Raw genomic sequence first — 53768 nt, forward strand, 5'->3', positions numbered from 1 at the left:
GAGTTCGACGCCTCGATCTCGGCCTTCAAGTTCGTCGAGTCCACGATTCGGCTGGGCGAAGCCTATCGGCAACTGGCGGAGGCACTCGGCGGCTTCGACAAGCTGGGCGACGTGCTCGACTTCGCCTCGGGCTGGGGGCGGCTGACGCGCTACCTGGAGCAGCGGCTGCCGGCGACCCAGATCCATGCGGCGGACATCTACCACCAGGCCATCGACTGGCAGGTTTCCACCTTCGGCATTGCAGGAATCCACTCAGAAAAGGATCCGGCGCGGCTTTCCTACGCCAAGAAGCACGACATCGTGCTGGCCGGATCGATGTTTTCGCACCTACCGGAAGGTTTGTTCCACGCCTGGCTGGGCAAGCTGTTCAGCCTGGTTTCGGAGCGCGGACTGCTGGCTTTCAGCGTCCATGACGAAGCGATCCTGCCGATAGGCGAGACCATGGGGCCGGACGGCATCCATTTCCTGCGCTTCTCCGAGAGCGGCTCGCTGGAGCTCGACATCTACGGCATGTCCTACGTCACCGAGGCCTTCGTCGGCCGGGCGGTCGAGCGACTGGGGCCGGGGCTGTCGTGGCGCAGGTTCCCCAAGGGGCTCTACGAGAACCAGGACCTCTATGTGATCGGCGCGCCCGGGGTCGATCTCTCGGGCCTGAAGCTCGGCTCCAGCCCGATGGGCGGGTTCGAGACCGTGGCGACCCTGTCGACCGGCGAGGTGGAGTTCCGCGGCTGGGCCATCGAGCGCACCCCCGGGGCGGCGATCGAGGCAGTGCGGGTGTTCGTCGACGGGGTCGAGGTCGAGGCCGCGATCCCGGCGGGCGAGCGGCCCGACGTCCAAAAGCATTTCCCGGGCTCGGCCAATGCGCCGACGGGCTGGAGCTTCCGGCTGTCGCCCAAGCAGGCTGCGGCCGGGGCCATGGTGCGCGCGCGGCTGGAAAGCAGCTCGGGACTGACGGGCTACTGCTACGCGCAGATGCCGGCTCCGGCGACGTTCACCTATTCGGGATGGTCGCGGCGGGGGCTGCGGTAGGTCCGCGCCCTCAACGAAAGCGGCGCTCCAGCTTTCACTGAAGCGCCGCGTGGATCCCCGCCTTCGCGGGGAGGAGCGGAATACTTGGCGCCCTAGGCGACGGCGCGCAGGCCTTCGAGCTGGGCGATCAGGGTGACCATGGCGTTGGACGGCAGCACGTCGTCCTGGCCGTAGTCGCCGGTCTCGATGATCGAGGCCAGACGGTCGCGGGCGCGGCTGACGCGGCTCTTGATGGTGCCGATGGCGCAGCCGCAGATCTCTGAGACTTCTTCGTAGGAGAGGCCGCCGGCGCCGATCAGGATCAGGGCTTCGCGCTGATCTTCAGGCAGGCAGGCCAGGGCGCGACGAACCTCGTCGAGCTCGAGCGCGGCCATGGGGTTGGACGCCGCTTCCAGGGTCCGCTCAGCCACTTCCGGGTCGAGCTGGGTCGAGCGCCACGAGCGGCGCTTATCGGAATAGAACTGGTTGCGGAGGATCATGAAGGTCCAGGCCTTCATGTTGGTGCCCAGCTGGTAGCTCTCGCGATTGTGCCAAGCCTTGAGGAGGGCGTCCTGCGCGAGGTCGTCGGCTGCGGTCGCGTCCCTGCAGAGGGAACGGGCGAAAGCCCGCATCTGAGGGATCAAGGCAGTCAGTTCCGCCTTGAAATCGTGGTCCGCTTGAGCCTGATCGGTCATGGGTTGCCTCCGTTTTCAGATGGGAAGCCTATGCGCTCCTCGTGTCCTAAACGCGGCGAAGCTGGATTAGCTGCGCCGTAGGCACGGAAAACCGTGGATATCTGTCGAAGTCCGTCGTCGCTTATCAGCGATAAGCCCTGTGCAGACAGGCGGTTCCGCCGAAAGCGAGCTTGGCTGGATCCTAGAAGCTCAGTTCGGGATGGCCGGCCGCGCCCTGCGCAGCTTCAGGAAGATGGCACGTAAATGTGGCGCCCGCGCCGGGTTCGCTTTCCAGCGCCACCCAGCCGCCGTGCAGCTCCACCAGCGCCTTGACCAGCGCCAGGCCGAGGCCCGGGCCGCCGCGCTCGCGGCCGATGAAGCGGTCGAAGATGTGCGCCTGGACGTGGAAGGGGATGCCGCGGCCGGTGTCGGAGACCTGCAGCTGGATCTCGCCCAGGGCGCGGCGGGCGGCGATGGTCACCACCCCGCCCGGCGGCGACTGGCGCACGGCGTTCTCGGCCAGGTGATCTAGGGTCTGGGCCAGGCGGCGGACGTCGCCGCGCAGCAGGCCGATGTCGCCGGGATGCTCGACCTTGATGGTCACGCCCGCGGCTTGCGCTTCCTTCTCCCAGCGCTCGGCGGTCTGGGCCAGCAGGTGGGCGACGCGGACGTCCTCGAGGTCGAGCGCCATCTCGTCGGCGTCGATCTGGGCCATGTCGAGCACGTCGTCGATCGAGCGCGCCAACTGGGTGGCGGCGGTGCGGACGGCGGCGGCGTGGCCGCGGCCGCGCTCGGAGAGGTTCTCGCCCGAACGCTCCAGCAGTTCGGAATAGCCGATGATCGTGGTGAGCGGCGTACGCAGTTCGTAGGAGACGTTGCCGACGAAGTCGCGCTTCAGGCGCTCGGCCTCGGCCAGGGCGGCGGACCGGTCGGCCAGGGCGCTCTCCAGCTTGCGGGCGTCGGTGACGTCGGCGAAGGCGATCAGGGTCGCGCCGTCCGGCAGCGGCCGGCTCTGATAGACGACGATGCGCGAGTCCGAGGTCTTCACCTCGCCGGAGATCGGGGCGCGGGCCTGCGGGTCTGGATCGGCGACACGGCCCTTCAGCTCGCGCCAGAAGCCCATGTCGTGCAGGCGGGGCACGCAAAGATCGACGACGCCCTCGAAGTCGTGGGCGACGTCGAGCTGGGCGGCGGTGATGTTCCAGAACTGCTCGAACGCCTCGTTGTGCAGCCGCAGACGGCCGTCGGAGCCGAACACGGCCACGGCGTCGTTGAGCTTGTCGAGCGTGGCCTGCTGCACCTGGATCTGGCCGTTGTACTGGGCCTTCAGGCGCAGCTCGCCGGTGATGTCGGAGAACAGCAGCACCACCCCGCCCATCGGGTGCGGCTGGCGGCCGACCTTCAGGGTGCGCCCGTCCGGCAGGCTCCAGAGGTCGTCGGGGCCGGCGGCTGTGTCCTCGTAGCGGTCGAGCTCGGCGGCCTTCCATTTCGCATAGTCGATGGTCTCGGGCAGCCGGCGGCGCTGGCGCAGGCGGTCGAGCACCTCGCCGTGGGTCGGTCGCTCGGCCAGCCAGGCCGGCTCCAGGCTCCAAAGCTCGGCGAAGGCGGTGTTGTGGAAGATCAGCCGCTTGCCCTCGCCGAAGATGGCGACCGCGTCGGCGATGTGATTGAGGGTCTCGTCGTGCGCCTCGACGTGGCGCTTGAGCGCCTCGCGCAGTTCCTCGGTCTCGGTGACGTCGTCGCTCCAGACCCCGACGCCGCCGCCTTCCAGCGGCTGGGCGGTGATCTGGAAGGCGCGGCGGCGGCCGCCCAGCGAGGTCCAGCGCAGGGCCTGGCGACGCGAGCCGAGATTGGCCGCCTCGCTGGCCAGGCTGTCGGCGCCCTTGTCGAAGGAGAGTCCGCTGCTGGCGGCCTCGTCGAGGCTGGCGGCCCCGGCGGCGGCCAGCCAGGCGGAGTTGACCCAGACCGGGCTGCCGTCGGCGGCGGCCACCCAGGCCGGCGTGGCGCGTCCGTTGAGCAGGGCGGCGAAGCGCGGGGCGGTGGGCAGGCCGGCGTCCTCGCCGATCACCGCCGACAGCCGCAGCCAGGCCAGCGCCCCCGCGGCGCGGCCCTCGACGGCGACGACGCCGGCCGGGCCCTGAACTTCGAAGGCGCAGGTCTCGCCGCGCTCGAACAAGGCGCGCAGCCGGCGGGCGTGGTCGGGGTCGGCGCGCATCAGTGCGGCGACCACGCCCTGCGGATCGGCATGTGTGGCGCCCAAGGCCTCGGCGCAGATGGCCAGGCTCTCTTCGCCGGAGGTCAGGCTGGCGTGGCCGTCCTCGACGGCGAGCAGGGCGGAGTCGAAGGCTTCGACCGAAGCCTGGGCCGCCTCGGCTCCGGCTTCCAATTCAGCGATGCGTTGGCGGAGGGTTTCGAGGCGCGTTTCGTTGCGCCGCCGCTGATCCACGAGCCAGAACATCGCGCAGAGCGCGAGAAGCACCGCGCCGGCCGCGGCTCCAAGGATCAGGTCTTGCTCGCTCATCGGTGCTCGTCGCCCCTCCGAGACGGCGAATCATCTCAACGGACCATAGTTTGGTCCGCGCAATTCGGCGATGATCGGAAGGTTATGACCGCCATCCTCTATCCGGTCGCCGCTGATGCCGGCCAGGCCTTCAACGCACCGCCCGCGCGAGCGGCGCGCGAGCGCGAGGCCGTGCAGGCGGTGGGCGAAGCGGTGGCCTTCGTCACCGAGCCCGTGGGGCCGACCTATGCGACCCGCGAGGCGGCGCTGGACGCCCTGGCCGGACGGGTCGAGGACGAGCGGCCGGGCCGCCCGGCCATCGCCGCCGAGGACCGGGTGGTCTTGCTGGTCGAGCAGGCCGCGCCGCGCAACGGGCGCTCGCGGGCCCCGGCCGCCGTGCGCCCGGTGTTCAAGGACGGCCATCGCTGGCCGGCGCCCGCGCCGCCGCCGGCGACGATCTGGCGGGCGATGATCTCCTACTGGAGGATCGGCCCGCCGCCGGTTCGCCACGCCGGTTCGGTGCAGGCGCGGCAGGCGCGCCGCAAAGGCGGCGAGGACATTGACCGCGACTCGCTGCGGGCCCTGACCCGCCAGCCGCTGCAGGCGGTCAAACCGCAGCAGCCGCTGGACATCGGGCTATTCGAGACACGGTTGCCGGAGGCTCCCCATATAGTCGTGCCTGATGAGTGAGCCCTACGCCGGAACCGCCCCGTCCCTGGACGACCTCGCCGCCCTCGCCGAGGCGGCGTTCGCCGCCTTGCCCGAGGGCTTCCAGAAGCTGGCCGGCGATGTGGTGTTCCGCGTCGACGACTTCGCCAGCGAGGAGGTGCTGGACGAGCTGGGCATCGAGGATCCGTTCGACCTGACCGGGCTCTACAGCGGCGTGCATATCGGTCACCGCTCCGTGTTCGACCCTTCGCCCGAGCCCAGCCGCATCTTCCTCTATCGCCGGGCGATCCTCGACGAGTGGGCGGCGCGCGGCGACATTCCGCTGGGCGAACTGATCGGCCACGTGCTGGTGCACGAGATCGGCCACCACTTCGGCCTCAGCGACGACGACATCCACGCCATCGAGGCGGCGGCGGAGTAGGGCTCGATGTCGGAACGATGTCGGCGCAGGCGTCCTTAGGAGGCTGGCAGGCGCAGGGCCTGTCGGCGCCGAAAGGACGCGGACATGAAGAACTTCGTGGCGCTGTACATGGGATCGCCTGCCGCTGGGCCAGGGCCCGGCGATCCTAGCGAGGAGACGATCGCCAAGGGCATGGCGGCCTGGGGCGACTGGATGACCCGCCACGCCGCCGACGTCGTCGACGCCGGCGGGCCGCTCGGCAAGACCAAGAAGACGACGGCCGGCGGGGTCACCGACATCCGCAACGCCGTCACCGGCTACGTGATCGTTCGCGCCGAGTCCCATGACGCAGCCGCGCGGCTGTTCGAGGGCCACCCGCACTTCACGATCTTCCCGGGCGACTCGGTCGAGATCATGGAAGTGCTGCCGATCCCCGGATCGTAGGAGGTCGCCCGGAGGGGTCACTCCTCGCCGCTGGCGTGCTGACCGGCTTGGCGGTGAAGAGCTGCGGCGGCGCGGTTCGGCGGAAAGCCAGCGCCATCACCGCCGCGGCGACGACCCAGGCGGCGCTCCAGGCTCCGACGGCCAGCCCGGTCAGCACGGCGGTGATCAGGGTGCGCCGCAGGCCGAACTGCAGGAGGCCGCAGGCCAGGCCCCAGTCGGCGCGCTGCAGCAGGGCCGGAAGCTGGCGCAGGGCGTGCTTCTCGGTTCCCAGCGGCGCGAAGGCGGCCAGCAGGATGAAGGCGGCGGAGGCGACGACATAGGCCTCGAACCCGGCGACGCCGAGCCGGCGGGCCAGCAGCATCGACAGCCCGTAGCCGACCAGCTGGCCGCCAGCCGCGATCACCACCAGCCGCGTCGCCTGACTCGTCGGTGAAGCTGCGTGCACTGGCCATCGTTGGCCGGGCCGGCGGGGGCTGGCAAGGCGGCTCGGGAAAGTGACGCTAGCGTCATTTTCCTTGACGGATCGGTGTTCGGTTGAGAGGGTTCGTCCAAGAGGAAACTTAGGCGCCGTGCGCGCCTCGCAGGAGGAAGAGCCGATGGCCGCCGACGGCAACATCACCAAGGACATCATCTACGACGCCGTCGCTCCGGACGACTTCGAGTCGATGCTGGAGCTGGACCGCTACAACGCGCGCTCCACCGCCTTCGACAAGATCATCTCGGCCACCCACGACCACTTCTGGGATCCGCTCGACAAGAAGTACATCGACTTCGACGAGCCGTTCGACATGGAAAACGAGATGCTCCTCCCCGAGGACATGATCATCTCGCTGTCGACCGACTATGTGTCGAACCACCTGTCGGACTGGAAGACCCGGGTGCGCTTCGCCAACCAGTCGGCGCTGCGCTCGTTCTCCTCGATCCTGCACGGCGAGCAGGGCGCGCTGAACCTCTCGGCCAGCCTCTGCCACGTGCTGAAGGACCAGGGCGCGCAGGAATACGCCGCCAACCAGACCCGCGAAGAGGCCCGCCACGTCACGGCCTTCGCCAAGTACATCAAGGCCCGCTTGGGCCGGCCGGTGGAATGCGGCCCGACCCTGAAGGCGCTGCTGATCGACATCATCGGCAGCCCCGAGGTCTACAAGAAGATCATCGGCATGCAGATGCTGGTGGAAGGCCTGGCCATGGGCGCCTTCGCCACCTTCTTCAACAACATCCGCGATCCGCTCGGCAAGAAGCTGATGCAGCTGGTGATGACCGACGAGGCCTTCCACCACAAGTTCGGGAAGATCTGGGCCGACCGGACCATTCCGAAGCTGTCGGCGGCCGAGCACGAGATCATCGAGACCTGGGCGGCCCACTGCTTCCAGACCCTGCTGTTCAACCTGGTGGCCCCCACCCAGCAGCGCGACCTCTATGAGGAATTCGGCCTCGATCCGGACCGTGTCATCGCCGAGATGGCGGCGAACATGAACGACGAGACCCGCCGCGAGAACATGAAGGAGCAGACCAACATCTTCCGGGTGCTGGTGAAGACCCTGCTGAACGCCGGGATCATCACCGATCGGACCCGGGCCTTCTACGCCACCTATGTGGACATCGAGGAGTTGAAGGCCGAGGGCGACAAGATGGTCGGCGACGACATCGCCGAGGAGGGCATCAAGTACCTCCAGGAGATCAACTTCAAGGACCGCCTGGCGTCCACGATCTCGATCGCGGCGGAATAACTGCGACCTGCACAGTCGCTCCAAAGGCGGCGCTCCGGCCTAGGCTGGGGCGCCGCTTTTTGTTTGGGCCTGGTCGCGCGGCGCGGCCTGCGTTCATTACAAATTTGACGGGTGCGTCATTTTCCTTTGACCCCACATAACATCGGTGTTGGACTTTTTGTCCGAGGAACTCAGGGAGTTAGCCGATGGGCGCCGACGGCAACATCACCAAGGACATCATCTACGACGCAGTCGCGCCGGACGACTTCGAGTCGATGCTGGACCTCGACCGGTACAACAACCGCTCGACCGCGTTCGACAAGATCATCTCGGCCACCCACGACCACTTCTGGGATCCGCTGGATCCGAAATACATCGACTTCTCCGCGCCTTGGGACATGGAGACCCAGCCGCTGATCGGCGAAGAGCTGAACGCGGCCATGCACACCGAATATGTGAAGGCCAAGCTGAACACGCCCGAGCTGCGGGCCCAGTTCGTCAACAAGTCGCTGCTCTATTCGTTCTCGTCGATCCTGCATGGCGAGCAGGGCGCGCTGAACCTCTCGGCCTCTCTGTGCCATGTGCTGCTGGATCAGGGCGCGCAGGAATACGCCGCCAACCAGACCCGCGAGGAGGCGCGCCACGTCACCGCCTTCGCCAAGTACATCAAGGCGCGCTGGGGCCGACCGATCGAATGCAGCAAGGTGCTGCAGGACCTGCTGGTCGACATCATCGGTAGCCCCGAGGTCTACAAGAAGATCATTGGTATGCAGATGCTGGTCGAGGGCCTGGCCATGGGCGCCTTCGCCACCTTCTACCAGAAGCTCAACGACCCGCTCGGCAAGCAGTTGATGCAGCTGGTGATGACCGACGAGGCCTTCCACCACAAGTTCGGGAAGATCTGGGCCGACCGGACCATCCCCAAACTGAGCCCGGCCGAGCACAACATCGTCGAGGACTGGGCGGCGCACTGCTTCCAGATCCTGCTGTTCAACCTGGTCTCGCCCAGCGAACAGACCGCGCTCTACGAGGAGTTCGGGCTGGATCCGGCCAAGGTGCTGGAGGAGATCCAGCTGGTCGCCACCGACGAGGTTCGCCGCGAGGACATGAAGGAGGCGACCAATATCTTCCGGGTGTTGATCAAGACGCTCCTGAACGCAGGGATCATCACCGACCGCACGCGGGCCTTCTACGGCATGTATGTCGACATGGAGGAGCTGAAGGCGGAAGGCGACCGGATGGTCGGCGACGACATCGCCGAGGAGGGGATCAAGTACCTCCAGAAGATCAACTTCAAGGACCGGATCGCGGCGAACGTGACGCTGGCGGCGGAGTAGAAATGGCTGTCATCCCGGTCTTCGGCCTGCAGCCGAAACCGGGATGACGCCTCACGGCGTCGGCCGATCCAAGCTAGGTTCGAATACTGATGTCGGGGTCAATTTCTTTGACCGGGCCGGCATTCGGCGCAATGCTTCCTGAATATTCGAAAGCGCCCGCTCCAGATGGGCGAATGGATATTCAGGAGGTTCAGATGGGCGCCGACGGCAACATCACCAAGGACGTCATGTACGGCGCGGTCGCGCCTGACGACTTCGAGTCCATGCTGCAGCTTGACCGCTATGGCCAGCGTACGACCGCCTTCGACAAGATCATCTCGGCCACCCACGACCACTTCTGGGATCCGCTCGACAAGAAGTACATCGACTTCGACGAGCCCTTCGACATGGAAAACGAGGCCATGACGCCGGAGGAGCTTAATCCGGTGCTGAAGCTGCCCTATGTGGCGCAGACCCTGAAGGATCCCAAGGAGCGGATCGCCTTCATCAACTACATGCAGCTCTGGAACTTCTCCTCGATCCTGCACGGCGAGCAGGGCGCGCTGAACCTCTCGGCCAGCCTCTGCCATGTGCTCTACGACCAAGGCGCGCAGGAATACGCCGCCAACCAGACCCGCGAGGAAGCCCGCCACGTCACGGCCTTCGCCAAGTACATCAAGGCCCGCTGGGGCCGGCCGGTGGAATGCGGGGCGGCGCTGAAGAGCCTGCTGGTCGAGATTATCGAAGCGCCGGAGGTCTACAAGAAGATCATCGGCATGCAGATGCTGGTCGAGGGCCTGGCCATGGGCGCCTTCGCGAACGGCTACAAGCACAACCGCGACCCGCTGGCCAAGAAGCTGTTCCAGCTGGTGATGACCGACGAGGCCTTCCACCACAAGTTCGGGAAGATCTGGGCCGATCGCACCATCCCGCAGCTGACCGAGTCCGAGCGCAACGTCGTCGAGGACTGGGCCGCGCACTGCGCCCAGAGCCTGCTGTTCAACCAGGGCTCGCCGGTGCAGCAGCAGGCGATCTATTCGCGGTTCGGCCTCGATCCGGAGCGGGTGGTCGCCGACATCGTCGAACGCCGCAAGTCGCGCGATCCGAACCGCAAGATGCGCGGCGAGACCAACATCTTCCGGGTGCTCATCAAGACCCTGCTGAACGCCGGCCTGATCACCGACCGGACCCGCGGGTTCTACGCCCTGTATGTCGATATGGACGAGCTGGCGGCCGAGGGCGACCGGATGGTCGGCGACGACATCGCCGAGGACGGCATCCGCTATCTGCAGACCATCAATTTCAAGGACCGTGCAGCGGCCGCGCTTGCCGCGGAATAGTCCAATTTTCGGTTGATCTTGAGGCGACGCCCGCGGAGAGATTCCGCGGGCGTCGCCATTCTCAACTTCGAGCCCGGGCGGTCTATGCGCGTACTGGCCATCATCATTGCAGCTGTTCTGACGGCCGGCCCCGCCCTGGCCGTGGCGCCGCCGTCGCCCAGCCAGAAGATCGAGCTGACCAAGATGATGGGCCGCTGGTACGAGGTCGCGCGCCTGCCCAACAAGATCCAGGCCGGCTGCCAGGGGGGCACCTCGGACTGGACGCGGTCAGCTGAGGGCTTCTCGGTGGTGCAGGCCTGCCACAAGGGCTCCCTGTCGGCCCCGGCGACCGAGTGGAAGGCCAAGGCCAAGGTCCTCGATCCCGCGACGAACGCCAGGCTGCAGATGACGTTCTTCAACGGCCTGCTGCGCCAGGAGTACTGGGTGCTCGACTATCGCCCCGATCAGGGCTGGCTGATCCTCGGCACGCCGGGCGGCCGTTCGGTCTGGTTGATGTCGCAGCGGCCGACCCTGCCGGCGCCGGTCAAGTCGCAGGCGGTGGCTCGGCTCAGGCAGCTCGGCTACGACGTCGGGCGCCTGGAGTTCCCGCTGCCGGCCACGAACTAGCGGCTTGCGCAGCGAACGAAACAGGAACATGTTTTGGCCATGGACGTCACGATCGTCACGGTCAGCCGGCCGGAAATCACCGCCAATGTCACCCGCGGCGCCGCACGGCTGCTGACCGATCTCGGCTACGCGCCGTTGGCCGAGGTGACCCTTCCCAATGGCCGCCGCGCCGACCTGATGGCCCTGGCTCCCCGGGGCGAGCTGGTGATCATCGAGGTGAAGTCGGGGATCGAGGACTACCGGGTCGATCGCAAGTGGCACGAGTACATGCCCTATTGCGACCGCTTCGCCTTCGCCGTGGCCCCCGAGTTCCCGCGCGAGATTCTGCCGGAGGAGCCGGGCCTGCTGGTTTGCGACGGCTTCGGCGGGGCGGTGCTGCGCGAGGCGCCGGTCAGCACGCTGGCGCCGGCCCGGCGCAAGTCGCTGACCATCGCCTTCGCGCGCATGGCGGCGATGCGGGCCATGGGCGTGATGGCCACGCAGCTGGAAGGCTAAGAACTCAGCGGCGCGCCCACTGGGCGAACCAGTCGGCCAGGGCCTGGGGGCTCATGTGGCGGGCGTCGGCTAGCGAGGCGACGGTGTCCTTGTTCAGCAGCCGGTCAGTGACCGGATCGACGACCAGGATGGCCGGGACGCCTTCCAGCCGCTGGGTGATGCCGTAGTGAGCCGGGATCTGCAGGTTCTTGTCGAAGCGCCCGACATCGACCTCGACCAGCTCGAAGTGCTTGCCGACGAAGGCCTTCATCTCCGGCAACGCCAGGGTCGCGGCGAGGATGCGGCAGTCGCCGCACCAGTTCCCGCCCAGGCCGATCAGCAACACCTTGTGGCCCGCCTTGGCGCGGGCCTTGGCCCGGGCCACGGCGGCGTCGGCGTCGGCCGCCTCGTCATAGGGATAGGGCAGCGGGGTTTGAAGCTGCGCGTATGAGCCGATGCTGACCTTGGGCGCCGGCACGCCGGCCTGGGCGCCGGGCGCCGCCAGAAGCGCGATCAAGGCCGCCGCCGCGAGGATCCGCCGTCTCATGCTCGAAGTCCCACTCAATCAATTGGAATTGAGCTGGGACCTTAGTCTTTGGCGCGCGCTGCGCAACGCTGCTTAGCGCGGGGCGCGTTTGGCGAGGATCCGCTGCAGGGTGCGGCGGTGCATGTTGAGCCGCCGGGCGGTCTCCGAGACGTTGTGGCCGCAGAGCTCGTAAACCCGCTGGATGTGCTCCCAGCGCACGCGGTCGGCGCTCATCGGGTTTTCCGGGGGAGCCGGCGACTCGTCCTTGCGGGCCAGCAGAGCTCGGGCCACGTCGTCGGCGTCGGCCGGCTTGGAAAGATAATCGATGGCCCCGGATTTCACCGCCGCCACCGCGGTGGCGATGTTGCCGTAGCCGGTCAGCATGACGACCTTGGCGTCGGGGCGCGCCTCGCGCACCGCTTCGACGACCTTCAGGCCGGTCCCGTCCTCCAGCCGCATGTCGAGCACGGCATAGGCCGGTGGGCTCGACTTCACCGCCGCCAGGGCCTCGGCGACACTCCCCACCAGGGTGGTCTCGAAACCCCGCTGCTCCAGGGCTCGGCCTAGCCGCGTGCGCAGCGGCGCGTCGTCGTCGAGGACGAGCAGGCTTCTGTCCGGAAGGGCGGCGATATCGGCGGAGAGATCGGTCATGCGCAACCTCCGATAGGGGCGTTCTTCGCGTACGCCTCCTGCGGCATCATGTCGCGGGATGGCGTTGCTTCGCAAGTGTCTTCAGGCGCTTGTGTCCCCACCTTTGACTTCGATACGCCCACGCGGCCAGCGCGCCGCGACGATGGCGCCGCGCGGCCTGCCATTTTGGAAAGTCACCGAGGCCCCTGTCCGTTCCAACAGCGTCTTGGCGATGAAGAAGCCCAGGCCCATTCCGACATGGCCGGTCCGGCCGCCCGCGACCCCGGGGCGGCTTGTGACATAGGGCTCGCCCAGCTTGGCCAGCACCTCGGGCGCGAAGCCAGGGCCGTCGTCTCGGACTTCGATCCCGACGTTGTCGGCGTCGAAGCGTACGGAGACCAGCACCTCGGAGGCGGCGAAATCGACGGCGTTCTCCACGAAGGAGGTCATGGCGTGCAGCACCTCGGGCATCCGCCAGATGTCCGGGGCGGTGACGCCGGGCGCGCCGGAGACGATGGCCTCGACTCGAACGCCCTTCACCTCTGCGTGTGGTTCGATCACCTCGTGCACCAGCTGCAGCAGGCTCATTCGCTCGTGCACCTCGTCGGAGGCGGCGGCCGGGGCGTCGGTCAGGCGCCGCAGGATCTCGCCGCAGCGCTCGGCCTGGGCCATCAGCAGCTCGGCGTCGTCGCGGACGCTGGGGGTCGGCGCCTCGCGGGCCAGCTCCTTGGAGACGATGGAGATGGTGGCGAGCGGCGTGCCCAGTTCGTGAGCGGCGGCCGCCGCCAGAGCGCCTAGGGCCGACAGGCGCTGCTCGCGGGCCAGCACCGCCTGAGTGACGTCGAGCGCCAGGGCCATGCGCGAGGACTCGCCGGCCGCCTGGCGCACCGTGCCGGCGATGACGATGATCCCGGCCACGTTGGCGACGGCGCAGCCGATCAGAAAGGCCAACGGCGGCTCGATCGAGACGCCGTTAAGGCCCGGCAGCGGCAGGCGCACGAAGGCCAGCAGCACCGAGGCGACGATCGCCATGCCGGCGAGGACCAGCACCGACCTCGGCGCTAGGGCCGCCGCACCGAGGGTGACCGGGGCCAGCAGCATGAGGATGAATGGATTGGCGGCCCCGCCCGTCAGGAACAGCAGGATAGAGATCTGGCCGATGTCGAAGCCAAGCTGGGCGACCGCCTCCCAGCCGCCGATCAGCCGTTGGCCCGGCGAGGCGACGCCGGTCAGCAGGTTGGCCCAGCCGGCGGCGGCGATCACGGCGAAGCAAAGCGTGTAAGGGGCCTCGAAGCCGAGCACCAGGCTGGCGGCGATGAACACCAGCAGCTCGCCGGCGATGATCATCCAGCGTAGGGTGACCAACGTGCGCATGCGCAGACGCCCGCCCTGGGCGCGCGCCATGTCCCAACCCTCGGCGTTCCAGTCGGCGTCGCCCAGGCCCGCGACGCCTTGCGCCTGATCGGACCTTTGCCTATCGAGGCCCGGCGCAGTCCCAGGCGAAGACGGTTTCCGCGTCGAAGCCATCATGCCCGCCAGCATCGCGCCTAAACTTGCGCCTGACGAGCCCAAAGGTTGTTTCCATGTCCCGCCGCAATCTGATCCTCATCGCCGCCTGCGTGATCGGCCTGGTCTTCCTGGGCGCAGTCGCCTGGAAGGCGGGGGTGTTCAAGGAGGAGGACCGGGGCGCGGCGATGGTCGGCGGACCGTTCCAGCTGGTGAACCAGGACGGCAAGCCGGTCGACGAGAAGATCCTGAAGGGCAAGTGGACGGCGGTGTTCTTCGGCTTCACCTACTGCCCCGACGTCTGCCCGACGACTATGCAGGTGCTGGGCGCAGCGCAGCAGCAGCTGGGTCCCAAGGCCGACAAGCTGCAGGTGGTGTTCATCTCGGTCGATCCCGAGCGCGATACGCCCTCCCAGTTGAAGACCTACCTCTCCAACGAGGTGTTCCCCAAGGGGACGGTCGGCCTGACCGGGACGCCCGAGCAGGTGGCCGCCGCCGCCAAGGCCTATCGGGTCTATTACAAGAAGCGCGGCGAGGGGGCCGACTTCCTGGTCGACCACTCGACCCCGACCTACCTGATGAACCCCAAGGGCCAATTCGACCGGGTGATCCCCTTCGGAATCTCGCCCGAGGAGGTCACGCGGCAGATCTCCGAAGCGATGCGCTAGGCGACCACGCGCGATCAGGCGCCCGCCCCAGGCAGCTTCACCTTGTCGCGGTTTACCGCTGGACTCTCTTAATATTGCGCGTGTTATGCTGCGCCGCAGCAAAGAGGACTCGGCGATGCTCTACACGCTCTATGAGGCCGGCTATTACGCCTCCACCCCGCTGCGCTGGGCCGCGCGGGCCACGCGCGATTTCTGGTCGTCGCCCCTGAACCCCGCCAAGGACACCGATCTTGGCCGGCGGCTGTTCGCCAATTCGGACCTCTTCGCCAACCTCACGCGGCGCTATGGGCGGCCGGCCTGGAACGTCGACAGCGTCCAGATCGACGGCCACCCGGTTCGCGTGCGCCCGACCGAGGTGTGGTCGACGCCCTGGGTGAAGCTGATCCATTTCGACCGCGACATGGCCGACATGCGCCGCGCCGGACGCCGCGAGCTGGAGCCGGCGGTGCTGATCGTCGCGCCGCTGTCGGGCCACTACGCCACCCTGCTGCGCGGGACCGTCGAAGCCTTCCTGCAAGACCACGAGGTGTTCATCACCGATTGGTCGAACGCGCGCGACGTGCCGGTCATGGAAGGCCGCTTCGACTTCCATGACTACGTCGACCATGTGCGCGACATGCTGCGCCAGCTGGGGCCGCGCCCGCACGTGGTCGCCGTCTGCCAGCCGGGACCGGCGGTGCTGGCCGCCGCGGCGCTGATGGCCGAGGACGGCGAGGACTGCCGTCCCGGGACCATGACCATCATGGGCTCGCCGATCGACGCGCGGCTGTCGCCGACGGTCACCAACAAGCTGGCCGAGGAAAAACCCTTCGCCTGGTTCAAGTCGACCATGATCGACACCGTGCCCGCGCCCTATCCGGGGATGGGCCGCCGCGTCTATCCGGGCTTCGTGCAGCTCTATTCGTTCATGTCGATGAACGCCGAGAAGCACCAGGACGCCCACAAGCAGTACCTGGAAGACCTGATGAAGGGTGACGGCGACGCTGCCGACAAGCATCTGGAATTCTATGACGAGTACCTCTCGGTCCTCGACCTGCCCGAAGAATTCTATCTTCAGACCATCGACTACGTGTTCCAGCAGTATCTGTTGCCGAAGGGCGAGCTGGTCCACCGCGGCCGGCCGATCCAGCCCGGGTCGATCAACGACATCGGACTGCTGACGGTCGAGGGCGAGAACGACGACATCTCCGGCATCGGCCAGACGCAGGCGGCCCACGCGCTGTGCACCGGGCTCTCCGATGACTTCAAGGAGGACTACGTGCAGCCGCATGTGGGCCACTACGGGGTGTTCAACGGCCGCCGCTTCCGCGAGGAGATCTATCCGCGGGTGCGAGCGTTCATCCGCCGCATGGAAGGCGCTCTCGAAAAGGCCCGCGACGCAGCTTAAGTCTGCGTCCATGAGTTTCTTTGGCCGCTCGCTCGCAGACGGCGACCGGCTCGACGTGGCCGGCGCGACGGTCCGTCTGAAGGTTCACAGCCGCGCGCGGCGGATCTCGCTGCGGCTCGACCGCACCAAGCGCGAGATCGTCGCCACCGCCCCCTCGCAGCGACGGCTGCCGGAGGCCGCCGCCTTCGCCCGCGACCGCGCCTCCTGGATCGCCGAGCGTCTGGCCGAGCTGCCGCAGAGCCAGGCGATCGCGCCGGGCATGATCGTCAGCCTGTTCGGCGAGCCCTGCGCGCTGGAGGCCAGCGACAAGCCGGCGCGGCTGCACCCGGCCACCGAAGCATTGCCGATGCGGATCAGCGCCCGCGGCGAGGGCCAGACCTACGCTAACGCCGTCATCCGCATTATCCGCCGCGAGGCGCTGCGGGTGTTCGGGGAGCGCACGGCCTTCCACTGCGCGCAGCTGGGAACCCGGCTGCCCAGCGTGACGATCATGGACGCGCGGGCCCGCTGGGGCTCCTGCCGGCCGGGCCTCGCGAACAAGCCTGCGGCGATCCGCTATTCATGGCGCCTGGCCTTGGCGCCGTTCGAGGTGGCCGACTACGTGGCCGCCCACGAGTGCGCCCACCTGCTGGAACTGAACCACGGGCCGCGCTTCTGGGCGCATGTGAAGGCCCTGGTCGGCGACGAGCGCCCGCACCGCGCTTGGCTGAGGGACGAAGGCGCGCGGCTGCACGCCTTCGGGCGATAGAGCACACATGGAAGCGACGGTGGCCTACTCCGCGTAGACCGCGCGCTCGACCGCTTCGAACGTCGCCAGCATGCCGGGGTCGGCGAAGGGCAGGAACTGGCCGCAGAGCATGCCGGCCACGCCGCTGGCCGGGTCGGCCCAGTAGTAGCAGTTGGCCAGGCCGCCCCAGGCGAGGCTGCCGGCGCGGCGCATGCCGGGGATGTCGGCCTCGTTACGCAGAAAGCCCAGCGTCCAGGTCTTCCGCGTGCCGGGCATTGGGCGGAAGTCGTGGCTGAGCAACGGCATGGCCGTGTTCAGGTCGCCGGCCGGCAAGGGGCTGTCGGCTTCGCGCAGCCCGCGGAGCGTCTTTGGCCCCAGAACGCCGCCGCCGTCTTCGGCGACGACGGCGCGAAGGAACTTCAGATAGTCGGGCGCCGTGGAGCGCAGGCCGCCGCCGCCGTAGTAGGCGGGCGACGACGGTAGGTGCGGGACGGAGATAAAGGCGCCGTCGGGCGTATGGTGGTGCATCCCGGCCGCGCGCGCCTCCAGCTCGGGTGTGGACATGAAGGCGGTGTCGGCCATGCCGAGCGGGCGAGTGATGTGCTCGGCGACATAGGCGTCGAGCCCTTGGCCCGTGGCCTGCTCGACCAGCCAGCCGACCGCGTCGAGGCCGATGCCGTACTGCCAGCCCTCGCCGGGATCGAAGGCCAGCACTGGATCGCTTGGCGCGCTTTCCATCAGGCTGCCGCCCGTCGAGGCGTAGTAGCGGGCGAGGTCGGCGTGGAAGAAGTCGTAGGCCAGGCCCGAGGTGTGGGTGAGCAGGCGGCGGAGCGTCAGCGGCTTGCTTGCAGGGCGCAGGCGAGGCGCGCCGTCAGGCTCGAAGCCCTCCAGCACCTGCGGCGCGGCCAGGTTCGGCAGCCGCTCGCCGATCGGCGCGTCGAGATCCAGCACCCCGCGTTCCACCAGCTGCAGCGCCGCCGCGGAGGTGATCGCCTTGGTGCAGGAGGCGATCCAGAAGGTGTCGTCCGGTCCCATCGGTGTCGGGTCCGACACGCCACGGACGCCCGCGGCATGGAAGCTGTCGGTCCCGTCGGCCCGCGCGATGGCGGCGGTAAGACCCGGCGCCACGCCCTTGGCCACCGCCTCGTCGAGCAGCGCCTGTATCGTCTGCGAACCCATGCTTTCCTCCGGCTTCCACCCTGGCGCGTCAGGCCCCTTCGGAGGCTCTCGTCGCACGTCAGCGACGCCGATCATTGGTGGGCTGTCAACGCCCCATCTTGGCCACCCGCCTTGCCACGACCCGAAGATCGGGACCGATTCGCTTAGGCGCCGCATGCGTGAGGGATGACAGCTTTTGTCGCGGCCGCCTTCCCGACCATTACCGCGAATTATCTTGGAACCGCCGCAATGGCGGGACAGAACTCGCTCAGCGGCCGCCGCTCGCCGGCCGCCTCCCGGAGCCCCTGAACTTTGCTTGCCCTCGCCGTCGCCGCGTCGCTGTCGCTGACCGCGCCCGAACTGCCGCCTCTGCCGCCCATCAAGCGTGATCCGCAGGTGGTCTATCTGGACCGCACCGGCGCGTTGATCGGGGTGCGCGGCGGGCGCTACGGCCCGCCGGTCGACATCGCCAAGCTGCCGGCCTACGTGCCCGCCGCCTTCGTCTCTATCGAGGATCGCCGGTTCTACGAGCACACCGGGTTCGACGCGATCGGCATCGCCCGGGCGGTGGTGGCCAATGTCGAGCAGGGGCGCACGGCGCAGGGCGCCTCGACGATCACCCAGCAGCTGGCCCGCAACCTCTTCCTCAGCGCCGACCAGACCATGGAGCGCAAGGCCAAGGAGGTGGTCTATGCGGTGCAGCTGGAGCGAACCTATTCGAAGAAGCAGATCCTCGGCCTCTATCTGAGCCGGGTCTATTTCGGCTCCGGCGCCTATGGCGTCGAGCAGGCCTCCCGGCGCTATTTCGGCAAGCCGGCCGCCAAGCTGAACCTGCGCGAGGCCGCGACCCTGGCCGGGGTGCTGAAATCGCCGACCAACTACAACCCGGTCGAGGAGCCCGAGCGCGCGGCGCAGCGCGCCGACCTGGTGCTGGCCGCCATGGTCGAGACCGGGGCCATCACGCCGGCCGACCGCGCCAAGGCGATGTCGCGACCGTTGAAGCTGGCCAGCGCCGCGACCGGCTCGGCCGCTGGCTATTTCATCGACTGGCTGGACGGCCAGCGCCGCAGCCTAGTCGGTCAGCCCAAGCAGGACGTGGTGGTCGAGACCACGCTCGATGCGGCGCTGGAGACCGCCGCCGCCGCCAGCGTGCGTGGCGTCGTGGCGCGCTATGCGGCTCAGGACGTCAGCCAGGCGGCGCTGGTCGCCCTGGACGGGCAGGGCCGGGTGCGGGCGATGGTCGGCGGGACCGACTACGCCACCGCGCCATACAATCGCGCAGTCACCGCCAAGCGTCAGGCCGGCTCGGCCTGGAAACCATTCGTCTACCTGGCGGCGCTCGAAGCGGGACGCAGCCCGGACATGGCGGTGGTGGATGAGCCGGTGATCTTCGGGACCTGGTCGCCGCAGAACTACAGCGGGAACTACGCCGGGGTGCTGACCCTGGAGCAGGCGGTGGCGCAATCGACCAACACGGTGGCGGTGCGGCTGGCCGACGAAGTGGGACGCGCCAATGTGGCGGCGACGGCCAAGCGGCTGGGCATCGTCTCGCCGGTGAACACCGATCCGGCCATGGCGCTGGGGACCAGCCTGGTCTCGCCCCTGGAGATGGCCCAGGCCTATGGGGCGTTCTCAAACGGCGGCAACCGGGTCAGCGCCTACGGCATCGAGAAGATCCGCACCCTGGGCGGACAGGTGCTCTATCAACGCAAGCCAAGTTCGGCGGCGGTGATCGCCAATCCGGCGTTGAGCGACCTCAACCGCATGCTGCGCGGCGTGGTGTCCGGCGGCACGGGTGCGCGGGCGGCGATCCCTGGCTACGACCTGGCCGGCAAGACCGGCACCACCAGCGACTACAAGGACGCCTGGTTCGCCGGCTACACCGGCGGCTTCACCACTGTGGTTTGGATGGGCAACGACAGCGGCGCGCCGATGAAGCGGATCACCGGTGGGTCCGCCCCGGCCGAGCTGTGGAAGGGCTTCATGACCGCGGCGCTGAAGCGGGTTCCGGCCCAGCCGATTCCCGCCGGCCCGCCGCCGGTGGTGGCGCTGCCGCCGCCCCCGCCGCCCGAAACGATCGAGACGCTGTTGGAGCTGCCGGCCGAGGCGCCGACCACCGAGGTGGCCGGAGTTCCGCCGACCTAGCCGATCAGTAGGGGACGTCCTCAGGGGCCTTCTGCGGCGACTGGGTCTGGGCCGGGGACGGAGCCGACGGTTGGGTGACGGCGCCGATGGCGTCGCCGATGCCGTCGACCAGGTCGCCGATCGGATCGCTGGAGGGCGGCGGCTCGTAGGCGCCGCCGGGAATCGCCTGGACCTTCAGGCGCGGCAGGGCCTGGCCCATGAAATCGCGCCAGATGCCGGCCGGAGGCCCGCCGCCGCTGACCCGCTTCATCGGCTTGTTGTTGTCCTTGCCGACCCACACCGCGGTCACGAAGCCGCCGGTGTAGCCGACGAACCAGGCGTCGCGATAATCGCTGGTGGTGCCTGTCTTGCCGGCCAGGTCGTAGCCGGGGACCTTGGCGCGCGTGCCGGTGCCCGACGCCACCACCTGGCGCATCATCTGGTTCATGTATTGCAGCGACGGCGAGCCGATCACCTGGGTTCGGGCGGTCTTTTCGACGCTGTGGTCGTAGAGGATCTTGCCGCTGGCGGTGCGGATCCGCTGGATTCCGTAGCCCTTGGCCAGAAAGCCGCCGTTGGCGAACGGGGCGTAGGCCTGAGCCATCTCCATGGGGCTGACCTCGACGGCGCCGAGCGCCATCGAGGGGTCGAGCTGGATATGCGAATTGATGCCCAGCCGTTGGGCGGCGGAGGCGACATTGCCGGTGCCGACCTCGTTGGCCAGCCGCGCGGCGACGGTGTTGATCGACTGCGCCAGGGCGGTCTGCAGCGTCATCGGACCGCGAAAGTCGTTGGTGTAATTGCGCGGCGACCACTTGCCGATCGTGATCGGTTCGTCGACGACCATGTCGGCCGGGGTGCGGCCAGCGTCCATGGCGGCCAGATAGACGAACGGCTTGAAGGCCGAGCCGGCCTGACGCCGAGCCATGGTGGCGCGGTCGAACTGGCTCTCGGCGTAGTCGGCGCCGCCGACATAGGCGCGGATCCGGCCCTCGCCGTCGATGGCGACCAAGGCGGCCTGCTCGATCCCCTGGCTCTTGCCCGCCACCACGCCGCGGCGGATCGCCAGTTCGGCCGCGGTCTGGATCGGCAGGTCGAGGGTGGTCTCGACCACCAAGTCCTCGGTCGGCTCGCCCACCAGGCTGCGCACCTGATCGTCGACCCAGTCTGTGAAGTACTGAGCCCGCTGATTGGCCAGGGTCGGATTGACCCGCACCGGGGTCTTGAAGGCGGCGTCGCGCTCGGCCGAGGTGATCGCGCCGGTACGGACCATCTCGTCGAGCACGATGGTGGCGCGGCGCTCGGCGCGGTCGGTGGCCGAGACCGGCGAGTAGCGGTTGGGCCCCTTCATCATGCCGGCCAGCAGGGCGCTCTCGCCCAGGGTCAGCTGAGAGGCGGGTTTGCCGAAGTAGCGCTGGGAGGCGGCTTCGATACCGTAGGCGCCGCCGCCGAAGTAGACCCGGTTCAGATAGAGGGCGAGGATCTCCTTCTTGGAGAACTTAGCCTCCAGCCACACGGCCAGAATCAGCTCCTGGGCCTTGCGCCGGTAGTTCTGGGCCGGGGTCAGGAAGAGGTTGCGGGCCAACTGCTGGGTGATGGTCGAGCCGCCGCGCAGCGGGCCGTCGCCGCGATGAGTCCAGTTGTAGACCTGGGAGCGGATGATGCCCCACGGGTTGAAGCCCGGGTGCCAGTAGAACCAGCGGTCCTCGATGGCGATGAACGCCTTGGGGACGTAGGGCGGCAGCTTGTCGAGGTCGATCGGCGGCGCGTACTGGCTGCCGCGCACGGCCACCAGAGCCCCTGACTGGTCCAGATAGGACACCGACGGCTGGCGCTCGACGTCATAGAGCTTTGAAGTGTCGGGTAGATCGACCGCGAACACCGCGAAGAAGGCGACGACGAAAATCAGTCCCCAGACGCCCAGCACCGCAGTCCAATAGAGGAGCGCCTGAAAGGGAGTGCGCTGGGCCGGCCGGCGAGGGCCCGGTCCTGGTTTGGCCATGTGTGGTCCTAAAGAGTACGCCTATTACCCGCCCGAGGCGGACAGATAGCTCAGGCGCACCAAATGCGCGACATGATTGACGAGACGTGAACGAGCGTGGCTGTGGCGTCCCGAGCGACGCGGGTCTGCGACGAGTAGATGGGTATCGGCGACCTTCGCGGAATGCGGCGGTTCCGCGCGCGGCCGGCCAGCTTGACCCGGCCCCTGGGGCCGCTCTCATGAATCTCGCGGTCAGCAACAACGAGGTGATTCGTGAGCGCATCCGCCGAATACCTGAACCCCGCCGAGGCCGCTCGCAGGCTTGGCGTCTCCGCCAAGGCCCTGCGGCTCTATGAGCAGCGGGGCCTGGTCGCGCCGGTCCGCACCGCGGCCGGGTGGCGCGCCTATGGTCCTCTTGAGATGGCGCGCGCGCGCGAGGTCGCGGTGCTGCGGGCGCTCGGCCTCAGCCTGGCGCAGGCGGCACGGGTTCTGGCCGGTGATCCGAGCGATCTGGAGCCGGCCCTGGCCGCGCACCAAGCGGCGCTGGAGGGCCAGGCCCGGCAACTGGCCGGCGTGGTCGAGAAGGTCCGCGAGGTGCGGGCCAGGCTGGTCCAAGGGCAAGCCCCGGACGCCGCGGACCTGACCCGGCTGATCACCGCCGAACCGACCGTCGCCTTCGACCTGCCCTGGCCCTGGGGCGGCGAACGGTTCGAGCTGCGCGACATCCGGCCGCTGAGCTACATCATCGGCCCGCTCGGCAGCGGCAAGACCCGGCTGGCCATGGCGCTGGCGGCGGCGCTGCCGGGGGCGGTGTTCCTGGGTCTCGATCGGGCGCATGGCGCGGCGCGGCTGGACGCCGATCCAGACCTCAAGGCGCGGATCGATAGGGACCTGGCCTGGCTGGTCGGGGACGGAGCGGTGGTGTCGCAGGCGCTGGTCGCGTTGCTGGTCGGGCTGGATGCGAGCGGCCCGGTGGTCGTCGACATGGTCGAGCAGGGGCTGGACGAGGCCACACAGCAAGCCGTGATCGCCCACCTGCGCGGCCGCGGTCCCGGCGCCCGGCCGCTATTCCTTATGACTCGCTCCAGCGCCATCCTCGACCTGGCGGCGGTCGGCCCGGACGAAGCCATCATCCTCTGCCCGGCCAATCACGCGCCGCCGAGCCGCGTCGCAGCCTATCCCGGCGCGCCGGGGTACGAGGCTGTCGCCACCTGCCTGGCCACGCCGGAGGTGCGGGCGCGGACCGAAGGCCTGGTCGCGCGTCGCCCCGACGCAGCCTGAACACCTCCGTGAGCGAGGCTCACGGATCATGCGGCGTAGACATCGTTTGCTAGGGGCTTGGCGGCGCGGGATGCTTCTATTGAAAGGAAGCGGCGCGAGGTGATCGGCCTAGATAGGAATGCGACGCACATTCCGCACCCCTGCATTTTCGCATAACCGCGTTGCAAAAAAAGCGGTTGCCGATGATCTTAACACTGTTATCTTAGCGATGCTTAGTTCAACTCGTGCGGTCGGTGGGGATACCGATCGCAATCCCCGGATTGGTCCGAGCCGTGTCCCGCAAGGACTCGCCTTTTCTCCCCGAAACGCTGGAGGGCTTTTCGATGAAGCTCCGTACCCTCGCGGCCGCCTGCGCCGCCTTGATGTCCGTCTCCTTCGCCGCCGGCGCGGCCCTGGCTGACGATCCGATCACTGTGAAGCTGCAAACTCCGGTCGCCGAGAAGGTCAAGTTCATCGCCGGCGGCGCCGTCTTCCTCTGCGAAGGCGACACCTGCCTGGCGGCGGCGCCTTCCTCGCAAACCTACGCCGCCTCGACCTGCAAGGACGTGGCCAAGAAGGTCGGTGGGATCGTCTCCTTCGGCGGCGCCCGCAAGCAACTGGAAGGCGCCAAGCTCGAGCAGTGCAACACCGCCGCGCTGCCGGCTCAGGAAGTCGCCAACCGCTAACGCCTTCCAGGTTCGCGCATACATCTAGGCGCGCCTCCCAGCCGCTAGCTTAGTCGAGCCTGTAACTTCGGGCGCCGGGTCACCGGCGCCCTTTTTCTTTGGATGGCGGCCTGAGCGGTTGGCCTCGCGCGTGCGGGGCCATAAAGAGGCCGCCGACATGACCAGTGAATTGATCCGCCGACAAACCGTCCTGCCCGAGGGGCCCGCCGCTGCGGCCCGCCTGCTCGAGCCTGGGCTTGAGGAAGCCGCCGGGGCGGGGGCCGAACCGGTCTCGCTGACCATCGACTACGCCGCGCCGGTCGCGAGCGGGCAGGCGGTGATCGTCGAGGCGGGGCTGGAGCGCGCCACCCGCACGCTCGCCTTCGCCTACGCCCGGCTGCTAACCGAAAGCGGCGATGTAATCGCCACAGGCTCGGCTGTGTTCCGTAGGCTCACGGACATCACCAAGGCGGCATAATACAAGGTGTCGCGGCCGGTTCGGTTGCGGCGCCCAAAATCGCGTGCTATCAGGCGCGCGGCTTCGGGCCAGGGGCTAAACCAGTCTCGATGGCCAATGTGCTTTTCCAAGCGCTTTCAAGCCTTTAGGTCGCAGTGGAGAGTCTCTTCGCCGCGATCTTTTGCGCGCACCGGGCGGACAAAATAAGTGGCGGACGATTCCAAGGCTTCGAATGTGGGCGGCAGATATGCCCAAGCCCTGTTCGATCTCGCGAACGATGAAAAGAAATTGTCGGCCGTTGAGGCCGACCTCAGGGCGCTGAAAAAGATGAGCGCCGACAGCAAGGACCTGCGTTCCTTGTTGGCTTCGCCGGCGTTCAGCGCCGACGACAAGGGTAAGGCCTTGGCCGCCCTTGGCGCGAAGGCGAAGCTCAACCCAACCACCCGGAAGTTCCTGGGCTTGCTGGCCGCAAACGGCCGGGCCTCGGCGCTGCCGGCGGTGATCAGGGCCTTCGAGGCCCTGGCGTCGGACGCGCGTGGCGCGGTTTCGGCCCAGGTGACCACCGCCGTTCCGCTCACCGCCGCCCAGTCGAAGGGCGTGGCCGCTGCGCTGCGCACCGCGCTGGGCAAAGACCCCGAAATCGAGACCCGCGTCGATCCTGCCCTTCTGGGCGGGATCAAGGTGCAGGTCGGTTCCCGTCTGTTCGATGCTTCGCTGCGTTCGAAGCTCGACTCCCTCAAGTTCGCCCTGAAGAGAGCGTAAGCCCATGGACATCCGCGCCGCCGAAATTTCGGCTATCCTCAAGTCGCAGATCGCCAATTTCGGCGAAGAAGCTGACGTCTCGGACGTTGGTTCGGTTCTGTCCGTCGGTGACGGCATCGCCCGCGTCTTCGGCCTCGACAACGTCCAGTCGGGCGAAATGGTCGAGTTCCCCAAGGCCGGCGTGAAGGGCATGGCCCTGAACCTGGAAAAGGACAACGTCGGCGTCGTTATCTTCGGCGAAGACCGCGCCATTTCGGAAGGCGACGAAGTCCGCCGCCTGTCGGAAATCGTGGACGTGCCGGTCGGCAAGGGCCTGCTGGGCCGCGTCGTCAACCCGCTGGGCGAGCCGATCGACGGCAAGGGCCCGCTCCAGAACGTGGCCGAGCGCCGCCGCGTGGACGTGAAGGCGCCGGGCATCATCCCGCGGAAGTCCGTGCACGAGCCGGTGCAGACCGGCCTGAAGGCCATCGACTCGCTGATCCCGGTCGGCCGCGGCCAGCGCGAGCTGATCATTGGCGACCGTCAGACCGGCAAGACCGCCGTGGCGATCGACACCATCCTGAACCAGAAGGCGATCAACGCCGGCGATGACGAGAGCGCCAAGCTCTACTGTATCTACGTCGCCATCGGCCAAAAGCGTTCGACCGTCGCCCAGATCGTCAAGACGCTCGAAGAGCGCGGCGCCCTGGACTACACCATCGTCGTCTCGGCGACCGCCTCGGAACCCGCCCCGCTGCAGTTCCTGGCTCCGTTCGCCGGCTGCGCCATGGGCGAGTGGTTCCGCGACAACGGCATGCACGCCGTCATCATCTATGACGACCTTTCCAAGCAGGCCGTCGCCTACCGTCAGATGTCGCTGCTGCTGCGCCGTCCGCCGGGCCGCGAAGCCTATCCGGGCGACGTCTTCTATCTGCATAGCCGCCTGCTCGAGCGCGCCGCGAAGCTGAACGAAGACAACGGTTCGGGCTCGCTGACCGCCCTGCCGGTCATCGAAACCCAGGCCAACGACGTGTCGGCCTACATCCCGACGAACGTGATCTCGATCACCGACGGCCAGATCTTCCTGGAAACCGACCTGTTCTTCCAGGGCATCCGCCCGGCCGTGAACGTCGGCATCTCGGTCAGCCGCGTGGGCTCCTCGGCCCAGATCAAGGCGATGAAGCAGGCGTCCGGCCCGATTAAGGGCGAACTCGCCCAGTATCGTGAAATGGCCGCCTTCGCGAAGTTCGGCTCGGACCTCGACGTCACCACCCAGCGCCAGCTGGCGCGCGGCGAACGCCTGACCGAGCTGCTGAAGCAAGCCCAGTACTCGCCGCTGGCGGTCGAAGAGCAGGTGGCGGTGATCTACGCCGGCACCCGCGGCTATCTCGACGGCATCCCGACCGCTCAGGTCGGCCGCTACGAAGCCGAACTGCTCGGCCGCCTGCACTCCAAGCACCAGGACATCCTGGACGCCATCCGCACCCAAAAGGAGCTGAAGGCGGACACTGAGGCCAAGCTGAAGGAAGCTCTCGAAGCCTTCACCAAGAGCTTCGCGTAAGTCGCCGGAGCTTTAGGAGATGGCCAGCCTCAAGGAGATGCGCAATCGGATCGGAAGCGTGAAAGCCACGCAGAAGATCACGAAGGCGATGCAGATGGTGGCGGCGGCGAAACTTCGCCGCTCGCAGGACGCTGCGCAGAACGCCCGGCCTTACGCCCAGCGCATGGCTTCGGTCATCGCCAACCTGGCGTCGGGCGTTTCGGGCGACAGCGCGCCCAAGTTGCTGGTCGGGACCGGCCGTGACGACCGCCATCTGGTGGTCGTGGCGAGCTCCGACCGCGGCATGGCGGGCGGCTTCAACACCTCGATCATCCGCGCCGCGCGCGAACGGATCAACTCGCTGGTCGGCCAAGGCAAGGATGTGAAGATCCTGGTCGTCGGCAAGAAGGCCCGCGATCAGCTGAAGCGTCTGTACGGCGACCGGTTCGTCGGCTTCTTCGAGGCCGGCGTTCCGTCGATGGCCTCGGCTCAGCCGGTGGCCGACAAGATCGCCGAACTGTTCGAAGCCGGGCAGGTCGACGTCGTGACCCTGGTGTTCAGCCGCTTCCAGTCGGTTGTCGCCCAGGTGCCGACCCTGACCCAGCTGATCCCCGCGCAGGTGCAGGCAGGCGGCGCGACCGTCGACCTGAAGGGCGCGGCCTACGAGTACGAGCCGGACGAGGAGCAGATCCTCGAAACGCTGCTGCCGCGGAACCTGACCGTTCAGGTGCTGTCGGCGATGCTCGAGAACCAGGCTGGGTTCTACGCCGCTCAGATGACGGCGATGGACAACGCCACGCGTAACGCCGGCGACATGATCGCCAGCCTCACCCTGCAATACAACCGTTCACGCCAGGCGCAGATTACCAAGGAGCTGATCGAGATCATCTCCGGCGCCGAAGCGCTCTAACCCGAAAGAGTCCGACCCATGGCTACGACCCCCAAGGCTCCCGCCAAGAAGCCCGCCGCCCCGAAGGCGGCCGCCGCGCCGAAGGCCGCTGCCGCCAAGGCCGCGCCGAAGGCTGCTGCTCCGAAGGCTCCCGCCGCCGCGAAGAAGACGACCGCCGCTCCGGCCGCCGTCGCCAGCATCGCCACCGGCCGCATCTCGCAGATCATCGGCGCCGTCGTCGACGTCGAGTTCGTGGGCCACCTGCCGGCGATCATGAACGCGCTGGAAACCACCAACACCGACCAGCGAACCGGCGCGCCGTTCCGCCTGGTGCTGGAAGTCGCCCAGCACCTGGGTGAAAACACCGTCCGCACCATCGCCATGGACACCACCGAGGGCCTGACCCGCGGCCAGCCGGTCACCGACACCGGCCGCTCGATCACCGTCCCGGTCGGCCCGGCGACCCTCGGCCGCATCATGAACGTCATCGGCGATCCGATCGACGAGGCCGGCCCGATCGTCACCCAGCACTACTCGCCGATCCACCGCGAGGCGCCTTCGTTCGCCGAGCAGTCGACCGCGGCCGAAGTGCTGGTCACCGGCATTAAGGTCATCGACCTGCTCTGCCCCTACACCAAGGGCGGCAAGATCGGCCTGTTCGGCGGCGCCGGCGTGGGTAAGACCGTGACCATGCAGGAGCTGATCAACAACATCGCCAAGGCCTACGGCGGTTACTCCGTGCTGGCCGGCGTCGGTGAGCGCACCCGCGAAGGCAACGACCTCTATCACGAGATGATCGAGTCGAACGTGAACCAGCCCGGCGGCGGCGGCGACAGCCGTTGCACCCTGGTCTACGGCCAGATGAACGAGCCCCCGGGCGCCCGCGCCCGCGTCGCGCTGACCGGCCTGGCTCAGGCCGAGTACTTCCGCGACCAAGAGGGCAAGGACGTGCTCCTCTTCATCGACAACATCTTCCGCTTCACCCAAGCCGGCTCGGAAGTGTCCGCGCTGCTGGGCCGTATCCCGTCGGCCGTGGGCTATCAGCCCACCCTGGCCACCGAGATGGGCAACCTGCAGGAGCGCATCACCTCGACCTCCAAGGGTTCGATTACCTCGGTCCAGGCCATCTACGTTCCCGCCGACGACCTGACCGACCCGGCTCCGGCCGCTTCGTTCGCCCACTTGGACGCCACCACCGTTCTGTCGCGTGACATCGCGGCCCAGGCCATCTTCCCGGCCGTGGACCCGCTGGACTCGACCTCGCGGATCATGGACCCGCTGGTGATCGGCGACGAACACTACGCGGTCGCCCGTCGCGTCCAGGAAACCCTGCAGGCCTACAAGGCCCTGAAGGACATCATCGCCATCCTGGGCATGGACGAACTGTCGGAAGAGGACAAGCTGACCGTGGCCCGCGCCCGGAAGATCCAGAAGTTCCTCAGCCAGCCGTTCCACGTGGCCGAGCAGTTCACCAACATGCCGGGCATCTTCGTCTCGCTCGAAGACACCATCCGCTCGTTCAAGGCGGTGGTCGACGGCGAATACGACCACCTGCCGGAAGCGGCCTTCTACAACGTCGGCACCATCGAAGACGCTGTGGCCAAGGCTGAAAAGCTGGCTGCGGAAGCCTAAGACTGATGGCTGGCAAGCTCCACTTCTCCCTGGTCTCACCGGAACGCGAACTGTTCTCCGGTGAGGTCGATCAGGTCGACGCGCCGGGCGCCGAGGGCGACTTCGGCGTGCTGGCCGACCACGCGCCGTTCATGACGACGCTGAAGGTCGGCCAGGTGAAGGTCTATAGCGGCGGCGCCGTAAAGGTCTTTGCGATCGAAGGCGGTTTCGCCGACGTGACCCCCGAAGGCCTGACCATCCTCGCCGAACAGGCGCAGGAAGTGGCCGCCTAAAACGGATTGAAGGCCCCGCTCGCCGGGGCCTTTTTTCTGATTCGGCCGGCGCGAACGTGCCCCGCGCCCGGCTAATCGCCACCGATAGGACTAATTGCTTCGCTAGGGGACTTGCGAGGGACGGCCTGTTTCGAGTGTTATGCGGCACGGTTTAGTTAGGGATCCGCCATGCGCACCGCCATCGTCAGTCTGATTGCTCTCGCCGGCCTCGCCACGGCGGCCACCGCCCAGCCCGCGCCTGAAGCCGCTCCGGCCGCTCCGGCCCCGGCTCCCGAGGCGGCCGCGCCGGCCGCCGCTCCGCCGGCCGCTGAAAAGACCTACGTGCTGCCGACCACCGGCGCCGAAGGCCAGATCATCGACGTCATCAACCGCGTCTGCAAACCGCTGGTGAAGGGCGGCGACTTCAAGTCGCTGGCCGGCGCCATGGAAGGCTACAAGCTGAACAAGCGCGACGGCGCCTATGTCGGCACCCTGGTCGCCAAGCCCTACACCCTGACGATCTGGCCGCAGGGGTCCAACAAGGACGTCTGCCGGATCACGATCAACTACGAGATCAACGGTGAGAAGCCGATCATCGTCGGCCTCAACATCTTCTCCTTCCTGCACAAGCCCGAGCTGATCCAGCAGCGGAACGACTTCGTGCCGGCCACCGACTACAAGCGCATCACCAACTCGTGGGAGTACTTCACCGACCACGAGTCGATCGGCCTGGTGTTCCTGCAGCTGAAGAAGCCGGACGGTTCGCCGGCCAATGCCAAGTGGGACTTGGGCGAAGTGCTCTACTCGGAACGCAAGTTCTAAGACCTCTGGCGGTCGCCCTGCGGCGACCTATCTAGATCAGGCGCGGGGGACGACCCCCGCGCCTTTGCTTTATCCCCGGGGACGACCCCATCAGCTAGGAGGCGCAAGCCATGGCGTGGGTTGTTCTGTTCGTTGCAGGTCTTTGCGAAATCGGTTGGGCTGTCGGCCTCAAATACACGGACGGGTTCACCCGCTTGTGGCCGACCATCTTCACCGGAATCAGCCTGGTGATCTCGATGGCCCTGCTTGGCGTCGCGGTGAAATCACTGCCGCTCGGCACCGCCTATGCGGTGTGGACCGGGATCGGCGCTGTGGGGACCGTCATCCTCGGGATCGTGCTGTTCAAAGAGCCGGCCACCGTGGTCCGGCTGGTCTGCGTCGGGCTGATCGTCAGCGGCATTCTGGGCCTGAAGTTCTTCGGAACGCCGACGCAATGATCTCCGATTGACGGAGGGCGCCCGGCGCCGCCAGGGTCCCTCCAAATCCTACCTTCGCTGTTTGGAGCTTTTCCACCGATGACGACGCGCGCCCTGCTGCTTGGAACCGTCCTCGCCTTCGCCTGCGCCGCCGCCGCACCCGCCGCCGAACCGGCCAAGCGCCAAGTCGGCCAGATCGTCTATGACGGTGTGCCAGAAACCCCTGATGCGCTGAAGGCGACCATCGCCCCGTACTACAACGCCCGCTCGGCGGTGTTCGAAGACTGGATGGGCGACGGTTCGATCCTGATCGCGACCCGCTTCGGCGATGTGAGCCAGATCCATAGGGTCGCCGCTCCCGGCGCGGCCCGAACCCAGCTGACCTTCTTCAACGAGCCGGTGAACCTGGCCCAGACGCGGCCGGGCGCCGCAGCCTTCCTCTATCTGCGCGACGTCGGCGGGGCGGAGTATTACCAGGCCTATCTGCGCAGCCTGACCGGGACAGAGGCCCAGCTGACCGCGCCGCAGACCCGCAATTCCGGCTTCGTGTTCTCGAAGGACGGCAAGCAGGTCGCCTGGAGCCAGGTGACCCCGGGCGATCCCAACTACGACATCGTGTTGGCTGCGGTGGACAATCCCGGCGGTCGCCGCGTCGTCCATGAGGGCACGGGCGCGATGTCGGTCGAGGACATGTCCGCCGACGGCAAGTCGCTGCTGCTCAGCCGCTCGCACTCGGCCACCCACACCGAGCTGTTCGTCCTGGACCTGGGCAGCGGAGCGCTCAAGCCCGTGGGCCCGACCGGCCGCAAGGTCGGCTATCAGGGGGGCGCTTTCACCGCCGACGGCGCCGCGGTCGTCACGCTCTCCGACGACGGCTCCGACATGACCCGCCCTGTGGTGCTGGACATCGCCACCGGCGCCGCCCGCGACCTTGAGCCGGGCGCGAAGTGGCCGGTGGAGGACTTCAAGCTTTCGCCCGACGGGGCGGTGATCGCCTACCTGGTCAATGAGGAAGGCTTCTCCCGCATCGCCCTCAAGGAGGTCGCCACCGGCAAGGCGCTGCCCGCGCCGAAGCTGCCGCTGGGCGTGATGACCGGCATGGGCTTCTCGCCAAACGGCAAGCAACTGGGGTTCAGCCTGTCGACCTCGACCTCGTCGGGCGACGTCTGGAGCTTCGACCTGGCCGACGGCAAGCTGGTGGGCTGGACGCAGAGCGAGCTGGGCGGCCTTGACCCCGCCAAGCTCGTCGAGCCGACGCTGTTCCGCTACCAGACCTTCGACAAGCGCTCGATCCCGGCCTTCATCTACAAGCCGCAGGCCAAGGCCGGTGAGAAGCTGCCGGTGGTCATCCAGATCCATGGCGGTCCCGAAGGCCAGGAGCAGCCCAGCTTCAATCCGCGCCGCCAGTCCTGGGTGAACGAGGTCGGGGCGGCGGTGATCATCCCGAACGTCCGCGGCTCCACCGGCTACGGCAAGACCTATCTCGACCTCGACAACGCCGAGAAGCGCGAGGATTCGGTGAAGGACATCGGCGCGCTGCTGGACTGGGTGGCCAAACAGCCGGACCTGGACGCCAGCCGCGTGGCGATCGTCGGCCAATCCTATGGCGGCTACATGTCGCTGGCGGTGGCGGCGCACTACAACGACCGCATCGCCGGCGCGATCGACCTCTACGGCATCTCCAACTGGACGACCTTCTTGCAGAACACCGAGGGCTATCGCCGCGAACTGCGCCGGGTCGAGTACGGCGACGAGCGGGTGCCGAAGATGAAGGCGGTGTTCGACAAGATCTCGCCGCTGCACATGAGCGAGCGGATGAAGAAGCCGATGATGGTCTATCAGGGCGCTAACGACCCGCGGGTGCCGCAGACCGAGTCCGAGCAGATGGTCGGCAAGCTGCGCGCCCAGGGGACAGAGGTCTGGTACGTGCTGGCCAAGGACGAGGGCCATGGGGTCAGCAAGAAGCAAAACGCCGAGGCGGTGCGCGGCGCCGAGATCGTGTTCCTGAAGAAGGTCCTGGGGACCGGGCAGTAACCCTGGCAGGTCAGGCCGGCTCGGGGACGTCCTCCAGCCAGGCCAGGGCGATCTCGGCGACCTCTTCCCAGCCGGGCTCGCCCAGCAGCCAGTGACTCATGCCGGGGGCTTCGATGAACTCGGCGCCCAGGCGGGTGGCCGTTTGGCGCACGGTGGTCGGCGGATGGACCACGTCGCGATCACCGCCGATCACTAGGCAGGGCGCGCGCACCCCGTCGCCTAGGCTGGTGGTCAGGAACGGGTCCAGCCACCAGTTGAGCGTCTCCCATAACGCGCGTCCGCTCTCGGCGCGCATGCGGGCGACGGCGGCCTCGCGCTCGGCATTGGGCATCCGGTCGAGGCTGTAGCTACGCGCCAGGTTGCGGTCCGGCGGCACGCTCTGCGCCCAGAACGGTCCGAGCAGGTGCAGGCCGACGGCGGTCGCGGCCTCTTCCATCGACGAGGCGGTTACGCCCCAGGGCGCGGACGGGGCCAGCAGGACCAGGGCCCGCACCTTGGTGCGGCGGGCGGCCATGGCGGCCACAAGTCCGCCCATCGAATGACCCAGCAGGATCGGAGCCTGGTCCTGGGCGGCGCAGAGGGCGGCGATATCGCGCGCATAGTCGGCCATCGACAGTCCCACCACGGCTGAGGAGCCGTCGCTGTCGGCATGACCGCGCAGGTCGGGGGTGAGCACCGGGTGGCCCGCGGCTTCGAACGGCCCGCGCAGGCGTTCGAACGCCCAGCCGCCGCAGAACGCGCCGTGCACCATCACAACCGGCGCTGCTGATTTTCCCATGATCGGCGGCGTCAGGCCGCGCGGCCGGGCAGGCCAGCGAAGTCGTGGAAGGCGGCGGCGACCTGCCGATAGATCGCCTGCTTGAACGGCACCACCAGGTCGGGAGCTTCGTCGAGGCGGCCCCAGCGCCAGGCCTCGAACTCGGGATGGTCGTCGCCGGACAGGTCGATCTCGCTCTCCTCGCCGTCAAAGCGCAGCGCGAACCAGACCTGGCGTTGGCCCTTCCAGCCCTTGGCGATCTTCGAGCCGTTGTGATCGGGCGGGAAGTCGTAAGCCAGCCAGCCGTCGGTGCGGCCGAGCAGGGTGGTGGTCGTCACGCCGGTCTCTTCGGCGAGTTCGCGGCGCGCGGCGATGTAGAGGTCTTCACCCGCATCGACGCCGCCTTGCGGGAACTGCCAGTTGTAGGGGCCCGGGGTCCCGCACCGGCGCCCCAGCCACACGCGCCCATCGGGGTGGAAGAGCACCACTCCGACGTTCGGGCGATAGGCGGACAGGTCGGTCATCTCAAACCATTTAACGACGTGAGGCCAAAGCGGAAGCCGGAGCGAGTTGATAACCCCTAGATTCGACCGTTTCAGCCCATTTTGCGACCTGCGACAACGTCACCGGGTAGGCGAAGCCCGATCCCAGAGCCTGGCCGTGCTGCAGAGACCCAGCTTCGACCGCCAGCAATTGCTGGTCGATGGCTTCGCCGGACAGCTGCTCGTCGATGATGCGGATCGCCGAGGCGCGGCCCGGGCCGCTGCGGCGCGAGGCCTGGCCGTCGTCGATGAAGGCGAGGCCCCGTCCGCGCAGGGCGGTGAGGAACGCGCCCATGCCGGCGTCCGAGGTCATGAACCGCGAGCCGAGATAGTTGGTGACCCCAAAATAGCCTGTGGCGCGCGAGAGCACCCATTCCAGCTTCTTGACGGTCTCCGAGCCAGGAGCGTCGGCCATTAGGGTGTAGGGGCCCGGATCGTTGTCCGGGTAGTCACTTGGCTCCATCGGGGCTTCCAGCAGCACCTCGTGACCGGCGGCGCGGGCCAGGTCGATCCAGCCTTGCAGGCCTTCCGAATAGGGCACGAAGGAGAGGGTGATCTCTGGCGGCAGGGTGTCGATGGCCTGGCGAGTGGCGGCGGCGTTGAGGCCAAGGCCGCCGATCACTAGCGCGACCTTCGGGCGGCCGTTGGGCGTGAAGGGCCGCGCGTAGGCCTCAGCCGGCGTCTTGCCGTTGGCGGCGATGATCGGCAGCGGGCCGCTGGGGCCCTGGCTGTGGAAGCCGGCCAGCGGCGCTTGGGGCAGGGGATCTGCGGCGTGGAACGGCCGCCCGCCCTCCATCGTGATGGTGGCTTCGAAGGCGCCATCAGCGCCGATCGGCGTCTCGGAGAGGCGGAAGATGTCCTCGGTGACGGTCGGCGGGCCGTCGCCGCGAACCAGGGCTTCGCGCCAGCCGTCGGGTGTGGCCGGGCCTGCGATCTTCGCCAACGATAGGCGCACAACCGGTGAACTGGCCCGCGGGTCGCCGATCAGGGCGACCAGGGTCAACAGGACGAGGAGGAACAGACCGCCCGCTGCGCTGGCCCCGACATAGGGGTTGGAAAGGGCGCGCAGGGCTGCGTCCGTGAACTGAGGCCCGGGCGTAGGCGCAGCGGCGGCGTGGGCGAATTGCTTCTTTGAAAACATCACATGATCACGGAACGTTCCGGCATTGGAGCCTCCGCAAATATGGTTAACAAACGACTTATACAGTGAACATTTGCCGGGCCGCCGTTAACTAAAAGGCCCTTTTCGCTGGGCGAAAAGGGCCTTGAATCAGTGGGTTAGGAATCGGCCGCGCGTGGGCCGTTTACTTCTTGTCGGGCGCGGCCTTTTCGAGGGCCGCCGAGGGCAGCGCCTTGGGGGTCACGACAGCCGCCATCTTGGGCGCCGGCTTGGGCAGTTTCGGGGTCGCCGCGACAGAGCCGTACTTCAGCACGTCCTTGGCGCGGGCCATCTGGAAGTCGCCCTTGTCCTCGTCGAAGGCCTCGGGCGGCGCCTCGGCCGGCACGTGCGCGCCACGGCGGGCCTTGCCCTCCTCGGCGTTCAGCGCGTTGCGGAACGAGGCTTCCGAGAACTGGAAGGCGCGGTTGGCGATGCGCTGGGCCTGATCGCGGCTCTCGGCCACTTCGAGGTCTGGCTCGATGCCGGTCTTCTGGATCGAACGGCCCGACGGCGTGTAGTAGCGCGCCGTGGTCAGCTTCAGCGCGCCGTCCATGCCGCCGCGCAGCGGGATCACGGTCTGCACCGAGCCCTTGCCGAAGGTGGTCAGGCCCACGACCTCGGCCCGCTTGCGGTCCTGCAGAGCGCCGGCGACGATCTCGGCCGCCGACGCGGAGCCGGAATTGACCAGCACCACCATGGGCAGACCGCCGGTCACGTCGCCCGCGCGGGCATTGTAGCGTTCGATGTCGCGCGGATCGCGGCCGCGCTGGGAAACGATCTCGCCGCCCTCCAGGAACATGTCGGAGATGCCGACCGCCTGGTCGAGCAGACCGCCGGGGTTGTTGCGCAGGTCGAGGATCAGGCCCTTCATCTTCGGGTTCTTGGCCCGCAGATCGGCCAGGGCGGCCTCAGCCTCGTCAGTGGTTTTCTCGTTGAAGCCGGAGACCCGCAGGTAGCCGTAGTCGCCTTCCATCTTGGCGGTGGCGGACTTGGGCTTGATGACCTCGCGGACGATCTTCACGTCGAAGGGATCGACCTTCTCGCGGGCGATGGTCAGGGTGACCGTCTCGCCCGGCTTGCCGCGCATCTGCTTGACGGCCTCATTGACCGACAGGCCCAGCACGCTCTCGCCGTTGACGGCGGTGATGAAGTCGCCCGGCTTCACGCCAGCCTTGAAGGCCGGAGTGCCATCCATCGGCGAGATGACCTTGACCACGCCCTCTTCGCTGGTGACTTCCAGCCCCAGCCCGCCGTACTCGCCGCGGGTCTGATCGCGCATGTCGTCGAAGCTGTCAGGGTTCAGATAGCCCGAATGCGGGTCGAGCGAGGTCAGCATGCCGTCGATGGCCGCCTCGATCAGTTTCTGATCGTCCACCTCGGTGACGTACTGGCGTTCGACCGTGTCGAGCACGTCCCCGAACAGTTCCAGCATTTTGTAGGTCTTGGCCTTGGGCTGCTGAGCCGAGGCGAGAGCCTGTTGGCTCACATAGGCCATCGACCCCGCGCCAAGCACGAACGCCGAAACACCGATCAGTAGATACTTACGCATATCAGGCTCTTGAGCCTCCCTTGCGACGAGACCGCGTCGCTCGACGTTCCTGAACCCATGTTCCGTGACAATTCCGGCGGAATTGGTTCGGTCTATTGGGCCTGTTCTCCCAGCCACCGGGCCGGGTCGACGGGAACGCCCCGCTCGCGGACTTCCAGATAGACTTCAGATGGGGACTCTCGTCCATCAGTCATCCACCCGACAGGCGCACCAGCCGCGACCGATTGTCCGATACCGACGGTCGCTCGATCCAGTCCAGCCAGAACCAAATGGTATCCACCGGCCAGCCGCAAGATCAAAATGACCCCCCAACCCTTAACAGGCCCCACATATTGGACGAGACCCGCTCCCGGCGCGACGACCCGGGCGCCCTTGGCGGCGGTCAGGGTGACGCCGGAAGCTTCGCCGCCGCCGTTCAGGTCCGCGCCGAACTTCTGGATGATCGGACCATCGACGGGGACCATCAGCGAGACTGGCGGGGTGATCGGCCCGCCCTCGAGCGGCGCCGCGCCCGGCGGAGTGGCTTCGAGGCGCTCACGGTGCTCGGCCAGTTCGGAGTCGGAGGTGAACAGCGCCTCGCTGGCCACGGCGGCGAGGCGGCGCTGGCGGGCGATCTCAGTGGCCTCGGCGGCGTAGAGCTTGGCCCGCTTCTGCAGTTCCGGCGTGATCGCCTTGACCAGGATGGCGGCCCGCACCGCATCGGTGGCGTCGCCCGGGCTGACCAGCAGGGCCGGTGGCGGATCGCGGCGGAACTGGGCCAAGGCGGTGAGCAGCCGCGCCATTCGGTTGAGGTTTCGGCCCTGCTCGGCGTTCAGCATGGTCTCGCGGACGTTCAACCGCTCGAGCCGCATCTGGCTGTCGCTGGCGGCGTAAGCGAAGGCGGCGACCGTCAGGCTCACAGCCACGGCGCAGGTCGCAGGCAGGGCGAGGCCGCGGCGGATCATGGAACGAGGCATATCGCGCGCCGCATCGACCCTCAATCGCGGTGATAGGGTCCGCCGGCCAGAATGGTGACGGCGCGGTAGACCTGTTCGGCCAGCATGGCGCGGGCCAGGGCGTGCGGCCAGGTCTGCGGCCCGAAGGCGAGCTTGCCGTTGGCCTGGGCCAGCAGGTCGGGATCGAGGCCGTCGGCCCCGCCGATCACGAAGACCAGACGCCGCGCGCCGTCGTCGCGCAGTCGGGCGATCTCGGCGGCGAAGGCGCGCGAGGGGCGCGCGGCCCCATGCTCGTCGCAGACGATGACGTGAGCACCCTCCAGGTGGGGGCGCAGGACCTCAGCCTCGGCAACCTTGCCCGGCTTGCGGGCCTCGACCTCGATCACTTCGACCGGGCCAAGACCCAGCGAGCGCCCGGCGGCGGTCGCGCGGTCGACATAGAGCTTCACGAGCTCGACTTCCGGCGACCGCGGCAGGCGGCCGATGGCAAGGATGGCGATTTTCATGAATCGGGGTCAGCCAGTCTGCTGACCGAGGGGGACATTGACCTGCGCCGCAGGCCCCCTCCGTCTCGCTGCCGTGCAGCGATCGACCTCCCCCGTCGGGGGAGGATCCGAAGTCTCATAAAGCTCAGCTAGCCTGGGTCCGGTGCGGCGCGTCGACCGACCAGATTTTCTCGATGTTGTAGAACTGGCGGACTTCGGGCCGGAACAGGTGGATGATCACGTCGCCGGTGTCGATCAGCACCCAGTCGCAGTGCGGCAGGCCTTCGACCCGCGCCTTGCCGTGGCCGTGCTCCTTGAGGGTGCGCAGCAGGTGATCGGCCATGGCGCCGACGTGACGGTGCGAGCGGCCGGACGCGACAATCAATGCGTCGGCGACGGCGCTCTTGCCTTTCAGGTCGATGAATACGACGTCCTGCGCCTTATCATCGTCGAGGCGTTGCAGGATCAATTCTCCGAGTGCGGCGATACTCGCATCGGGGTCGGAAGAAACCGCGGAAACCGGGGCTTCGTGCGCGCTAGGCGCAGGGTCAGGGCTCAGCGGGGTCGCTCCTTTGTTGCCTCGCTAGGAGAGACATAGCACGTCAGGCCGCTGCGGTCAGCCCAAGGTCACAAAGTCTTCAAGTGCGTCCTCGTCGCATGCGCTCGCGCAGGACCGTGGACGACTGGAAGTTCAGCGGCCCGGTGAGGAAAACCCAACGCGGCGGGCTGGTTGCGGGCAACAGCTTGGCTTGCTGGATCGGCACGCGGGCATGGGTGAAACGCCTCGCGGCCGGCGCCGAGCGGCTCTTCAGCGAGATCCAGGGCCTTGAGACGACCGCGACGGGGACCTCGGCCATGATCTGCGTCCAGCCGCGCCAGCGGTGGAAGCTGGCTAGGCTGTCGGCGCCCATGATCCAGACGAACTGCACGCCCGGGAAGCGGGCCTTGAGCGCGCGGATGGTATCGACCGTGTACTGCGATCCGAAGCGGGTCTCGGCGTCGCTGACGATCATGCTGCGGCCGCGGGCGAAGCGTCGGGCGCCGTCCATCCGCTCCTCGAGGCTGGCGGTCTCGTGCGTGGGCTTCAGCGGGTTTTGGGGCGAGACCAGCCAGATCACCCGGTCGAGGCCCAGGCGGCGGCGGGCGGTTTCGGCGACGTGGGCGTGGCCCTCGTGGGCCGGATTGAACGAGCCGCCATAGAGGCCGACGCGCATGCCCGGCTCCAGGTTGAAGCCAAGCCGCAGGGCCTGCTGGCGGCCCGCCACCGGTCGACGCCTAGCCGCGCCGGCGACCCACATGGGACCTCCGTGCGATCAAAGCGTCTTCGCCGTCGCGGGATTGCGGTCGAGGTTCCGGTCGCTCTGACGCACGCGGGCGCGAACCGTGAACACACCGTCGCCCGACAGCACGCCGCCGCGGGCGAACAGCCGGCCGTTCTCCCAATTGGAGAGGCCAAGCTCGGGCCGGTCGAGGGCGAACTGGCCGTCCACCCAGCGGGTGAAGCCGTCGCCGACGAAGGGCGCGTTGATCGCGGCGTAGAAGCGCTCGTGCGCCTGCGTGTCCTCGGCGATCAGGGCGGCGGCGAACTGCGGGCTGTATTGGTTGAACAGGGCGACCGCCTCATCGAGGCTGTCGACAATGACGAGGGTCAACTCGGGGGTGTCTTCCCATTCCCATTCGCGGGCGAGCTCGGCTTGGGGCAGCAACTCGACCTTGGGCTCTTCGACCTCGCCCTGAGCGCGGCCGACCACAACCCGGGCCTCGCGCCAAGCCTGCGGAATGCCGTCCTGCGAGCCTTCGACCACGTGCAGCTTCACATGGCGGCGACGCTCGCCGGCCAAGTCGAGCGCCTCCAGGAAGGCCGGAACCAGGTCCCCCGCCCGCTCGCGGACGATGGCGCAGACATTGAGCGTGTTGCAGACCTTGCGGTCGAGCGAGTGGTAGACGCAGGCCCTGAAGCGATCGGCGTCGGCGCTGGCGTCGGCCACCATCCATGCGCCGCCCGTGCCGTGCAGGCTGACCGGGACGCCGGCCTGGCGGGCGATGGCGCCCAGTTGGGCGACGGCGGGGCCGGATCCACGGGCCACGGCCAGCGCCAGGCGGCGATCGGAGAACATCGCCCAGCCGGCGGCGTGCTCGGGACTGTCGACGAGGGCGGCGGATCCGGGCGGCAGGCCGGCGGCCTCCAGGGCCGGATCCAGGGCGTGCTCGACGATGGCGCGGGCGGTGCCCAGCGCGTCGGAGCCGATCCGGAAGACGACGGTGTTGCCGGTGCGCAGCACGCCGGTGGCGTCGGCGAAGACGTTCGGACGGCCCTCGAAGATGAAGCCGACCACGCCAAGCGGGGCGGCGACCTGCTCGACGGCCCAGCCCTGGTGCTCGACCCGCTCGACCATGCGGCCGCGTCCGGCCGGCGCATCGCGCCACACCTGCAGACCGGCGATCATGTCGGCGCGCATCGCCTCGTTCACCGCCAGGCGGGTGGTCGAGCGGCCGCGGGCCTGAGCCCGGGCGACGTCTTCCGCGTTGGCCTTGGCGATCGCGCCCCAGGCCCCGTCATCGGCCAGGTGGGCGGCGAAGACCTTGAAGAATTTGGTGATGGCGGCGTCGCTGACGCCAGCCAGCTTGCCGAACGCCTCATGGGCGCGGCCGACGGCGCCGGCGGCGATGGCCTGGACAGCCGCGGGGACGTGCAGCAGGTCGCCGCTGTCCTGGACCACGACCAGCTGGTCGCCGGGTCGGAAGGCGTCGGCCAGGGCTTGCGGGACGAACGCCACGCGGTCGCCGCCGAACGGAATCGGCATGCCGGCGACCAGAGTCTCCAGCTTGCCCGCGCTTACCTGCGCCTTCGTTCTCGCCGCCGCGTCGTCCATCACGCGCCCTAATGCTCAGTTTGAGGCTTAGTAGGCTCCTTTGGAGCCCGTCGCAAATACGTCGTCGTCGGCGTCAGGCCAGGGCCCGATCCGACAGCGCCAGATCGTCGGCGTGGATCATCGGCCCGTAGCTGAAGCCCAGCGCTGCCTCGATGGCGTCCGACTTCAGGCCCCGGATCTTCTCGGCGTCGGCCGAGTCGTAGCGGGCGATGCCGCGGCCGATCTCGCGGCCGGCTTCGTCGAGCACGGCGACGGCGTCGCCCTTGTCGAACCGGCCCTCGACCGCGCGCACTCCGGCCGGCAACAAACTCTTGCCGGTGGCCAACGCCCGGGCGGCGCCGTCGTCGATAATCATCGCGCCGGCGGTCGCCAGCGACCCGGCGATCCAGGCCTTGTAGGCGGCGGCGACGGAAACCGAGGGCTCGATCACCGTCGCCTTCTCGCCGGCCTCGATGGCGGCGAGCGGGGCGGGGCGGCGGCCCAGGGTGATGATAGTGGCGCAGCCGGCCGACTGGGCGATGCGGGCGGCCATGATCTTGGTCGCCATACCGCCGGTGCCGACCCCGGCAGAAGCGTTGGCGCCGCCCGCCATGGCCTCGATCTCGGGGGTCAGGCGTGCGATGCGCGGCAGGTGCTCGGCGGCCGGATTGCTGCGCGGATCGGCGGTGTAGAGCCCGTCGATGTCGGACAGCAGCACCAGCGCCTCCGCGCCGATCATCTGCGCGACACGGGCAGCCAGGCGGTCGTTGTCGCCGTAGCGGATCTCTTCGGTGACCACAGTGTCGTTCTCGTTGACCACCGGGGTGACGCCGAGCGCCAGCAGGGTCGAGAGGGTGGCGTGGGCGTTCAGCCAGCGTCGGCGGATCTCGGTGTCGTCGCGGGTGATCAGCACCTGGGCGGCGGACACGCCGTGTGGCTCCAGCGCTTCTTCCCAGGCCCGCATCAACGCCGACTGGCCGGCGGCGGCGCAGGCCTGCTTCTCGGGAAGGGTCAGCTTGCGACGACCCATCGCCAAGCGACGGCGGCCGAGCGCCACAGCGCCGGAGGAGACCACCAGCACCTGCTGGCCGCGGGCCCGCAGGCGGGCGACGTCGGCGGCGAAGGCCGACAGCCAGGCTGAGTCAGGGCCCGCCTCGCCGGCCACCAGGGCCGAGCCGACCTTGACGACGACCCGCTTGGCGCTGGTGAGCTCGCTCACGGCTCCCAGCCCGTCCCGCCGATTTCCTGGGCTTCTTCGGCCGCGATCTGCGCCTTGCGGTCACGGACCAGGCTATAGGCCTCGCGCAGCAGCTCGACGACGCCCTGCCCGGAGACGCCGGAGACCAGACGGACCGTAGACCCGACGGCTTCTTCAAGCGCCTCGCGCTGCATCTCGATGACGCTGTCGTCGAGGGCGTCGATCTTGTTGAGGGCGAGGATCTCGGTCTTGTCGCCCAGCTCATCGCCATAGGCTTCGAGCTCCCCGCGCACGGTGCGCCAGGCCTCGACCACGTCGGTCTGGGTGGCGTCGACCAGGTGGATCAGCACAGCGGTGCGCTCCACGTGGCCGAGGAACCGGGTGCCCAGGCCTGCGCCTTCGGAGGCGCCCTCGATCAGGCCGGGAATGTCGGCCAGCACGAACCGCTCGCTGGGCGAGAGGTCGACCATGCCGAGGTTCGGAGCGAGCGTCGTGAACGGATAATCGGCGATCTTCGGCTTGGCTGCGCTGGCGGCGGCCAGGAAGGTGGACTTGCCGGCGTTGGGCAGCCCGACCAGGCCGACATCGGCGATCAGCTTCAGTCGCAGCCAGATCCAGCGCTCTTCGCCCTCCTGGCCAGGATTGGCGTGGCGCGGGGCCTGGTTGATCGGACCCTTGAAGCGGTCGTTGCCCCAGCCGCCGTTGCCGCCCTTGGCCAGCAGGATGCGCTTGCCGGCCTGGTCCATGTCGGCGATCAGGGTTTCCTTGTCCTCGTCGAGGATCTCGGTGCCGACCGGGACCCGGAGCACCACGTCGTCACCGGCCGCGCCGTGGCGGTTGCGGCCCATGCCGTGGATGCCGGTGCCGGCCTTGAAGTGCTGCTGGTAGCGGTAGTCGATCAGGGTGTTGAGGCCGTCGACCGCCTCGATCCAGACGTCGCCGCCGCGGCCGCCATCGCCGCCGTCAGGGCCGCCGTACTCGATGTACTTCTCGCGCCGGAACGACACAGCGCCGCCGCCGCCGTTTCCGGAGCGGATATAGATCTTGCACTGGTCGAGAAACTTCATCGGGGCCTTTTGTAGCATGGGAAGCGCCCCGTCGAGCCTTGCGGCCGGCGGAGCGCTTCGATTCGTCTCAACTGTGGCCTCAGGCCAGCCAGACCATCATGCGGGTCGGGGTCGCCTGGCCGCCCCTGGCGACCGAGGCGCGGAGCTCGATATCGCCGGTGTAAAGGAAGCCGGCCTTGCACAGCACCTGGCCGGAAGCCGGGTTGTCGGCGAAGTGGCCCGCGTGCATGTAGCGCCGGCCCCAGTTCCGATGCGCCCAGACCAGCGCGCCCTTGGCCGCCTCGGTTGCGTAGCCCTTGCCCCAGTGGGGGCGGGCGACCCAGTAGCCGATCTCGAGCTCGCCGCCGTCTCTCGAGTCGAAGCCGAGCACGCCGATCGGGCCGTGTTGCGGATGGTCGATGACGAAGACGGCCTCACGCGCAGGATCGGCGTCACCGGCCTTCTCGAGGAAGCCCTCGGCGTGGTCCACGCCGTAGGGATAGGGCATGCCCGTGGTCATTCGAGCGATGTCGAAGTCGTTGGCGTAGTCGGCGATCTTGGCCGCGTCGGCCTTGCGGCCCTTGCGCAGCCGCAGCCGCTGCGTCGCGATGACGGGCTCCAGTTCGATAGCGCACATCGGTGACCTCCCAGCCCTCTCCGGGGCCATTTCAGAAAGCAAGAGGGGGAGTCCGGCGGTCCGGACTCCCCCTCGGAAGCTTCCTGCCCGGTCCGCCTTACGGCGAACCCGGTTTCAAGAGGTTCGCCTGATTATTCAGCCGCTTGGGCCACAACCACGTTCACGTACGTGCGGTCATCACGCTTGGTGATGAACTTCACGGCGCCGGCGGCGGTGGCGAAGAGGGTGTGGTCCTTACCGATGCCGACGTTGTCGCCCGGGAAGAACTTGGTGCCGCGTTGGCGCACGATGATGTTGCCGCCGACGACAGCTTCACCACCGAACTTTTTGACGCCGAGGCGGCGGCCAGCCGAGTCGCGACCGTTGCGCGAAGAGCCGCCAGATTTTTTGTGAGCCATAGCTCTCTCCTACTTCTCTAGCGCCTTACTCGGCGTCGGACTTCTTGGCGGCGGCCTTCTTCGGCGCAGCCTTGGTTTCACCTTCGGCCTTCGCGGCCTTCTTCGGCGCGGCGGCCGGAGCGGCGGAGGCCTCGAGCTCGGCGACCACGTTCTTCAGGTTGCGGGCGCGAGCGTCCAGCAGGGCCTTCGGGGTCAGGTCGACAGTGCCGTCCCACTTGGTGGTCTTGCCGGCGCCGGCGATCGAGGTCACGCGCAGCACGGTTTCCGACTGGCGGTGACCGCGGGTGCGGCGATAGCCCTGGCGGCGGATCTTCTTGAAGATCTTCAGCTTCTCACCCTTGCGGGTTTCGATCAGGGTGGCGGAGACTTTCGCGCCGTCGACCAGCGGAGCGCCGATCGTCACGGCCTCGCCGTCGCCGAGCAGGAGGACGTCGCCGAACGCGACTTCCGCACCCGGTTCACCGTCGAGCTTTTCGACGACCAGCAGGTCACCGGCTTGAACCCGGTACTGCTTTCCGCCGGTTTTGATCACCGCGTACATCGTTGGCGCCTTAGGACTATAGCAAAATGGATTGCGCCCGCGAGATAGCCCGCGGGCGAGAGGCGCGGACTTATACAGAGCGACCCGTCAGAGTCAACGCGCTCGCCGTGTTTCCACGGTCACATGACTCAATCCGGGTAGTCCGGCCAGACGGGCGCGATAAGCCTCGGCCGCCTGGGGCTCGGGAGACTCCACGACCAGGATCGCCGCGTGGTGTCCCGGGCCCAGCCGCCAGAGGTGCAGGTCGAGCAGTCGCTCGCCCTCGGCTTCCATCCGCCGGCGGATTTCGGCGGTGAGTTCGGGCGAGGGATTGAAGTCGAGGAGGACGCCGCCAGTCTGCGACAGCAGGCGCCAGGCGAAGTGGCCGAGCAGGACGGCGCCGGCCAGACCCGCCAGCGGGTCGGCCCAAGTCCAACCGAACATCCACCCGAGCCCCAGTCCGAGAATCGCCAGCGCCGAGATCGCTGCGTCTCCGGCCAGATGCAGGTGGGCGGCGGTGAGGTTGAGATCGCCCTCCTGGTCGTGCGCGTGATTGTGCAGCGGCCGCAGCAGCCACATGCAGATCAGGTTCACCAACAAGGCGACGCCGGCCAGAACGAGCGCCCCGCCATAGGCTACGGGCGAGTGCGACAGCAGGTGGCGACCGCTCTCGATCGCCACCAGCACGGCGCTGACCGCCATCACCGCGGCGTTCGCGAAGCCGGCCAGGTATCCCAGCTTCCCGGTGCCGAACGCGAACCGGGAATCCAGCGCCAGTCGCCGCGCCATCCGGTAGGCGCCGGCCGCCACGCCCAGGGCCGCGACGTGCGCGCCCATATGCAGGCCGTTGGCGATCAGGGCCATGGAATTGAAGAGGACGCCGCCGACCAACTGGGCGGCGAGGGTGAGGACGCAAATCGCCGCCACGATCCAGGTGCGCCGCTCGTTGCGCGCATGGTCGGCGCCCAGATAGACGCGATCGCCCCGGAAGGCGTCCATCGGTCCTTGGCGGTCGGGCGCTGAGGCGGTCACAAGGTCTCTTATATAGCGGCGCTTGGCACAGCGATGATCGGAAAGCGTGGGGCCGGAGTGGTCGCCGGTTCGGCGGCCGGCACGCTCTAAGCTAGACGGAGCCGTTTCCGGCCGAGAACGGCTCGGGCGCGGCGTTATTCGATAACACCATATAATGGTCAAGCGGTGGAAGGCCGCAGGCTGTTCCCTTGGCCGCGATCAATGACTAGATGACGTCCATGACCGACAAGACACCCGTCACCGTGCTCACCGGCTACCTTGGCGCCGGCAAGACCACCCTCTTGAACCGCATCCTGACCGAGGACCACGGCAAGAAGTACGCCGTCATCGTCAACGAGTTCGGCGAAGTCGGCATCGACAACGACCTCATCGTCGGGGCCGACGAAGAAGTCTTCGAGATGAACAACGGCTGCGTCTGCTGCACGGTTCGCGGCGACCTGATCCGCGTCCTGTCCGGGCTGATGAAGCGCAAGGGCAAGTTCGACGCGATCATCGTCGAGACCACCGGCCTGGCCGACCCCGGCCCGGTCGCGCAGACCTTCTTCGTCGACGACGACGTCAAGGCCAAGACCCAGCTCGACAGCGTCACCGCCGTGGTCGACGCCAAGCACTTGCCGCTGCGGCTGGCCGATTCCCGGGAAGCGGTCGAACAGATCGCCTTCGCCGACCAGATCGTGCTGAACAAGACCGACCTCGTCACCGAGGACGAACTGCGCAGCGTCGAGGCGGCGATCCGCCGGCTTAATCCGCTGGCGCCGATCCACCGCACCCAACGCTCCCAGGTGCCGCTCGAGGCGATTCTCGGCCGCGGCAGCTTCGACCTGGCCCGCATCACCGAGGTGCAGCCGGAATTCCTAAATCCCGCCCACGGCGAACCGGGCCACGTTCACGACGAGGACTGCGACCATGATCACGACCATCATCATCACCACGGCGATCATGACCACGGTCACCACGACCATGATCATCAGGACCATGCGGCGGCAGCGGGCATTCGCGGCGTCTCGCTCACGCTCGACAAGCCGATCCACGGGCAACGGGTAACCAACTGGCTGAACCAGGTGTTGCAGGACCAGGGTCCTGACATCCTGCGCGCCAAGGGCATCCTCGATGTCCAGGGCGAGGACCGCCGTCTGGTGTTCCAGGCCGTGCACATGATCCTGGAAGGCGACTTCCAAGGGCAATGGAAGGACGGCGACAGGCGCTACAGCCGCCTGGTGTTCATTGGCCGCAATCTCGATGAGGCCAAGCTGCGCGAAGGCTTCGAGGCCTGCGCGGCCTAGGCCAGGGCTCCCCCTCCGGGGGGAGCTGTCAGCCGATTGGCTGATGGACGACGCGCAAAAGAAAAGGCCCGCCTGGGTTTCCCTGGGCGGGCCTTTCTATTGGTCCGAAGCGCTGCTTAGAGCTCTTCGTTGATCAGGGCGACTTGGAAGAAGCCGTTGCCCTGCAGGGTGTTCATCACAGCCATGAAGTCAGCGTAGCGAACGGTCCGGTCAGCGCGGATATAGACGCGCTCTTCGGTCGGTTCCGGCTTGTTCAGGATGCGGGTCAGATCGGCCGGCAGGGTTTCCAGGGTGGTCGGCACGTCGCCGATGAACACCTTGCCGCCTTGCTGAACGTTGATCAGCGTCGGCTCTTCGACCTTCGCACCCGGAGGCGGCGGAACCGCCGGCGGCAGGTCGAGCTTAATCGACACCGTCGCCGCGGGGATCGACACCATGAAGATGATGAGGAGCACCAGCATCACGTCCACGAAGGGCGTGACGTTGATGTCGCTGTTTTGGCCGAGGTCGAACTTGCCGCCGCCCCCGCCGCCCAGCTTCGCACCCATATGAATTTCCTTCCCTAGGGCCCCTACTCTGGGGCCGCTGCACAGTCAGCACCACCCATCGCTAAACAAAATGCGATTGTAAAGCCCGAACCTGCGGACTCTCGCGCATCAGTGGGCGGGCTTTGCTAGGCGCCTGTTTGCCGGGCTTGAATCCAGGCGATTCCGCCTCTCGCCAAGACCGGCGTTAGGCAGGTATGACCCCCGCCATGACTTTCCAGTTCGACGCCTATGTCACCTCCGCCCTGTTCAGTAAGGACGGGAAGGCCGTTTTCGCCCTCGGCGACGGGACGGTCCGCTTCGAGTCGGGCGAGACGATCGAGGCGCACGACGGCGCGATCCTCTGCGCCTGCCTGCACCCCAGCGGGGAGGGCCTGATCACCGGCGGCGACGATGGCCGCGTCGTGTGGTCGCGGACCTCGGGCGCCAGCGAGATCGCCAAGATCCCAGGCCGCTGGATCGACTCGGTGGACGCCTCGCCGGAGTCCAAGCTGATCGCTTTCGCGGCCGGCAAGGAACTGCACGTGCGTGACGCCGGCGACCCGGCCTTCGCCCGCGTCTTCGTGCACGAGAAGTCGGTGGCCGACGTCGCCTTCGAACCGAAGGGCCGCCGGGTCGCGGCGGCCACCTATAACGGCGCCTGGCTCTGGTACGCCAAGATCGCCGAGCAGAAGCCCTATGTCCTGAAGTGGGCCGGCAGCCATGTCGGCCTGGCCTTCAGCCCTGACGGCAAGTTCCTGATGTCGGCCATGCAGGAGAACGCGCTGCACGGCTGGCGCGTCGCCGACGAAAAGAACCTGCGCATGGGCGGCTACCCGGTGAAGGTCAAAAGCCTGTCCTTCGTCGCCAAGGGGCAGTTGCTGATTACCTCGGGCGCCAACGGCCTCGTGGCCTGGCCGTTTGTCGGCGCCACCGGTCCGATGGGCAAGCAGGCCTCGGAGATCGGCTTCGACGAGAGCGCCATGGTCGTACGAGTGGATGGCATGCCGGGCGGCCCGTGGGTTTGCGCCGGTCTAGACGATGGCCGGGTGTGGGCCAGCGACCCGGCTCGCCAGCGCATGGTGCGCCTCAAGTCGGAGAAAGGCGCGGCCATCAGCGCCCTGGCGATGACCACGGACGGCAAGCGGGTGGCCTGGGGCGACGAGGACGGGGCCGCCGGAGTGACCGAGGTCGAAGACGACAGCTAGTCAAAGCCGCGCAGTTCGCCCCAGACCTCGAACGGGTCGCGGGCCGAGCGCAGAGTGTTGATCGGCGCGCTCTCGTCGCGCCAGCCGAGCGCCATGCCCGAGAACACTATGTGATCGTCCGGCAGGCCCAGCAGCCTGCCGAGGGTCTGCGGATAGCGGGCCCAGTACTCCTGCGCGCAGGTGTCGAGGCCGCGCTCGATGGCCAGCAACATCACGGTCTGCATGTACATGCCCACGTCCGACCACTGGGGCGGGCCGAGCTTGCGGTCGAGGCAGAAGAACAGTCCGACGGGCGCGCCGAACAATTCGCCGTTCTTGGCCAGCTGGCGCAGTCGGGCCGGCTTGTCTTCGCGCGGGATGCCGATGCTCGCATAGAGGTCCTCGCCGTTCTGGAAGCGGCGGGTGCGGAACGGGTCCCAGAGGTTGGGCGGATAGACGTCGTACTCCGGCTCCTCGCCGAACGGATTGGCGGCCACCTGGCGCTTCAATTCCGCCAGCGGCTCGCCGGCCAGGGCGAAGACCCGCCAGGGCTGAAGGTTGCCGCCGGACGGCGCGCGGGCGGCGATCTCGAGGATCTCACGGATCGTGGCGGCGGGTGGCGCCTCGGGTTTGAAGGCGCGGATCGAAACCCGGGCGGCGACGGCGTCGGAAACGTTCAACAGATTGCGTCCTTGCGGCGGCTTGACCGGAAACCTCGGCCGCAGCATCGCTAACACCTAGCCGTTGGGGAAGGGCAAGGGACTTGGCCAAGGCGTCCAAAGGGTTCTTCGGTCGGCTGCTGCGCGGCCTGCTGGTATTGGTGCTGGTGTTCGGCCTAGTCGGTCCGGTGCTGGTCACCGCCATCTATCGTTTCGTGCCGCCGCCGATCACCTGGCTGATGGTCCAGCGGGTGTTCGAGGGGCGCGGCTTCGAGCGTCATTGGCGCTCGCTCGACGACATCTCCCCGCGGCTGGTGCGGGCGGTGATCGCCGCCGAGGACGCCAAGTTCTGCCAGCACAGCGGCTTCGACTTCACCGCCATGGAGAAGGCGTTCGAGAGCAACGCCAAGGGCCGCAAGCTGCGGGGCGGTTCGACCATCAGCCAGCAGACCGCCAAGAACATCTTTCTGTGGCCGGGGCGCTCCTATGTCCGCAAGGGGTTGGAGGCCTATTTCACCGCTCTGATCGAAGTGATCTGGGGCAAGCCGCGGATCATGGAGGTCTACCTCAACTCCGTGGAGTGGGGGCCCGGCGTCTATGGGGCCGAGGCGGCGGCCCGGAAGAATTTCGGCGTCAGCGCCGACAAGCTCAGTCCCGCCCAGGCCGCCCGCCTGGCGGCGATCCTGCCTAGCCCGTTGAAATGGAAGGCCGCCAAGCCGGGCCCCTACGTCAAGCGGCGCTCCGGCAAGATCACAAAAGCTGCGGGAACCATCAATCGTGAGGGCATGGCCTCCTGCGTTTTGGGTTGACCAAACACTGTTCTGCCCTCAAATGCCGCCCAACGAGAAATAAGTTCCTTTGGAGGCGGTCCCATGAAAGTCGGCGTTCCCAGCGAGATCAAGCCGAACGAGCACCGGGTTGGCCTCACGCCGACCGCCGTGCGCGAGTACGTCACCCGCGGCCACGAGGTCCTGGTTCAGTCCGGGGCCGGCAACGGGGCGGGCTATTCCGACGAGGCCTTCGTCCGCGGCGGCGCCAAGATCGCGCCCGACGCCGAGACGGTGTTCAAGGACAGCCAGCTGATCGTCAAGGTGAAGGAGCCGCAGCCCGTCGAATGGGCGCGGCTGAACGACCAGCATATCCTCTTCACCTATCTGCACCTGGCGCCCGATCCGGAGCAGGCGAACGGCCTCCTGGCATCGGGCTGCGCGGGCATCGCCTATGAGACCGTGACCGACGCCGCGGGCGGCCTGCCGCTGCTGGCCCCGATGTCCGAAGTGGCCGGCCGCATCGCCGTGTTCTCGGCCGGCGAGACCCTGCTCAAGCACAATGGCGGCATGGGTCTGCTGATTTCCGGCGTCCCCGGCGTGCCGCCGGCGCGGGTCTGCGTGCTGGGCGGCGGCGTGGTGGGCATGAACGCCGCGCGCATGGCCGCCGGCCTCGGCGCCGAGGTGGTGGTGGTCGAGCGCTCGATCCCGCGCATGCGCCAGCTCGACGACATGTTCCTCGGCCGCATCCTCACGCGCTACTCGACCCTCGATGCGGTGGAGGAAGAGGTGCTGAAGGCCGACGTGGTGATCGGCGCAGTGCTGACCCCGGGGGCCTCAGCCCCCAAGCTGGTCCGCCGCGATCACCTGAAGCGCATGAAGCCGGGCTCGGTGCTGGTGGACGTCTCCATCGACCAGGGCGGCTGTTTCGAGACTTCGCATCCGACCACCCACGCCGAGCCGACCTATGTGGTCGACGGCGTCGTGCACTACTGCGTGGCCAACATGCCGGGCGCCGCGCCGCGCACCTCGTCGGAGGCCCTGGTCCACGCGACCCTGCCCTTTGGCCTATCGCTGGCCGACAAGGGGCTGAAGGCGCTGGCCGACAATCCGCACCTGGCCAAGGGCCTCAATGTCCTGAAGGGCGAAGTCACGCACCCTGCCGTCGCCGAGGCGCTGGGCAAGCCGTTCGTCGATCCCTACGGCGTCTGGGGCAAGCAGTAACGGTCTAGGCCGCCCACCGCGCCAGGTCCTGGCGGCCCTGGATGATGTCCAGCACGTCCTGCATCCCGAACGCCGGATCGGCCGGGTGCAGGGCGTCATAGACCGCGCGGGCGAAGGCGAAATCGGCCGGGGTCTTCACCCGCCAGTCGAGGCCGGAAAGATCGCGTTCGGCCAGGCAGTGGGCCTGGGGATAGCGCTCGCCCCGGTCGCGCACGCGGGCGAGGGGCGAGCTGACGGCGGCCTCCTCAGCCGAGATCGCCGAGGCCTCGCAGTTCAGCGCCGCCACCGTCGCCACCTCGACCTCGAGCCCGCGCGGATAGGTGCGCAGCGCGCGGTTGGAGGTGTAGGCCGCGCCGGTCTTCAGCGCCTGGCGGACGGCCTGATCGATGATCCCAGGATCGACGAACGGGCAATCGCCCTTGATCCGTACCACATGGCTGACCGGGCCGGCGGCCTCAATGGCGCGGCGGAAGCGGTCGGTGAGATTGGCGGCGGCGCCGCGCAGCACGCTCTGTCCGCGCGAAACCAGGAAGCCGGCCAACGGATCGTCCACCGGCTCGACGCTGGTGGCGACGATCAGGCGCGATACGGTGCGGGCCTGGCGGATGCGCTCGACTTGACGCCAGATCATCGGCTCACCGCGAAGCGGGGCCATCGCCTTGCCCGGCAGCCGTGCGGAGTTCATCCGGGCTTGCAGGACGGCGAGGATCATGGCGGCGGCTCCTTCTGAGCGCGCCCGGGGCTTAGGCGGCGGCCCAGGCGCGGGGATCGAGGGCGACCGGATCGTCGATCGCCATCTCGTCCCAATCGAGATCGGGGGGCGGGCTGGAGGCGGCCGCGATCACGGCCGAGAGCTCGGCGGCGGAGGTGACGCCAACCAGCACGGAGGCGGCCTCGATCCGCGATAGCGCAAAGCCGAGAGCGGCCTGCAGCGGGTCGGAGCGGCCTTCCGCGATCAGACGGCGGGCGCGGGAAATACGGCTGGCGGCGGCCTTCAGGTGCGAGGGCGCGCGATCGGGCGGCAGGAACAGCAGGCCGTTCAGGAAGATCGAGCGCAGATGCACCTCGATCCCCAGCCCGGCCAGGGCGGCCAGGGTGCCGTCGATCAGCAGCCGCTGGTCGAGCAGCGAGGCGGGGGCCTGGACGATGTCAGGGCGGAACCGGCGGGCGACGCCAAGCGGGTCGTCGGAGGCGAACACCGCGACGCCGATCTTGCGGGTCAGGCCGGCGTCCTTCATCGCCCGGAGGCGATTCCATAGGGCCATGCCGTGGGGGCCAAACAGGTCGGCGGCGCAGGGCACCAGGATGGCGTCGACCTGTTCGACGCCCAGCCGGCGCATGACGTTGCGGGCTTCCACCTCGACATAGTCCGGGCCGCGATCGGGGCGGACGGTGGAGATCGAAACGCGGAAGGGATGCGGGCGCGGCATGATTTCGCCCAGGGCGGCGTCGGCTACGGCCGAATGGCCGTCGACGTCCAGCACCGGCAACTGCGCACGCGCCGCGATATCCAGGATGTCCCGGGCTTCGGCTTTGGGCGCGCGGCCGCGGATCAGCGTGGTCTGGTCGAGACCGAACTGAGCGGAGCCGAGGCCGAGCTTGGAGAGCGGTGAGATCATGAAGCCGGTGACGCTGGATACGGAAGCGAGGAGGGGCCATCTTCACCGCAATGCCTAAAGAAGCGGTGTCTAGGAACTTTCCAGGGGGTTAAAGTCGAGCCATGCGTGATCCTCTCCCCGAATGGCCCCTGTTCGGCATGGCCGACGACGTGCGCCCCGCCCTACGCCAAGCGCAGCAAGGGAAAGCACCCCTGGCTCTGGCGACCCTGACCTCGGTCGAGGGAGGCGGCCCGCGCCCGCCGGGAACCCAGATGGTTTTCGCCCACGGCGTCGTCGCCGGTTACTTTTCCGGCGGCTGCGTGGAGGCCGACGTTGCCGATCACGCCTTCGCCTGCCTCAAGGACGGAGCGCCCCGGCGGCTGGTCTATGGCGCGGGCAGCCCGTGGCCGGACATCCAGCTGCTCTGCGGCGCGCGCATCGAGATCTTCGTCGAGCGGGTCGAGCCGGGCGATCCGGCCTTGGCCGAGTTGCTGAGGGCGCAGGACGAACGGCGCACGGCGACCTGGGTCAGCGACGGGGTGCGCCGGGCCTGCGGGCCTGCGCCTGCGGCCTGGGACGGGGCCATCGTCCAGGTCTTCGAGCCGACCCCGCGCCTGGTGGTGTTCGGCTCCGATCCGACCGCCCTGGCGATCGCCTCGCTCGGCGCCCAGGCGGGAATGGAGACCACTCTGGTCCGCCCCAAAGGCCCTGAAACACCGCCGCCGCTGCCGGGCGTGGCCTACCGCCGTGACGAGCCGGCCGCGGCGCTGGCGGCGATCGGGACCGACGCCTGGACGGCCATCGCCATCGCCACCCACAATCTCGACATGGACCGCGAGGCCCTGGCTGCGGCGCTGCCGTCGGC

At 68.1% G+C, this 53768-nt stretch carries 56 protein-coding genes (2 of these 56 only partly in view); 29 read left to right on the plus strand and 27 right to left on the minus strand.

The features are described from left to right. Nucleotides 1-1029 carry the 3' portion of a methyltransferase domain-containing protein gene (locus AC1DQJ_RS11450; RefSeq protein WP_477603313.1) on the plus strand. Its footprint begins 156 nt before the window's first position, so the window shows 1029 of its 1185 coding nt (coding positions 157-1185); its start codon lies off the left edge, out of view; its stop codon occupies nt 1027-1029. A gap of 92 nt (nt 1030-1121) precedes the next feature. On the opposite strand, the gene AC1DQJ_RS11455 is transcribed toward AC1DQJ_RS11450, so the two are convergent. Beyond that, nucleotides 1122-1703: a sigma-70 family RNA polymerase sigma factor gene (locus AC1DQJ_RS11455; RefSeq protein ID WP_477603314.1), complete on the minus strand. Its 582-nt coding sequence runs from the start codon at nt 1701-1703 to the stop codon at nt 1122-1124. Between the two features lie 181 nt (nt 1704-1884). Then, complete coding sequence (divL, locus tag AC1DQJ_RS11460) at nt 1885-4203, minus strand: cell cycle protein kinase DivL (protein ID WP_477603316.1); 2319 nt, start codon at nt 4201-4203, stop codon at nt 1885-1887. A gap of 84 nt (nt 4204-4287) precedes the next feature. On the opposite strand from divL, the gene AC1DQJ_RS11465 reads away from it, so the two are divergent. From AC1DQJ_RS11465 to AC1DQJ_RS11475, 3 genes are all read left to right on the plus strand, one after another. Further along, nucleotides 4288-4872, plus strand: coding sequence for a hypothetical protein (locus AC1DQJ_RS11465; protein ID WP_477603318.1), 585 nt, complete (start codon nt 4288-4290; stop codon nt 4870-4872). Further along, nucleotides 4865-5272: a metallopeptidase family protein gene (locus AC1DQJ_RS11470; RefSeq protein WP_477603320.1), complete on the plus strand. Its 408-nt coding sequence runs from the start codon at nt 4865-4867 to the stop codon at nt 5270-5272. The genes AC1DQJ_RS11465 and AC1DQJ_RS11470 overlap by 8 nt, the downstream gene beginning before the upstream one ends. Before the next feature lie 84 nt (nt 5273-5356). Next, nucleotides 5357-5695 carry a YciI family protein gene (locus tag AC1DQJ_RS11475; protein WP_477603322.1) on the plus strand — a complete coding sequence of 113 codons (339 nt, stop codon included), beginning with the start codon at nt 5357-5359 and terminating at the stop codon, nt 5693-5695. Here the strand turns inward: AC1DQJ_RS11475 and AC1DQJ_RS11480 are convergent. Further along, on the minus strand, nt 5664-6140 hold the full coding sequence (locus AC1DQJ_RS11480; protein WP_477603324.1) for a hypothetical protein: 477 nt from the start codon (nt 6138-6140) through the stop codon (nt 5664-5666). The two genes, AC1DQJ_RS11475 and AC1DQJ_RS11480, sit on opposite strands and share 32 nt — an antisense overlap. Before the next feature lie 151 nt (nt 6141-6291). Between AC1DQJ_RS11480 and AC1DQJ_RS11485 the strand changes: the two genes are divergently transcribed. From AC1DQJ_RS11485 to mmcB, 5 genes are all read left to right on the plus strand, one after another. Further along, nucleotides 6292-7422 carry a ferritin-like domain-containing protein gene (locus tag AC1DQJ_RS11485; RefSeq protein ID WP_477603510.1) on the plus strand — a complete coding sequence of 377 codons (1131 nt, stop codon included), beginning with the start codon at nt 6292-6294 and terminating at the stop codon, nt 7420-7422. A 185-nt stretch (nt 7423-7607) separates the two neighbouring features. After that, nucleotides 7608-8738 (plus strand): ferritin-like domain-containing protein, encoded by a 1131-nt coding sequence (locus AC1DQJ_RS11490; protein WP_477603326.1) that lies wholly within the window; start codon nt 7608-7610, stop codon nt 8736-8738. 194 nt (nt 8739-8932) lie between these two features. Further along, on the plus strand, nt 8933-10057 hold the full coding sequence (locus tag AC1DQJ_RS11495) for a ferritin-like domain-containing protein (protein WP_477603328.1): 1125 nt from the start codon (nt 8933-8935) through the stop codon (nt 10055-10057). An 84-nt stretch (nt 10058-10141) separates the two neighbouring features. Next, nucleotides 10142-10663 (plus strand): lipocalin family protein, encoded by a 522-nt coding sequence (locus AC1DQJ_RS11500; protein WP_477603330.1) that lies wholly within the window; start codon nt 10142-10144, stop codon nt 10661-10663. A 39-nt stretch (nt 10664-10702) separates the two neighbouring features. After that, nucleotides 10703-11158 (plus strand): DNA repair putative endonuclease MmcB, encoded by a 456-nt coding sequence (mmcB, locus tag AC1DQJ_RS11505; RefSeq protein WP_477603332.1) that lies wholly within the window; start codon nt 10703-10705, stop codon nt 11156-11158. Nucleotides 11159-11162: 4 nt separating this feature from the next. Here the strand turns inward: mmcB and AC1DQJ_RS11510 are convergent, their stop codons facing one another. The 3 genes from AC1DQJ_RS11510 to AC1DQJ_RS11520 all read right to left on the minus strand — a co-directional run bounded on the left by AC1DQJ_RS11510 (nt 11163) and on the right by AC1DQJ_RS11520 (nt 13820). Next, entirely contained in the window at nt 11163-11684 is a 522-nt protein-coding gene (locus tag AC1DQJ_RS11510) for a thioredoxin family protein (RefSeq protein ID WP_477603334.1), read from the minus strand. A gap of 72 nt (nt 11685-11756) precedes the next feature. Further along, nucleotides 11757-12314 carry an ActR/PrrA/RegA family redox response regulator transcription factor gene (locus AC1DQJ_RS11515; RefSeq protein WP_477603336.1) on the minus strand — a complete coding sequence of 186 codons (558 nt, stop codon included), beginning with the start codon at nt 12312-12314 and terminating at the stop codon, nt 11757-11759. Nucleotides 12315-12395: 81 nt separating this feature from the next. Next, nucleotides 12396-13820 carry an ActS/PrrB/RegB family redox-sensitive histidine kinase gene (locus AC1DQJ_RS11520; protein ID WP_477603338.1) on the minus strand — a complete coding sequence of 475 codons (1425 nt, stop codon included), beginning with the start codon at nt 13818-13820 and terminating at the stop codon, nt 12396-12398. 56 nt (nt 13821-13876) lie between these two features. On the opposite strand from AC1DQJ_RS11520, the gene AC1DQJ_RS11525 reads away from it, so the two are divergent. The 3 genes from AC1DQJ_RS11525 to AC1DQJ_RS11535 all read left to right on the plus strand — a co-directional run bounded on the left by AC1DQJ_RS11525 (nt 13877) and on the right by AC1DQJ_RS11535 (nt 16602). After that, nucleotides 13877-14467: an SCO family protein gene (locus tag AC1DQJ_RS11525; protein WP_477603340.1), complete on the plus strand. Its 591-nt coding sequence runs from the start codon at nt 13877-13879 to the stop codon at nt 14465-14467. Nucleotides 14468-14582: 115 nt separating this feature from the next. Beyond that, nucleotides 14583-15854, plus strand: coding sequence for a polyhydroxyalkanoate depolymerase (locus AC1DQJ_RS11530; protein WP_477603512.1), 1272 nt, complete (start codon nt 14583-14585; stop codon nt 15852-15854). A 10-nt stretch (nt 15855-15864) separates the two neighbouring features. Then, on the plus strand, nt 15865-16602 hold the full coding sequence (locus tag AC1DQJ_RS11535; RefSeq protein WP_477603342.1) for a M48 family metallopeptidase: 738 nt from the start codon (nt 15865-15867) through the stop codon (nt 16600-16602). A gap of 24 nt (nt 16603-16626) precedes the next feature. Here the strand turns inward: AC1DQJ_RS11535 and AC1DQJ_RS11540 are convergent, their stop codons facing one another. Further along, on the minus strand, nt 16627-17760 hold the full coding sequence (locus AC1DQJ_RS11540) for a serine hydrolase domain-containing protein (protein ID WP_477603344.1): 1134 nt from the start codon (nt 17758-17760) through the stop codon (nt 16627-16629). 291 nt (nt 17761-18051) lie between these two features. Between AC1DQJ_RS11540 and AC1DQJ_RS11545 the strand changes: the two genes are divergently transcribed. Next, a complete protein-coding gene (locus AC1DQJ_RS11545) occupies nt 18052-19884 on the plus strand; it encodes a transglycosylase domain-containing protein (protein WP_477603346.1) in 1833 nt (610 codons plus the stop codon). Between the two features lie 4 nt (nt 19885-19888). On the opposite strand, the gene AC1DQJ_RS11550 is transcribed toward AC1DQJ_RS11545, so the two are convergent. Next, nucleotides 19889-21865 (minus strand): transglycosylase domain-containing protein, encoded by a 1977-nt coding sequence (locus AC1DQJ_RS11550; RefSeq protein WP_477603348.1) that lies wholly within the window; start codon nt 21863-21865, stop codon nt 19889-19891. A gap of 252 nt (nt 21866-22117) precedes the next feature. Here AC1DQJ_RS11550 and AC1DQJ_RS11555 point away from each other — a divergent pair, with 252 nt between their 5' ends. The 11 genes from AC1DQJ_RS11555 to AC1DQJ_RS11605 all read left to right on the plus strand — a co-directional run bounded on the left by AC1DQJ_RS11555 (nt 22118) and on the right by AC1DQJ_RS11605 (nt 32551). Further along, nucleotides 22118-23125, plus strand: coding sequence for a MerR family transcriptional regulator (locus AC1DQJ_RS11555; protein WP_477603350.1), 1008 nt, complete (start codon nt 22118-22120; stop codon nt 23123-23125). A gap of 323 nt (nt 23126-23448) precedes the next feature. Beyond that, complete coding sequence (locus tag AC1DQJ_RS11560) at nt 23449-23790, plus strand: DUF8200 family protein (protein ID WP_477603352.1); 342 nt, start codon at nt 23449-23451, stop codon at nt 23788-23790. A 157-nt stretch (nt 23791-23947) separates the two neighbouring features. Continuing rightward, nucleotides 23948-24247 carry a PaaI family thioesterase gene (locus AC1DQJ_RS11565; protein ID WP_477603354.1) on the plus strand — a complete coding sequence of 100 codons (300 nt, stop codon included), beginning with the start codon at nt 23948-23950 and terminating at the stop codon, nt 24245-24247. A gap of 186 nt (nt 24248-24433) precedes the next feature. Next, nucleotides 24434-24988, plus strand: coding sequence for a F0F1 ATP synthase subunit delta (locus tag AC1DQJ_RS11570; protein ID WP_477603356.1), 555 nt, complete (start codon nt 24434-24436; stop codon nt 24986-24988). A 4-nt stretch (nt 24989-24992) separates the two neighbouring features. Beyond that, nucleotides 24993-26528, plus strand: a complete 1536-nt coding sequence (gene atpA, locus AC1DQJ_RS11575; RefSeq protein ID WP_477603358.1) for a F0F1 ATP synthase subunit alpha — start codon at nt 24993-24995, stop codon at nt 26526-26528. 19 nt (nt 26529-26547) lie between these two features. Then, nucleotides 26548-27417, plus strand: a complete 870-nt coding sequence (locus AC1DQJ_RS11580) for a F0F1 ATP synthase subunit gamma (RefSeq protein ID WP_477603360.1) — start codon at nt 26548-26550, stop codon at nt 27415-27417. A gap of 18 nt (nt 27418-27435) precedes the next feature. Beyond that, nucleotides 27436-29028, plus strand: coding sequence for a F0F1 ATP synthase subunit beta (gene atpD / locus AC1DQJ_RS11585; protein ID WP_477603362.1), 1593 nt, complete (start codon nt 27436-27438; stop codon nt 29026-29028). Nucleotides 29029-29033: 5 nt separating this feature from the next. Beyond that, nucleotides 29034-29300, plus strand: a complete 267-nt coding sequence (locus tag AC1DQJ_RS11590) for an ATP synthase F1 subunit epsilon (RefSeq protein ID WP_477603364.1) — start codon at nt 29034-29036, stop codon at nt 29298-29300. Between the two features lie 168 nt (nt 29301-29468). Continuing rightward, complete coding sequence (locus AC1DQJ_RS11595; RefSeq protein WP_477603366.1) at nt 29469-30101, plus strand: hypothetical protein; 633 nt, start codon at nt 29469-29471, stop codon at nt 30099-30101. 110 nt (nt 30102-30211) lie between these two features. Further along, nucleotides 30212-30538 carry a quaternary ammonium compound efflux SMR transporter SugE gene (gene sugE / locus AC1DQJ_RS11600; RefSeq protein WP_477603367.1) on the plus strand — a complete coding sequence of 109 codons (327 nt, stop codon included), beginning with the start codon at nt 30212-30214 and terminating at the stop codon, nt 30536-30538. Nucleotides 30539-30616: 78 nt separating this feature from the next. Beyond that, nucleotides 30617-32551, plus strand: coding sequence for a S9 family peptidase (locus AC1DQJ_RS11605; protein ID WP_477603369.1), 1935 nt, complete (start codon nt 30617-30619; stop codon nt 32549-32551). Nucleotides 32552-32561: 10 nt separating this feature from the next. Here AC1DQJ_RS11605 and AC1DQJ_RS11610 read toward each other — a convergent pair whose 3' ends face one another. The 15 genes from AC1DQJ_RS11610 to dmeF all read right to left on the minus strand — a co-directional run bounded on the left by AC1DQJ_RS11610 (nt 32562) and on the right by dmeF (nt 45661). Next, nucleotides 32562-33329 carry an alpha/beta fold hydrolase gene (locus AC1DQJ_RS11610; RefSeq protein ID WP_477603371.1) on the minus strand — a complete coding sequence of 256 codons (768 nt, stop codon included), beginning with the start codon at nt 33327-33329 and terminating at the stop codon, nt 32562-32564. An 11-nt stretch (nt 33330-33340) separates the two neighbouring features. Continuing rightward, a complete protein-coding gene (locus tag AC1DQJ_RS11615) occupies nt 33341-33832 on the minus strand; it encodes an RNA pyrophosphohydrolase (protein ID WP_477603373.1) in 492 nt (163 codons plus the stop codon). Between the two features lie 10 nt (nt 33833-33842). Beyond that, nucleotides 33843-34991, minus strand: a complete 1149-nt coding sequence (locus tag AC1DQJ_RS11620) for a divergent polysaccharide deacetylase family protein (RefSeq protein ID WP_477603375.1) — start codon at nt 34989-34991, stop codon at nt 33843-33845. Between the two features lie 163 nt (nt 34992-35154). Further along, a complete protein-coding gene (locus AC1DQJ_RS11625) occupies nt 35155-36558 on the minus strand; it encodes a S41 family peptidase (RefSeq protein WP_477603377.1) in 1404 nt (467 codons plus the stop codon). A 92-nt stretch (nt 36559-36650) separates the two neighbouring features. Beyond that, nucleotides 36651-37514, minus strand: a complete 864-nt coding sequence (locus tag AC1DQJ_RS11630; RefSeq protein ID WP_477603379.1) for a murein hydrolase activator EnvC family protein — start codon at nt 37512-37514, stop codon at nt 36651-36653. Nucleotides 37515-37534: 20 nt separating this feature from the next. Continuing rightward, nucleotides 37535-37999: a 23S rRNA (pseudouridine(1915)-N(3))-methyltransferase RlmH gene (gene rlmH / locus AC1DQJ_RS11635; RefSeq protein ID WP_477603381.1), complete on the minus strand. Its 465-nt coding sequence runs from the start codon at nt 37997-37999 to the stop codon at nt 37535-37537. A gap of 124 nt (nt 38000-38123) precedes the next feature. Continuing rightward, complete coding sequence (rsfS, locus tag AC1DQJ_RS11640; protein ID WP_477603513.1) at nt 38124-38537, minus strand: ribosome silencing factor; 414 nt, start codon at nt 38535-38537, stop codon at nt 38124-38126. Nucleotides 38538-38616: 79 nt separating this feature from the next. After that, nucleotides 38617-39276: a nicotinate-nucleotide adenylyltransferase gene (locus AC1DQJ_RS11645; protein ID WP_477603383.1), complete on the minus strand. Its 660-nt coding sequence runs from the start codon at nt 39274-39276 to the stop codon at nt 38617-38619. A 15-nt stretch (nt 39277-39291) separates the two neighbouring features. Then, entirely contained in the window at nt 39292-40851 is a 1560-nt protein-coding gene (locus AC1DQJ_RS11650) for an aldehyde dehydrogenase family protein (RefSeq protein WP_477603385.1), read from the minus strand. A gap of 73 nt (nt 40852-40924) precedes the next feature. Further along, on the minus strand, nt 40925-42049 hold the full coding sequence (gene proB / locus AC1DQJ_RS11655) for a glutamate 5-kinase (RefSeq protein WP_477603387.1): 1125 nt from the start codon (nt 42047-42049) through the stop codon (nt 40925-40927). Continuing rightward, the gene (obgE, locus tag AC1DQJ_RS11660; RefSeq protein WP_477603389.1) at nt 42046-43095 is read right to left on the minus strand and encodes a GTPase ObgE; all 1050 of its coding nucleotides are present in this window, start codon (nt 43093-43095) and stop codon (nt 42046-42048) included. The genes proB and obgE overlap by 4 nt, the downstream gene beginning before the upstream one ends. A gap of 79 nt (nt 43096-43174) precedes the next feature. Further along, nucleotides 43175-43711 (minus strand): GNAT family N-acetyltransferase, encoded by a 537-nt coding sequence (locus AC1DQJ_RS11665; RefSeq protein ID WP_477603391.1) that lies wholly within the window; start codon nt 43709-43711, stop codon nt 43175-43177. 131 nt (nt 43712-43842) lie between these two features. Next, nucleotides 43843-44109 (minus strand): 50S ribosomal protein L27, encoded by a 267-nt coding sequence (gene rpmA, locus AC1DQJ_RS11670; RefSeq protein ID WP_477603393.1) that lies wholly within the window; start codon nt 44107-44109, stop codon nt 43843-43845. 25 nt (nt 44110-44134) lie between these two features. Continuing rightward, nucleotides 44135-44650: a 50S ribosomal protein L21 gene (gene rplU, locus AC1DQJ_RS11675; protein WP_477603395.1), complete on the minus strand. Its 516-nt coding sequence runs from the start codon at nt 44648-44650 to the stop codon at nt 44135-44137. 93 nt (nt 44651-44743) lie between these two features. Next, a complete protein-coding gene (gene dmeF / locus AC1DQJ_RS11680; protein WP_477603397.1) occupies nt 44744-45661 on the minus strand; it encodes a CDF family Co(II)/Ni(II) efflux transporter DmeF in 918 nt (305 codons plus the stop codon). A gap of 209 nt (nt 45662-45870) precedes the next feature. On the opposite strand from dmeF, the gene AC1DQJ_RS11685 reads away from it, so the two are divergent. Continuing rightward, entirely contained in the window at nt 45871-46944 is a 1074-nt protein-coding gene (locus AC1DQJ_RS11685) for a CobW family GTP-binding protein (RefSeq protein ID WP_477603399.1), read from the plus strand. Between the two features lie 116 nt (nt 46945-47060). Here the strand turns inward: AC1DQJ_RS11685 and AC1DQJ_RS11690 are convergent, their stop codons facing one another. Then, nucleotides 47061-47492: a biopolymer transporter ExbD gene (locus AC1DQJ_RS11690; RefSeq protein WP_477603401.1), complete on the minus strand. Its 432-nt coding sequence runs from the start codon at nt 47490-47492 to the stop codon at nt 47061-47063. Between the two features lie 206 nt (nt 47493-47698). On the opposite strand from AC1DQJ_RS11690, the gene AC1DQJ_RS11695 reads away from it, so the two are divergent. Next, nucleotides 47699-48676, plus strand: coding sequence for a WD40 repeat domain-containing protein (locus tag AC1DQJ_RS11695; protein ID WP_477603403.1), 978 nt, complete (start codon nt 47699-47701; stop codon nt 48674-48676). On the opposite strand, the gene AC1DQJ_RS11700 is transcribed toward AC1DQJ_RS11695, so the two are convergent. Continuing rightward, nucleotides 48673-49335 (minus strand): nitroreductase, encoded by a 663-nt coding sequence (locus AC1DQJ_RS11700; protein WP_477603404.1) that lies wholly within the window; start codon nt 49333-49335, stop codon nt 48673-48675. The genes AC1DQJ_RS11695 and AC1DQJ_RS11700 overlap by 4 nt on opposite strands. Nucleotides 49336-49418: 83 nt before the next feature. On the opposite strand from AC1DQJ_RS11700, the gene mtgA reads away from it, so the two are divergent. Together mtgA and ald are read left to right on the plus strand one after the other, a co-directional pair. Beyond that, the gene (mtgA, locus tag AC1DQJ_RS11705; protein WP_477603406.1) at nt 49419-50123 is read left to right on the plus strand and encodes a monofunctional biosynthetic peptidoglycan transglycosylase; all 705 of its coding nucleotides are present in this window, start codon (nt 49419-49421) and stop codon (nt 50121-50123) included. 63 nt (nt 50124-50186) lie between these two features. After that, on the plus strand, nt 50187-51305 hold the full coding sequence (gene ald, locus AC1DQJ_RS11710; protein WP_477603408.1) for an alanine dehydrogenase: 1119 nt from the start codon (nt 50187-50189) through the stop codon (nt 51303-51305). Nucleotides 51306-51309: 4 nt separating this feature from the next. Here the strand turns inward: ald and AC1DQJ_RS11715 are convergent, their stop codons facing one another. Beyond that, entirely contained in the window at nt 51310-52017 is a 708-nt protein-coding gene (locus tag AC1DQJ_RS11715) for a cytidylyltransferase domain-containing protein (RefSeq protein WP_477603410.1), read from the minus strand. Between the two features lie 31 nt (nt 52018-52048). Next, nucleotides 52049-52924, minus strand: coding sequence for a bifunctional regulator KidO (locus AC1DQJ_RS11720; RefSeq protein ID WP_477603412.1), 876 nt, complete (start codon nt 52922-52924; stop codon nt 52049-52051). 101 nt (nt 52925-53025) lie between these two features. On the opposite strand from AC1DQJ_RS11720, the gene AC1DQJ_RS11725 reads away from it, so the two are divergent. Further along, a protein-coding gene (locus tag AC1DQJ_RS11725) for an XdhC family protein (protein ID WP_477603414.1) crosses the window boundary here: on the plus strand, nt 53026-53768 show its 5' portion. Its footprint extends 241 nt past the window's final position; the window shows 743 of its 984 coding nt (coding positions 1-743); it begins with the start codon at nt 53026-53028; its stop codon lies off the right edge, out of view.

This window comes from Phenylobacterium sp. P4_E10 (assembly GCF_056401675.1).

Excerpts from the sequence above, each read along its gene's own strand:
- AC1DQJ_RS11455 (WP_477603314.1), bottom strand. The coding sequence starts at position 1,703 with ATGACCGATCAGGCTCAAGCGGACCACGATTTCAAGGCGGAACTGACT.
- divL (WP_477603316.1), bottom strand. The coding sequence starts at position 4,203 with ATGAGCGAGCAAGACCTGATCCTTGGAGCCGCGGCCGGCGCGGTGCTT.
- AC1DQJ_RS11465 (WP_477603318.1), top strand. The coding sequence starts at position 4,288 with ATGACCGCCATCCTCTATCCGGTCGCCGCTGATGCCGGCCAGGCCTTC.
- AC1DQJ_RS11470 (WP_477603320.1), top strand. The coding sequence starts at position 4,865 with ATGAGTGAGCCCTACGCCGGAACCGCCCCGTCCCTGGACGACCTCGCC.
- AC1DQJ_RS11475 (WP_477603322.1), top strand. The coding sequence starts at position 5,357 with ATGAAGAACTTCGTGGCGCTGTACATGGGATCGCCTGCCGCTGGGCCA.
- AC1DQJ_RS11485 (WP_477603510.1), top strand. The coding sequence starts at position 6,292 with ATGGCCGCCGACGGCAACATCACCAAGGACATCATCTACGACGCCGTC.
- AC1DQJ_RS11490 (WP_477603326.1), top strand. The coding sequence starts at position 7,608 with ATGGGCGCCGACGGCAACATCACCAAGGACATCATCTACGACGCAGTC.
- AC1DQJ_RS11495 (WP_477603328.1), top strand. The coding sequence starts at position 8,933 with ATGGGCGCCGACGGCAACATCACCAAGGACGTCATGTACGGCGCGGTC.
- AC1DQJ_RS11500 (WP_477603330.1), top strand. The coding sequence starts at position 10,142 with ATGCGCGTACTGGCCATCATCATTGCAGCTGTTCTGACGGCCGGCCCC.
- mmcB (WP_477603332.1), top strand. The coding sequence starts at position 10,703 with ATGGACGTCACGATCGTCACGGTCAGCCGGCCGGAAATCACCGCCAAT.
- AC1DQJ_RS11510 (WP_477603334.1), bottom strand. The coding sequence starts at position 11,684 with ATGAGACGGCGGATCCTCGCGGCGGCGGCCTTGATCGCGCTTCTGGCG.
- AC1DQJ_RS11515 (WP_477603336.1), bottom strand. The coding sequence starts at position 12,314 with ATGACCGATCTCTCCGCCGATATCGCCGCCCTTCCGGACAGAAGCCTG.
- AC1DQJ_RS11520 (WP_477603338.1), bottom strand. The coding sequence starts at position 13,820 with ATGGCTTCGACGCGGAAACCGTCTTCGCCTGGGACTGCGCCGGGCCTC.
- AC1DQJ_RS11525 (WP_477603340.1), top strand. The coding sequence starts at position 13,877 with ATGTCCCGCCGCAATCTGATCCTCATCGCCGCCTGCGTGATCGGCCTG.
- AC1DQJ_RS11530 (WP_477603512.1), top strand. The coding sequence starts at position 14,583 with ATGCTCTACACGCTCTATGAGGCCGGCTATTACGCCTCCACCCCGCTG.
- AC1DQJ_RS11535 (WP_477603342.1), top strand. The coding sequence starts at position 15,865 with ATGAGTTTCTTTGGCCGCTCGCTCGCAGACGGCGACCGGCTCGACGTG.
- AC1DQJ_RS11540 (WP_477603344.1), bottom strand. The coding sequence starts at position 17,760 with ATGGGTTCGCAGACGATACAGGCGCTGCTCGACGAGGCGGTGGCCAAG.
- AC1DQJ_RS11550 (WP_477603348.1), bottom strand. The coding sequence starts at position 21,865 with ATGGCCAAACCAGGACCGGGCCCTCGCCGGCCGGCCCAGCGCACTCCC.
- AC1DQJ_RS11560 (WP_477603352.1), top strand. The coding sequence starts at position 23,449 with ATGAAGCTCCGTACCCTCGCGGCCGCCTGCGCCGCCTTGATGTCCGTC.
- AC1DQJ_RS11565 (WP_477603354.1), top strand. The coding sequence starts at position 23,948 with ATGACCAGTGAATTGATCCGCCGACAAACCGTCCTGCCCGAGGGGCCC.
- atpA (WP_477603358.1), top strand. The coding sequence starts at position 24,993 with ATGGACATCCGCGCCGCCGAAATTTCGGCTATCCTCAAGTCGCAGATC.
- AC1DQJ_RS11580 (WP_477603360.1), top strand. The coding sequence starts at position 26,548 with ATGGCCAGCCTCAAGGAGATGCGCAATCGGATCGGAAGCGTGAAAGCC.
- atpD (WP_477603362.1), top strand. The coding sequence starts at position 27,436 with ATGGCTACGACCCCCAAGGCTCCCGCCAAGAAGCCCGCCGCCCCGAAG.
- AC1DQJ_RS11590 (WP_477603364.1), top strand. The coding sequence starts at position 29,034 with ATGGCTGGCAAGCTCCACTTCTCCCTGGTCTCACCGGAACGCGAACTG.
- AC1DQJ_RS11595 (WP_477603366.1), top strand. The coding sequence starts at position 29,469 with ATGCGCACCGCCATCGTCAGTCTGATTGCTCTCGCCGGCCTCGCCACG.
- sugE (WP_477603367.1), top strand. The coding sequence starts at position 30,212 with ATGGCGTGGGTTGTTCTGTTCGTTGCAGGTCTTTGCGAAATCGGTTGG.
- AC1DQJ_RS11605 (WP_477603369.1), top strand. The coding sequence starts at position 30,617 with ATGACGACGCGCGCCCTGCTGCTTGGAACCGTCCTCGCCTTCGCCTGC.
- AC1DQJ_RS11610 (WP_477603371.1), bottom strand. The coding sequence starts at position 33,329 with ATGGGAAAATCAGCAGCGCCGGTTGTGATGGTGCACGGCGCGTTCTGC.
- AC1DQJ_RS11615 (WP_477603373.1), bottom strand. The coding sequence starts at position 33,832 with ATGACCGACCTGTCCGCCTATCGCCCGAACGTCGGAGTGGTGCTCTTC.
- AC1DQJ_RS11620 (WP_477603375.1), bottom strand. The coding sequence starts at position 34,991 with ATGTTTTCAAAGAAGCAATTCGCCCACGCCGCCGCTGCGCCTACGCCC.
- AC1DQJ_RS11625 (WP_477603377.1), bottom strand. The coding sequence starts at position 36,558 with ATGCGTAAGTATCTACTGATCGGTGTTTCGGCGTTCGTGCTTGGCGCG.
- AC1DQJ_RS11630 (WP_477603379.1), bottom strand. The coding sequence starts at position 37,514 with ATGCCTCGTTCCATGATCCGCCGCGGCCTCGCCCTGCCTGCGACCTGC.
- rlmH (WP_477603381.1), bottom strand. The coding sequence starts at position 37,999 with ATGAAAATCGCCATCCTTGCCATCGGCCGCCTGCCGCGGTCGCCGGAA.
- AC1DQJ_RS11645 (WP_477603383.1), bottom strand. The coding sequence starts at position 39,276 with ATGTGGGTCGCCGGCGCGGCTAGGCGTCGACCGGTGGCGGGCCGCCAG.
- AC1DQJ_RS11650 (WP_477603385.1), bottom strand. The coding sequence starts at position 40,851 with ATGGACGACGCGGCGGCGAGAACGAAGGCGCAGGTAAGCGCGGGCAAG.
- obgE (WP_477603389.1), bottom strand. The coding sequence starts at position 43,095 with ATGAAGTTTCTCGACCAGTGCAAGATCTATATCCGCTCCGGAAACGGC.
- AC1DQJ_RS11665 (WP_477603391.1), bottom strand. The coding sequence starts at position 43,711 with ATGTGCGCTATCGAACTGGAGCCCGTCATCGCGACGCAGCGGCTGCGG.
- rpmA (WP_477603393.1), bottom strand. The coding sequence starts at position 44,109 with ATGGCTCACAAAAAATCTGGCGGCTCTTCGCGCAACGGTCGCGACTCG.
- rplU (WP_477603395.1), bottom strand. The coding sequence starts at position 44,650 with ATGTACGCGGTGATCAAAACCGGCGGAAAGCAGTACCGGGTTCAAGCC.
- AC1DQJ_RS11685 (WP_477603399.1), top strand. The coding sequence starts at position 45,871 with ATGACGTCCATGACCGACAAGACACCCGTCACCGTGCTCACCGGCTAC.
- AC1DQJ_RS11690 (WP_477603401.1), bottom strand. The coding sequence starts at position 47,492 with ATGGGTGCGAAGCTGGGCGGCGGGGGCGGCGGCAAGTTCGACCTCGGC.
- AC1DQJ_RS11695 (WP_477603403.1), top strand. The coding sequence starts at position 47,699 with ATGACTTTCCAGTTCGACGCCTATGTCACCTCCGCCCTGTTCAGTAAG.
- ald (WP_477603408.1), top strand. The coding sequence starts at position 50,187 with ATGAAAGTCGGCGTTCCCAGCGAGATCAAGCCGAACGAGCACCGGGTT.
- AC1DQJ_RS11715 (WP_477603410.1), bottom strand. The coding sequence starts at position 52,017 with ATGATCCTCGCCGTCCTGCAAGCCCGGATGAACTCCGCACGGCTGCCG.
- AC1DQJ_RS11720 (WP_477603412.1), bottom strand. The coding sequence starts at position 52,924 with ATGATCTCACCGCTCTCCAAGCTCGGCCTCGGCTCCGCTCAGTTCGGT.